We start from the raw sequence: 53,065 nt of genomic DNA, 5'->3' as shown, positions 1-53,065 counted from the left end.
GATCGATATCCCGAGCGACCTGCAGCAGGCCGAGGCGGACGCCCGCTTCCACATGCTCGAGCAGATCGCGGACTTCGACGATGACCTCCTCGAGCAGCTGCTCTCCGATGCGACGCCGAGTCGTGACGCGGTGTTCGCGGACCTCGTGAAGGAGATGAACGAGGGCCTGATCGTGCCGGTGTTCTTCGGCTCGGCCGCCAACGGCTTCGGCGTGCGTCGGCTGCTGAAGGCGCTCCGCCATGAGACCCCCGGGCCCGAACGGGCCGCCGAGCGGCTGGGCGTGGAGAACGGCGCCTACGTGCTGAAGACCGCCCATGCCGGCCAGTCCGGCAAGCTCGCCTATGCGCGCGTGTTCGGCCAGGCCCTGGCCGACGGCGCCGACCTCACCTTGTCCAGCGGCGAGCACAGCCGCGCCGGCGGCCTCTTCGCGGTGCAGGGCGCGAACCTGAAGAAGGTCGCCTCGGCCCCGGTCGGCGACATCTGCGCGATCGGCAAGGTGGAGCAGGCGCACGCGGGCGAGATCCTGTCGCTCACCGGCAAGCCGCAAAGCCTGCGGGCTGCGGCTCAGGTGCGTCGGCCGCTGTTCGCCGTGGCGCTCTCGGCCAAGAACCACAAGGACGATGTGCGCCTCTCCTCATCGCTCGCCAAGCTGGTCGAAGAAGACCCCGGACTGCTGCTCACCCATGACCAGGAGGCCAAGCAGGTGCTGCTGGCCGGCCAGGGCGAGGGCCACCTGCGGCTGGCGCTCGAACGGCTGAAGCGCCGCTATGGCGTCGAAATCGACACCGACCAGCCCCGCACGCCGTACCGCGAGACCATCCAGAAGGCGGTGACGCAGCGGGCGCGCCACAAGAAGCAGTCGGGTGGCCATGGCCAGTTCGCCGACGTCACCATCGAAGTGAAGCCGCTGCCGCGCGGCTCCGGCTTCGTCTTCCAGTCGCGGATCGTGGGCGGCGCGGTGCCCAAGCAATGGGTTCCCGCCGTCGAGGCCGGGGCCCGCGACGGCCTCACCAAGGGCCCGCTCGGATTCCCCGTCACCGACCTGGAGGTCACGCTCACGGACGGCATGACGCACCCGGTCGACTCCTCCGAAATGGCCTTCCGGACCGCCGGGCGACTGGCGATCGAAGAGGCCCTGGCGGCGGCGGGCACCATCCTCCTGGAGCCGATCGAACGGCTGGTGGTCTATTCGCCCTCGCCGGCGGCTTCCAACGTGACCTCGGCGCTCACCGCCCGGCGCGGCCAAATCCTGGGGCTTTCGCCGCGTGAGGACTGGCGCGGCTGGGAACGGATCGAAGCCTACCTGCCGCAGAGCGAGCGGCAGGATCTGATCGCCGAGATTCGCGGCCTCACCCAGGGGCTGGGCGCTTTCGAGGCTGACTTCGACCACATGGCCGAGCTGCACGGCCGCCTGGCCGAGCTCGCCGCCCAAGCCGCGGCGAAAGCCGCGACGCCGGCGCATTGAGCCGAGCACCCCTCCCCGGCGCGTGACGGCGCTGGGGAGGGAAATGCGGGCCTTCCCTTTGCGTCAAGCTGCGATAGGCTCGCGCGCAAGCGCGGGACGACGTCGCGCCGGTTCGGGAGGAGTTCCATGACTGCAGTCGCCGCGGGCGCGAGGCCCGCCGCCACGCCGGGCATCGCCCAGCTCGCCTTCACCTCGCTCGCGGCGTCCAGCATCGAGTGGTACGACTTCTTCATCTACGGGACAGCCGCGGCGCTGGTGTTCCCCAAGCTGTTCTTCGCCGCCACCCTCCCCCCCTACGTGGCGCAGATCGCCGCCTTCTCGACCTTCGCGGTCGGCTTCATCGCCCGGCCGGTGGGCGGCATCGTCTTCGGACACTTCGGCGACGTGCTCGGACGCAAGCGCGCCTTGGCGACCGCGCTCCTGATGATGGGGCTGGCGACGACCGGCGTCGGTCTCATGCCGTCGTACGCCACCATCGGCGTCGCCGCGCCGGTCATCCTGATCGTGCTGCGCTTCCTGCAGGGCCTGGCCGTCGGCGGCCAATGGGGCGGCGCGGCCCTGATCGCCATCGAGAATGCGCCTGCGCACCGCAAAGGCTTCTTCGGGAGCTTTGCGCAGATGGGCGTGCCGGCAGGCGTCGTCTCGGCGAACCTGATCTTCCTGATCATGGGTTCGGTGGTCGCGCCCGAGGCGTTCGCCGCCTGGGCCTGGCGGATCCCCTTCCTGCTGTCGATCGCCCTCGTGGGCCTTGGGCTCTACGTGCAGCTCAAGCTGGAGGACACCGCCGAGTTCAAGGCGCTGCAGGCCGAGGCGGAGAAGAAGAAGGTGAAGCGGACGAGATCGCCCGTCCTGACGGTCATCGCCCGACACCCGAAGGAGGTGCTGCTGGCCGCGGGCTCGTTCGTGGCGGCGAACGGCACCTTCTACGTGATGATCACCTATGCGGTGGCCTACACGACGGGAACCCTGCATCTGCCCAAGACCTCGATCCTCTGGGCGGTGATGCTGGGCAGCATCATCTCCGCGCCCGTGCTTCCGCTGACCGCGGCGCTTTCCGACCGGCTGGGCCGCAAGGGCGTGTTCCTGGCGGGCGCGGCGCTCGAACTCGCCTGGGCCTTCCCGTTCTTCCTGCTGCTGAACACCGGCTCGTTTCCGGCCATGGTTCTGGCGCTGGTGGGCGGGCTCGGCTTCAACAGCGTCATGTACGGGCTGCAGGCGGCGATGATGACGGAGATGTTCTCGACCGAGTTCCGCTACTCGGGCGCCTCGCTGAGCTATCAGATCGGCGCGATCTGCGCCGGCGGCTTCGCTCCGATCATCTCCACGGCGTTGTTCGCCCGCTATCACACCGCCATGGCCATCTCGGCTTACATGGCGGCGCTGTGCGCCATCTCCTTCCTCTCCGTGCTCTTCCTGGCCGAGACCCACAGGCGCGAGGACCGCACACCAGCCAAGGCGAAGACGGCCGCCTAATCCAGATCGCCGCCGGCCTTCCCCGGGATGAGCGGACGAGCCTAGCGCGCCGCGGTCTGCGCAGTCCGCCAGTCGGCGGCGGTGACGGTGTAGAGCTGGACGACGTCGGAGAGCTGCTGACCCTGCGCCTGGACCGTCGCCTGCCGCGCCCGCGTCAGCTGACGCTGGGCGTCGATCACCTGCAGCAGGGTCCCGCCGCCCAGGCGGTAAGCGGTCTGGGAGTCGCGGGCGTTGGCCTCGGCGGCCGTCTGGGCGCGCATGAGGCTCGCCATCTCCTCCTGATCCGTGGCGAGCGCCGCCAGGACATCGGAGACCTGCACGAACGCGCGGATCACCGTCGCCTGATAGCGGGCGAGCGCGGCCCGCGCCTCCGCCTCCGCCTCCTTGCGGTTGGCCTTCAGCGTGCCGCCGTGGAAGACCGGGGCGGCGACGCCGGCCAGGAGCTGCCAGCCCGTGGCGCTGTAGTTGAACAGCTTCTCCGGCGTCAGCGCGCTCTGGGTAATGTTGGCCGAGAGGCGGATGTCTGGATACTGCGCGGCGACCGCGACGCCCACGTCGGCGGTGGCGGCGTGCAGCTCGGCTTCGGCGGCGGTGATGTCGGGCCGGCGCCGGATGAGCTCGGAGGGCAGGCTCACCGGCATCACGCCGGGCTGGGCGAAACGGGCCATGTCGAAGTCGGGGGCCGCCCATTCGGCGGGAGACTTGCCGACCAACAGCGCCAGCTGGTGGCGGGCGGCCGCCAGGTCGCGCTCCAGCGGCGGCAGCAACGCCTCATCCTCGCCGAGCTGAGTTTCGCCGCCGGAGGTGGCCGACGGCGCCTCGGAGCCCGCCCGCTGGGCGGCGTGAATCATGTCGAGCAGCTTGCGATCGTCGGCGACCACCTGCTGGACGGCGGCGATCTGGCTCCTCAGGCTCGCGACGCGCATGGCCTGCAGGGCCACGTTGCCGGAAAGCGTAAGATAGGCCGCGTCCGCCTGGCGGGCGGCCTGCTCGGCCCGCGCGCCCGCGGCTTCGCTCGCGCGCCGCTTGCCGCCGAACAGATCGAGGTCATAGCCCACTGTCCCGCCGACCGAGTAGAGGTTGATCGTCGGGTTGGAGAGCGAGAGGCCCGGAAAGCCCTTGAAGCCGAAGGCCTGCAGGTTGATCCGCTCGCGCTGCGCCAAGGCGTTGAGGTCGACCTGCGGCAGCTCGGCCCCGCGGGCGGCGGCGGCCTGCTGGCGCGCCCGCTCGAGTGTGGCGTTGGCCTCGGCCAACGTCGGGCTGCCGGCGAACGCCTCGTCCATGACCCGGTCGAGCTCCGGCGAGCCGAACGACTTCCACCACGGCCCCGCGATCCGTGCGTCCGGCGCGATCCTGACCGCCTCGGCGATGGGATCCCCGGCCATGGCGTAGCCCGCCGCGGCCGCGCCCTTCGGAGCCTCCGGGGTCTTGAAGTTCGGCCCCACGGTCGTGCAGGCGGCGAGCGCGAGCGCAGAGGCGCAGGCGCCGAGGAGCTTCCTATTCAGCGGCGGCATGGACGGGTTCCCCGCTGGCCTGAGCTTTCGGCGCCCGCATGAGCAGGAGCAGCGGAATGCACGCGAGCGTGATGTAGAGCATGATGTGGAAGACGGAGACATAGCCGACCATTGCGGCCTGGCGGGTGACTTCGTTGTTGAGGTTCATGGCCCCGGCCGTGGTGCCGGGGTTCATCATCGGCGGCAAAGTCGCCTTGAACACCGGGTTCGAGGCATCGAGCTGCGCGGCGAGGTTCTGGTGCGCGCCCGCCGACTGCGAGACGACCTGCGCCTCCATGATCGAGATGCCGATGCTGGAGCCCAGGTTGCGGATCAGGGTGTAGAGCGATGAGCCCTCCGGCCGCAGCACCGGCGGGACGGTGGCGAAGGCGAGAGTCGAGAGCGGCACGAACAGAAAACCGATGCCGAAGCCCTGGATCAGGCCGGAGACGATCACGAAGCGGGCGTTCATCGACAGATCGAAGTGGGTCATCTGCCAGAGCGCGTAGGCGTTCAGGGAGAGGCCGAAGAGCAGGATCAGCCGGGTGTCGATGCGCCCGATCAGCCGGCCCACGAAGAACATCGCGATCCATGAGCCGATGCCGCGCGGCATGGTCACCAGGCCGGAAGTCAGCACCGGGTAGCCCATCAGGCTCTGCAGCATGGGCGGCAGCAGCGCCATGGTGGAGAACAGCAGCACGCCCACCACGAAGCCGAAGGCCGAGGCGGTCACGAAATTTCGGTCACGGGCGAGCTGGCGATCGAAGAACGGATGCGACGAGGTCACGGTGTGGGAGAGGAAGATCCAGCCCGCGACGGCGGCGAGGATTGCGTAGGTGGTGATCTCGGCGGAGTGGAACCAGTCCTGGCTCGGACCGCGGTCGAGCATCAGCTGGATCGAGCCCACGAAGATCGAGAGCATGCCGAAGCCCAGGAAATCGAAGGGCTTGCGGCGGACGCTCCGGTCGCCGGAGATGAAGAACCAGACCCCCAGCAGGGCCAGGATGCCGACCGGCAGGTTGATGTAGAAGCACCAGCGCCAGGAGAAGTTGTCGGTGAGGTAACCACCCAGCGCGGGGCCCAGGATCGGCCCCAGGATCGCGCCGCCTCCCCAGATCGCCATCGCCTGGCCGTGCTGTTTCGGCGGGTAGATGTCGAGCAGCACCGCCTGGGAGAGCGGGATCAGCGAGGCGCCGGCCAGTCCTTGCAGCAGGCGGAAGATCACGATCTCGGGCAGCGAGGTGGCGATGCCGCAGAGCATCGAGGCCACGGTGAAGCCGGCGATTGAGACCAGGAACATCTTCTTGCGCCCGAGCCGGTCGGCGAGCCAGCCGGCGAGCGGCGTCATGATCGCCGCCGAGACGATGTAGGAGGTGAGCACCCAGGTGACCTGGTCCGCGCTCGCCGAGACGCTGCCCTGGATGTGCGGCAGGGCGACGTTGGCGATCGTGGTGTCCAGCGAGTTCATCACCGTCGCCAGCATGATGGAGATGGTGATCGGCCACCGGTTGGCGGTGTCTTGGGCCTCCGACACGGCGCGCGCCTCAGCCGGCGCGGCCGGGCGCGCGGACGTCGACCTTGACCTTGGCGGAGAGTCCGGCGCGCGCGGCCATGCCGGGCGGCGGGCGATCGAAGTCGACGCGCACCGGCAGGCGCTGCACGACCTTCACCCAGTTGCCGGTGGCGTTCTGGGCCGGCAACGGCGAGAAAGCCGAGCCGGTGCCGGGCGCGAAGCTCGCCACACGGCCTTTCAGGTGGGCGTCGGGATAGGCGTCCACGTGGATGTCCACCGGCTGGCCGACCTTCATGTGCGCGAGCTGGTCTTCCTTGAAGTTGGCCTCCACCCAGGGCTGGCCGGAGAGCAGGAAGAAGCCGGTCTGGGAGGCGTTGAGATAGGTGCCGAGCGGCATCTGGTCAACGCGGGTGACGATGCCGTCGGATGGCGCCACGACCGTCGTGTAGGAGACGTTGAGCTGGGCGCGCTGCAACTGGGCGCGGGCCTGCAGGACGGCGGGGTAAGCGTCGTCGCCGACGTTGGGATTTCCGCCGAGGACGGCGAGCGCCTGGGCCGCCTGCTGCTGGGCGGCGGCGAGCTGGTCGCGAGCCGCCTGGGTGGCGTGGACCGCCTGGTCGACCTGCTGCTGCGAGGCGACGCCGGCGCTCGCGAGCTGGTGCTGACGGCCAGCCTCGCGATTGGCGTAGCTCACCGCCTCCTGGGCCAGACGCACGTTCGCCTGTTGCTGCTGATAGGCGGCGCGTTGGGCGCGGAGCTGCAGCTCCGCGGCGGCGAGTTGCGCCTGGGCGGCCTCGGCGTTGGCCTGATAGTCGCGGGAGTCCAGCCTGAACAGCACCTGGCCCTTGCGGACGAGCTGGTTCTCGCGGACGTAGATGTCCGTCACCCGTCCGCCGATCGACGGCGCCACCGGCACCTTGGCGACCTGCACATAGGCGTCGTCGGTCGACTCATAGCGGCCGCCGGTCAGGACGAAATAGCCGACCGCCGCCAGGATCAGCAGCGGTCCTGCGATCATCAGCGGCCAGCGCCAGCGGCGCAGCAGGCCCGGCTTGCCGGCGTTCGGATCGACTTCGGCGTTGCCTTGGGCAGGGATCGCCTCGGCATCGCTCATGTCACGCATCGGGGGCCCCGGACGTCTTGGACGGACAAAGCAGGAGGGGCGCGCGCAAGGCTGCGGCGCCGGCTCCCGTTGCCAGTTCAGATAGTGTGCGTTCCTTGATGATCAAAATGATATGTCGTCACGGAATGAATGAGCCTGGTGCATGAATTCGCCTGACCTCAACCTGCTGCGTGTCTTCGACGTCATGCTCGAGGAGCGCAACGTCACCCGCGCGGGCGCCAGGCTGGGCCTTACTCAGTCGGCCGTGAGCCATGCCTTGAACCGCCTGCGATATTCACTGAACGACGAACTCTTCGTGCGGGGTCCCTCCGGCATGCAGCCCACTCCGCGGGCGCTCGAGATGGGGCCGCAGGTGCACGCCGCCCTTTCCCAGTTGCAGTCGGCAATCGTGCTCTCCGATTTCGATCCGGCCGTCAGCGAGCGGCGCTTCACGCTAAGCGCCGGCGCTTACGCGTGCGCCGTCCTCGCGCCGGCTCTGGTCGGACGCCTGGCGCGTGAGGCGCCGCTCTCGGAACTCGCCGTGGTCGAGCAGGCTCCCGACATCCTCGAGCGGCTGGACGCCCGCCGCGTCGACTTCCTCGTGGGCGGCGTCCTGGAGGCGCCGGAGCGCTTCGCCCGCGACGTCATCCTGACCGAGACTCTGGTCTGGGTGGTGCGCGCGGGCCACCCGCTCGCCACCGGAGGGCCGGTGGATCTCGCCAAGCTGAGCTCCGTTCCGCATGTGGTGGTCGCCCGCACCGCCGGCCCGGAGGCCGGGGCGCAGCGACGGGGCTTGGTCACCCAGGCGAGCTGGGAAGACGCCGGCGCCTTCGAGACCGCCCTCGCCGGGGCGGGCCTGAAGCGGCGCATCGGCGTGACCGTGCCGGACACCTACTCGGCGCTCGCCATCGCGGCCCGGTCCGATATGGCCACGCTGATGCCGCGCCGCCTGGCCCAGGTCTCCGCCCAGAGCGGCCGGATCAGCCTGATCGAGGCGCCCTACCCCTCACCCGCCGTGGAGGTCGCCTTGCTGTATCTGAAGGAGCGGCTTAACGAGCCGGCCGTCGCCTGGATGCGTGGGCTGATCGACGAGCTGGCCGCTGCGCTCTAGGCGCGCGCTGGCTCGACGGTCTGGAGCGGCCGCCGCCGCAGATAGAACTCCATCGCCAGCAGGTTGGGGACCCAGCACAGGAACGAGATCGCCCGGTAGCTCTCGATGTATGGCAGGCCGGTGATGAAGACGATCGGCAGGTAGAGCCGAAGGGTCACGGCCGCGAAAGTGAGCGCGAACGAGCGGAGCATCCATCGACGATGCTCATCGAAGCGGCGGGCGAGCGCCATCCGCCAGGCCTGCGCTGTCGCCGTCATCCAGACGAGCGCCAGCAGGCCGAAGCCTGCGGTCGCGATCGGCCCCGCCGTGGAGCCCAGCGCGAGGAGCAGGGCCGCGGACCCGCCGACCAGGCAGGCAGAGACATAGGCGCGGCCCGTCCATCGATGCAGGCGCGGGCGGCGCGCCCGCAGCCAGGGGACGAGCTGGAACGGTCCGATCAGCATCGCCGTGGCGGCAAGGCTCGCGTGGACGACCAGCCACGGCCTGGCGAACGGGTTCTCCGCGATGCCGGGCGGCGCGACGGCGCTGGGCAGGAGATAGTGAAAGGCGTAGAGCGCCACGCCTGCGCTCAGCAGCGCGACAAGGGCCCACCCGAGACTCCCGAGCCTGACCGGCATGGCCACCTCCGCCGCGAGGCTGCCGCGCGGCGGAGGCGCTGTCCAGTGAAGCCCCGGTAATCTACGCCGGCTCGGGCGCAGGCTGCGGCGACGTCAGCGCATCGTCGATCTCGCGGGCGCGGACCGCGGCGGGCCGGCTCATCAGCCGGTCGATATAGGCCCTGAAGACGGGCCTGGGCTCGATCGCGCCGAACTGGATGAAGAACCCGAGCTCGGAGCCGAAATAGACGTCGGCGGCGCTGAACCGGTCGCCAAGGATGTAGTCGCGGCCCTTCAGGGCCGCCTCGGCCGTGTCGAGCGCCGCCTCGATGGAGCCGTAACCCGCCATCCGGCCCTGCTCGGGCTTGGTCTCGAAGCCCAGCATCTTGTTGGTGACCGCCGCTTCGAGCGGTCCCGCGCCGAAGAACAGCCAGCGGTAGTAGGTCCCGCGCGCCTGGTCCGTGACGGCCGGGGCGAGGCCCGCCTGCGGGAAGGCGTCGGCGAGATAGGCGCAGATCGCGGCGCACTCGGTCACCACCACGTCGCCGTGCTTGATGGCCGGCACCTTGCCCATCGGGTTGATCGCCAGGTACGCGGGCCCTTTGAGGGTCGTGGCGTAATCGAGGATCTCGGTCTGGTAGGGCTGGCCGACCTCCTCCAGCATCCAGCGGACGATCCGGCCGCGCGATTGCGGGTTCGTGTAGAAGACGAGTTCGTCAGACATGGCAGGCCCTTTCATGGCTGTTCGGAGCCTAGCGCGTCCCGCTGACAACCTCGTGTCAGCAGATCGTGAGCTAGAACGGGGGCTCAGGCGCGCCGCGTGGCGGCGATGTAGCGACCGACGGCGGTCTCAAGCACGCCGAGCGGCAGCGAGCCGGAGAGCAGCACTGCATCGTGGAACTTGCGGATGTCGAAGCGGCCGCCCAGCGCGGCGCGGGTCCGGTCGCGCAGCCGCAGGATGCTGATCTTGCCGACCATGTAGCTGCAGGCCTGGCCGGGCCAGACCGCGTAGCGCTCGATCTCCTGCTCCGCGAGCGAGGCGGGGTCGCCGTCGGTGTCGGAAAGGACGGCGGCGGCCTTCTCGCGGCTCCAGCGCAGGGCGTGGATGCCGGTGTCGGTGACTAGGCGGCCCGAGCGCAGCAGGGCGTCGTGGATGTAGCCCAGCTCGCCGGCCGGATCGCTGGCGTAGGCGCCCATCTCCTGCGCCAGTTGCTCGGCGTAGAGCGCCCAGCCTTCGACGTAGGCGCCGAAGTCCGCCACCTTGCGCAGCATCGGCAGGTCAGCCTGGCGCTGCAGCGACTGCTGCAGGTGATGGCCGGGGATGCCTTCGTGATAGGTGGTGGTCGGCATGTCCCACCAGGGCGCCTCGGCGGTGTCGCGCAGGTTCAGCCAGTAGATTCCGGGCCGCGTCCCATCGAGGCTGCCGGCGGTGTAGTGCGTCGAGGCCCCCTGCTCCGTCTCCTTGGGAATGCGGCGGATCTCGAGCCCCGCCTTCGGCAAGGCGCCGAAATAGCCGGGCAGCCGCCGCTGCATGGCCCGGACGAGCTGGTCGAGGTCGGCGATCAGCTTCGCCTTTCCGGCGTCGGTATTCGGGTAGACGTACTTCGGGTCCTTGAAGAGCACGCGGTAGCGCTCGGCGACGCTGCCCTGGCTCATGCCGATCTTCCTGAACAGGACGTCGGCCCGGGCCGAGAGCTGCGCGCCGACGTCGAGGCCCAGCTTATGGACCTCCTGCGGCGTCATGCGGGTAGTGGTCCGGGATGCGAGCGCGGCGGCGTAGTAGGCCTCGCCGTCAGGCAGCCGCCAGACGCCGGGCTCGTGGACGGACTTCGGCAGCAGCTCGGTCAGCAGGGCCATCTGCCGCTCGAGCGCCGGAGTGACCTTGTCGCGATAGATGGCCGAGGCCTGGCCTTGCCAGTCGCCCGCGATCCCCTTGGCCTTGGCGCGATCGGCCAGCGAGGTGACGAGCGTCGACTGCTCGGCAGGCACGCGCATCGTCTTCATCTGGCCGAGCGCGGCCTTCAGGGCGAAGTCGGGAGGGATGACGCCGAGGCCCGCGTCGCGGCGCACCCGCTCTATCTCCTGGTCCATGACCCGCGCGAGCTCGGACAGCCTCGCCAGATAGGCCTCGCAGTCGGCGCGGGTCGCGATGGTGTGCTGGGTCGCCATGAAGTCCGGCGCGTCCTGGTAGGCGCCGGTGATCTGGCTCAGCACATAGGGCGAGCCTGCGCCCTCATCCCCGTAATGGAAGCGGCGGTTCGCCGCGTCGGTGGTCTCGAGGTCGTAGAAGACGGCTTCGTAGTTCACCGCCGGCATGCCCGAGAGGACCTTGCGGTCGAGGCCGGAGAGCCGGGCGAGCTGGTCCGCGGTGCGCCGTTTGCGGCGCTCGAGATCGGCGACGGAGGCCTGGTGCAGCTTCGATTTCAGGTCGGCATGGGGCCCGATGTCCAGGCCAAGCGAGGTGGCGAGCTCTGGCGAGTCCGCCAAGTCCTCGGCGAAGAACTGGTCCAGAAGCAGCGAAAGCCTCTGCTCAGCGCCGGGCGTAGCGGATGCTGGGGCCGCCACGGCGCGAGCGGCGAGCGCCGCGCCGCCGGCGGCCGTAAGGAGAAGGTCTCGACGATCGAGCATGCGGGGTCCCGGCGGTTGCTTACGACGCTGGATGGGCGGCTGAAAAGCTGAGACGCTCGCGACCATGAGCGAGATCCTGGGCCGTAGCCGAATTCCCCCACTTCCGTCCCAGCCAGCGGGCGTTCCTTGGCCCACCGCCGCCTGGCCGGAAGGCCCTCTCCCGGAGCTCTCGCAGACCGGTTTCGGCGAGATGATCGCGGCGGCGTTCCGGGACCGCGCGTCCGAGCGGCTGGGCGAGACGCACGCCCTGCTGATCGCCCAGGGCGGCCGGCTGGCCTTCGAGCGTTATGGCGAGGGGTTCGGGCCGGACCAGACCTATCCCTCCTGGTCGATGGCCAAGAGCATCACCCATGCCCTGGTGGGGATCGCCGTCGGCGACGGCCGGATCGACCCTCGCGCGCCGATCGATGCGCCCGAGTGGCGGAGGCCTGGCGATCCGCGCGCCGCCATCACGCTCGATCAGCTGCTGCGCATGTCGAGCGGCCTGCGCTGGATCGAGGAATATGTGCCGGGCGAGCCGTCGAACGTCATCGAGATGCTCTACGGACCGGGCCAGGCAGACGTCGCGGCCTACGCGGCCTCGGTCCCGCTGGAGCACGCGCCGGGCAGCTTCTTCTATTATTCGAGCGGGACCACCAACATCGTGAGCCGGGCGCTCGCCCGCGCGATCGGCGCCTTCGGCCCCGACTTCGAGGCCTTCATGCGCCAGCGACTGTTCGAGCGCATCGGCATGCGAAGCCCGGCCCCGAAGTTTGATCCGGCGGGGACCTTCATCGGCTCGTCTTTCTGCTTCTGCACGGCGCGGGACTTCGCGCGCTTCGGCCTCCTCTACCTCAGGGGCGGCGTCTGGGACGGCCGGCGCATCCTGCCGGAGGGCTGGGTCGACTCTGCGCGCACGCCCACCTGGCAGCAGGCGGGCGCGGAAGAGGCGGACGGGCGCTACGGCGCCCATTGGTGGCTCGACCGTGGCGGCGAGGGCTCGTTCGCGGCGCTGGGCTACGACGGCCAGTGCACCATCTGTGTCCCCGACCTCGACCTGGTGCTCGTGCGTCACGGCGCGACGCCGCTCGACAAGAAGGAAAACCTCCGTCTCTGGGTGGCCGAGCTGGTGGAGTGCTTCCGCCGGGCTAACTGACGGCCTCAGCTCTGCGCCCCGCTCCGGTCGCCATCGTCTCCGGCCACGGATCGACGGTGACGCGGCGCATGTGCCGGCGCTGGCCCGGGTAATCGTTCAGCGCGAAGTGCCAGACCGAGCGATTGTCCCAAAACGCGACCGAGCCCTTCGCCCACTGGAACCGGCAGGTGAAGGCCTCGTAGCGGCAGTGCTGGAAAAGGAAGTCGAGGAGCGGCTTCGATTCCCGCGCCGTCCAGCCGTCGAAGCGGATTGTGAAGGCCGGATTGACGTAGAGCGCCTTGCGGCCGGTCTCCGGATGCGGGAGCACCACCGGATGCACGTACTCGCCGGCGAGGCCTTCGGCTTCGGCGATCGCCATCGAGGATCGCTTCTGGGCGGAATGGCCGGCCGCGGAATATTCCCGGTTCGCGGAGTGGACCGCCTTGAGGCCCTCGAGCGTGCGCTTCAGGCCCGGCGAGAGCGCCTCGTAGGCGGCCGCCTGGCTGGCGAACAGCGTGTCGCCGCCCCACTCCGGGATCTCCACGGCGTAGAGGATCGAGCCGATCGCCGGCCGTTCCAGGAAGCTCATGTCCGAATGCCAGCCGCCGCCGAAGTTCAGCTTGTCCTGCGGCTCCTTGATGATCTCCATCAACTCGGGATGGTCGGTCATTCCGGCGACATAGGGGTGGATATTCAGCGGGCCGAAGCGTGCGCCGAAGCGGACCTGCTGGTCGGGCGTGAGCTGCTGGTCGCGGAAGAAGATCACCTGGTGCGCGTTGAGCGCTGCGCGGATGGCGGCGATCACGCGATCGGAAAGCTCGCGGGAGATGTCGACTCCCTCGATCTCGGCGCCGAGCGCGCCGGCGGTGCGGCGGATCTTCAGGGTCTCGGACATGGCGCGCCTCCTGGGCTGACGGCCAGGTCATGATACAGTAGCCGCCGGAGGTCGGAACCATGGACGCGATCGCCGCCCGCTTCGACGTCGACGCCCACGCGGCGCGCATGCGCAAGGACGGTTACACCGTGATCGAGGATTTCCTCGACGCGGCGGCGCTGGCTTCCTTCAGGGAGAGCCTCGCGCCCTATCTGGGCAGCCACCATGGCCGCAACGACTTCGAGGGATTCAAGACCGAGCGCATCTACACCCTGGTCGCGCGTGGCAGGATCTTCGAGCAGATCGCCGCCGATCCGCGGCTGATGGCGCTGATCGGGCGTTTCCTGCGGCCCAACTTCCTGCTCTCGGCGAGCCACGCGATCAATCTCGGACCCGGCGAGACGCCGCAGAACATCCATTCCGACGACGGATTCTATCACCAGCGGCGGCCGCGGGCGCCGATCGGGGTGAGCGTGATCGGGGCGATCTCCGGGTTCACCAAGCAGAACGGCGCGACCGAGATCATCCCGGGCAGCCATCTCTGGGGCGAACCCGATGGAGAGGGCTGGCCGAAGGACCGGGGCGAGCTCGCGAACATGCTGGTTCCCATGGAGATTCCGGCCGGAGCGGCGCTGGTCTTCCCCGGAACGCTGCTGCACCGCGGCGGCGCCAACGTGACGGACCGGCCGCGGCTCGGCTTCACCAACCAGTACTGCGAGCCCTGGGCGCGGCCGCAGGAGAACTTCTGGCTCTCCGTGCCGAAGGAAATGGTGCGGGCGATGCAGCCGCAGGTTCAGAAGCTGCTCGGCTACGAGATCGCCCCGCCGTTCCTCGGCATGGTCACCGCCTCGCATCCGGCGAAGTCGCTGGAGCCGGACTGGGTCCCGCCGGTGCTGACGCAAGCTCCCCGCGCTAGCTGAGGGTCCGCTCCCAAAGCGCGAACAGCCGCTCCCAGTGCCGCTCGGCCGCGGGCTTGTCGTAGACCGCGCGCTGCGGGAAGGCGAAGCCGTGGTGGACGCCCGCATAGAGCTCGACCTCGGCGTTGAGATTCCTGGCTTTCACCGACTGGTCCAGCGCCTCGACCGTTTCCAGCGGCGCCCAGGTGTCGTGTTCGGCGCAGGCGAAATAGAGCTCACCTTGCGCCTTGACGGCGGCCAGGTGCGGGCTGTCGGCCTCGTCGGTGACCAGCCGCACGCCGTAGATCGAGGCCGCCGCCGCCACCCGCTCGGGCCAGCGCGCCGCGAAATTGATCGCGTATTGGCCGCTCATGCAGTAGCCGAGCGTCGCGATCGGTCCCGCTCCCGCCGCGGGGTCGCGGTCGGCGAAGTCGAGCAGCGCGTCCCCATCGTCCATCACCAGCGGGATGGTGAGCGAGTTCATCAGATCGAACATGCGCTCGCGGGCCTCCGCCTCCGGCAGGGGCGGCAGGTCCTTCAGCTCCATCACGCCGCGGCGGTAGTAGAGGTTCGGCAGCATCACGTAGTAGCCGACGCTCGCGATCCGCCGGGCCATGTCGCGCAGCTCCTCGCGGATCGCCGGGGCGTCCATGAAGAACAGCACGACCGGATGCGGCCCGTTCCGCTCCGGATGGACAATGAAGGTCGTGCTCGCCCCGGCCTTGGTGGCGATGTCGACGGTCTGCTCGATCATCCGGCCGCTACACCAGCTCGGTCGGCCGGACTTCGATCTCCTTCAGGAACGGCTCGGCGTAGTCGATGCGGCCGGTCATGGTCTTGGGATCGCCGGAGGCCAGCCGGAACACCGCCTCGGCGATGTACTCGATCGGCTGCACGCGCGCGCGCGTCTGGTCGTTGACCAGGCCGTGCAGCAGGGTGCCAGGCGTCTCGACGAGGCCCGGCGAGACCACGTTGACGGCGATGTTGTCGTCATAGACCTCGGAGGCGAGACCGGTGGTGAAGCGCTCCAGCGCCGCCTTGCACATGCCATAGACGGTGCCGCCGCGGCCGCCCCGCTGCTGGTAGGGCTGCTTCGGGTGGATGCCGGCGCCCGAGGAGATGTTGACGATCCAGCCCTGCTTGCGCTCCCGCATCGAGGGCAGGACCATCTGCGACAGATGGAACGGCGCATAGACCTGCACCTCCATCATCAGCTTGAAGCGCTTCTCGGTGAACTCCGTGACCGGCATGAAGTAGGTGATCGCCGCATTGTTCACGAGGATGTCCACGGGACCGTAGGTGTCGACGGTGTCGGCCACCAGCCGCTCGCGGTCGACGGCCTGGGCGAGATCGGCCTTGATGAAGGTCGCCTCGCCCCCCGCCTTGCGGATGCGGTCCACCGTCTCGTGCAGCGTTCCGGGCAGGCGGGTGTTCTCGCCGGCCTCGGCGGTGCGGGCCGAGGCAACCACCTTGGCCCCCTCCATCGCGAGCCGCGTGGCGATCGCCTCGCCGATGCCACGGCTCGCGCCGGTGACGATGGCGACCTTGCCCGTGAGCTTGCCGTTCGCATTGATGCTGGCCATCGGGGCCTCCCTGAAATCCATTTTGTCGCAATGCCCAACCGAAGCGCGCCCAGCGGCCGAGCGCAAGGGCGGCGTTGCGAAACGGGTGGCGTCGGCTTTCAATCGGGCTGTCTCAGGAGCCGTCGCATGCGCATCCCCGACGCCAACCTCGCCGAGGTTTTCGACCGCGGCTTCACCGTGGTGGAAAGCTTCCTGGACAAGGAGACGCTGCGCGCCTGCCAGGAGGCGCTGTGGGAGATTTATCCGCGCCCGGAGGACTACTTCGCCGATCCCGAAGCGCATCCGAGGTTCGCCCGCAGCCAGTTCGCCGGCCTGCGGTTTTTTCCCTATCCGTCATGGGCGATCAATCGGGTCTGCGTCTACCCGGACCTGATCGATGCGGCCGAGCGCTTCCTGCAGACCACGGAGATCGACTGCTACAAGATCGAGCTCTGGGCCAAATACTCGGGCGCCGTCGACTACGACCAGGCGCATCATCGCGACTACGAGAACCACACCATCGTGGTGCCCCGCGCCGACCAGCTGATGCCGCAGATGACCTGCTTCATCCTGCTCTCGGATGTCACCGAGCTCGACGGACCGACCAAGGCCGTGCCGCTGGAGAAGACGCGCCACATCCCGATCGGGATCACCCGGACGGAGATGGGCGAGTTCTTCGATGACGAGGTGGCGGTGACCGGGCCGGCGGGCTCGATCCTGATCTACAAGACCGACGTCTTCCATCGGGGCTCGAACTTCAAGGCTCCCGGGCGCTCGCGGTTCGTCATGCCGATCGACTTCAAGAAGCGCGGCTGGCGCTGGCAGGGCAAGCTCGCCTGGCCCGACCGGGCGCTCAATCCCGGCTGGAAGGAGGCGATGGTCAAGATGACGCCGCGCCAGCGTGACCTGTTCGGCTGGCCGCCGGCGGGCGATCCCTACTGGAACGCGCAGACGCTGGCGGACGTCGCGCTGCGCTATCCGGGCATCGATCTTTCGCCTTACGGCGCCCACGCGGAAGAGCCCACGCCGGCCGAAGCCTAGGACCCGTCCCTCAGGGTCAGCTTGCCGACGATCAGGTCGTCGATCTCCAGCCGGCCGACCTTGAGCCGCCCGATCGCCAGTCGCCCGATCGCCATGCGTCCGACAGCGACCACGCCGACCGCGATCGCGCCGAGCGCGGCGGCCCCGAGGGCCGAGGCCGTCCAGAACGCGGCCGGAGGCGGCGGCTTGCGGAACGGCAGCGGCTCTCGCTGCGAGAAGCGGGGCCTAAGCGCGTTCATCCAGAGCTCCTCGAACTTCGGCTATGACGCTCGCCCAATCGCCGGGCGCGGGCTGGCGGAAGATTCGCATCGAAGGATACCAGGGGCTGTCGGCGCGGTCCTGCATCCAGCGCCAGTCGGCCAGATGCGGCAGCAGCAGGAAGCAGGGCTTGCCCATCGCACCCGCCAGGTGAGCGACGGCCGTGTCGACGGAGATCACCAGGTCCAGGCCCTCGACGATGCGGCGGGTGTCCTCGAAGTCGCGGGCGCCGGTATCCTCTGGCAGCAGGCTGGTCACGCCGGGCCAGGCCGCGACATTCGCAGCGAGCGCGGGCGGCAGCGAACGCCGCGCGTCGTTGGCGTGGGCCGGGCTCCCCTTGGCGACGAAGCCCTGGCCCGAGCCGACAGGGCGGCTGGGCAGATAGGTTGCCCCCGGCACGGTCTCCAGGCTCACGCCCAGGCGGAACGGCAGCGACGCCAGCATCACCCACGCGTCGTGCGCGGGAAGCGGCTGCCCGCGGGCCACCAGGACCTGGCAGCCCAGGTGGCCGAAGAGCCGCTCCATCGAGGGGCCGCACACGAAGATCGGCTTGATCCCCCTCGCCTGCAGCGACTTCAGGAAGCGGGCGTACTGGATCTGGTCGCCCAGTCCCTGCTCCGGCCAGAGGAGAAGCGTGCGCACCGGCCGACCGTCCCATTCCGGCGTAGGCAGGTCAGGTCTGCGCCTGTCCCCGGGAATCCGCATGCGCGCCTCGAGCAGCGGCCAGCCCTCTGCGTAGCGGCCGAAGCGCATCAGGAGAAAGCCGAGCTGGCGCTCGGCGGTGGGATCGCCGGGGTGCTCGCGCAGCACCTCGCGGCAAACCGCCTCGGCCTCCTCGAACCGTCCAAGCTGCTCCAGCACCAGGGCGAGGCTCAGGCCCGCATTCGCGGCGCGGGTCGCAGCCCACACCGGCTTGAACAGCTGCTCGGCGGCTTCCGGACGACCCGCCTGCAAGGCGGCGAAGCCGAGGTCGAAGGCTTGCTGGACGCTGAGGGTGCGGGTCTGGCCGGGGGCGGAATCGGACACGGGCGCTCGCTCGGTCGGTGAGGCCGCGGATGATTGGAGGCGCGGGCCGCATAAGGCAAGCGCGACCAGATCGCTCATGCCGCCTTCTGCAGCTCCTGCTTCACGCGTTCGGCCAGCGTCTTGATGTCGATCGGCTTGGGCAGGAAGGAGACATTGCTCTCGCCTTCCAGGAGGTCGGAGAACTCACTCTCGGCGTAGCCCGAGATGAACATCACAGGCGCGGACCCGAGATACTGCCGCGCCTGTTTCAACAGGTCAGGGCCCTGCATGCCCGGCATCACCACGTCGGAGATCATCAGGTCGATCTCGCCGGCGTGGCTCTCGGCGATTTCCAGCGCTTCCTCGCCGCTGGCCGCCTCGATCACTTCGTAGCCGCGCGCCCTGAGCAACTTCGCGGCGACGCCTCGCACGGCGTCCTCGTCCTCGACGAACAGGATCCGGCCGGCCCCCGAGAGGTCGCGCGCGGCCGGCCGCTTGGACCGGATCGGCTCCGGCGCCGCCTGGATCACCGCGGCCGCGTGATGCACCGGCAGGAAGATCCGGAACGCCGCGCCCTCGGCCGGCCGGGACTCGACCGAAATCCACCCGTCCGATTGCTTGATGATGCCGTAGACGGTGGCGAGGCCGAGCCCCGTGCCCTCGCCCACCGGTTTGGTGGTGAAGAACGGGTCGAAGATCTTGTCCATGACCTCGGGCGGGATGCCGGATCCGTCGTCGGAGACTTCGATCAGCGCCTGGTCGCCCTCCGCGCCGGGGTAGCCGAGCTCGCGCGCCCGCTCCTGGGAGAGCCGCGCGGTGCGGATGGTCACCGCGCCGCCGCCATGGGCCCGGACCGCGTCGCGCGCATTGACGGCGAGATTCATCACCGCCGTCTCCAGCTGGCCCCGGTCGACGCGCACCTGCGGGAGGTTGCGGCCGTATTCCGTCTCCAGCTTGACGTCCTCGTAGAGCACGCGGCGCAGCAGCACCTCGAACTCGCTGATCAGCTCGCCGAGGTCGAGGATCTCGCGCTGGACGGTCTGCTTGCGCGAGAAGGCCAGCAGCTTGCGGACCAGGTCGGCGGCGCGCGTCGAGATCTGGCGGATCTCGTTCAGGCCCTCGTACGATGGGTCGCCCACCGGATGGCGCGCCGCGAGCACGTCGAGCTGCATGAAGATCGCGGTGAGCAGGTTGTTGAAGTCGTGCGCCACGCCGCCCGCGAGCTGGCCGATGGCCTGCATCTTCTGGCTTTGGGCGAGCTGCAGCTCGATCTGCTTCTGCTCGGAGACGTCGACCAGATAGGCGACCCATCGGCCGTCGGTGCGGGTCAGGTAGAGGTGGGCGATGCGCGCCGGATCGTGCGCCAGCCGGACTTCCAGGGGCGCGCCGGATTTGGCCGCCTCGCCGCGGCGCTGGGCCGCGTCGGCGCGCGAGGCGGGCTCGAGGAGATCGCCGAACACCTGGCCGGGCCCGCCGCCGGCGCCGGCCACGGCCTTCAGCGCCGGATTGGCCTCGACGATGAGGGCCGCGAACGGATCCTCCCCCTCCAGCAGGGCAGCGCCGAACGGCGAGGCCGCGGCGAAGGCGTCCAGCACCTGGGGCGGCGGGCGTCCTGCGCCGGCGACGGCGGCGATCACCTCCATGGCGGCGGGCGGCAGAGCCAGCGCGGCGGCCCCCGGGCCGGTGAGCCGCACGAGGAAGCGCCGCGGCGCGAGCATCGCGACCAGCGCCTCGTGCTCCGCGCCCGCCGCCTTGAGGCTGGCCCGAGCCGGTTCCCCGCGGCGCGCGGCCGACAGGGCCGCGAACAGGCTGGCCGCCGAGACGCCGCCCTTCGGCAGCCGCGGGCTCGGCCCGACCACGGCTCTCCAGGCGGCGTTGGCGGCGACGATCCGGCCGTCGGGCGCGGCGACGGCGGCGGCCTCGGTGAGCGCTCCGATAAGCTTCTCGGCGCCCGCCGCCTCGCTCTCGGCCGCGGGCGCCGCCCCGGCCCGCAGGACAAGCAGCCCGAGCAGCGACACGCCGGCCAGGCCGATCAGCAGCAATAGGCCGGCTTGCGTCGCCGGACCGGCGTTGAGCAACGGCGCGCCGGCGAACACCACTGCGATCAGGAAGAACACCACGGCGGCGGCGGCCAGCGGATCGAAGCTCCGCGTCCCGGCTCTGTCTCGCGACCGCGCGGCCATGGCGAGCTCAAGGATCTCCGAATCACTCAAGGGTTGCTCCGGCATGATGTCACAGGGCCCGCGCCGTGGCACGGCGGGCGCCGGAGAGGATGAAGCCGATGATCTTGGCCACCGCCTGGTAGTGGGCCTGGGGGATCATCTCGTCGACCTCGACCGCGGCATAGAGCGCCCGCGCCAGCGGCGGGTCCTCGATCACCGGGACCTTCGCCTCCTCGGCCACGGCGCGGATCTTCAGGGCCAGGGAGTCCAGGCCCTTCGCCACGCAGACCGGTGCGGCGGACTCGCCCTGCTCGTAGCGCAGCGCCACGGCGTAGTGGGTCGGGTTGGCGATCACCACGGTCGCAGTCGGCACCGCCTGCATCATCCGGCGGCGGGCGCGCTCCAGGCGGATCTGCTTCTGCCGGCCCTTCACCTGCGGGTCGCCTTCCGACTGGCGGAAGTCCTCCTTCACCTCGGCCTTGCTCATCCGCATGCGCGTCATGAACCGCTGCCGCTGGAACAGCCAGTCGGCGCCGGCGACCAGCAGCAGGAAGCCTACGGTCGCGAACACCAGCCGCCGCAGGACGTCGGCGGCGAACGGCAGCATGGCGGTGGGATCGAGCGCGGCGAGGCCGGCCAGCTCCGACCAGTGCGGCGCGAGCACCCACCAACCGATCACCCCGGTCGCGGTCACCTTCAGCAGCGACTTCACGAAGTGGGCCAGGCTGTCGAGCCCGAACATCCGCCGCAAACCAGCCAGCGGCGACAGCTTCGAGAGCTGCGGACGCAGGCGGGATGGCGTGAACAGGAAGCCGGTCTGCACGAGGTTGCCGGCAGCGCCGGCCAGCGCCGCGGCGGCCATCACCGCGATCAGCACCGGCGCGCCGGCGATCATCGCCTGGCGCGCCACATCGACCGGCCCGTCGCCCTCCATCCGGATCGTATCGGCGCGCGCCAGGAACGGCACGAGCGCGGCGGCCAGGTTGCGCGCCAGCCAGCCGCCGGCGGTGGCGATGACCGCCGCGGCGGCCGCCAGCGAGGCGAGCGAGGCGAGGTCCGGCGTCTTGACGACGTCGCCCTGTTCACGCGCGCGCTGCAGTTTCCGGGGTGTCGGCTCTTCTGTCCGCGAGGCGGCGTCGTTCGTGTCGCTCATCGCCTCACGCCCCGAACGCGGCGAGCAGGTCGCGGTAGCGGTCAACCCAGACCAGGCCGATCGCGCCGAGGCTGAGGGCGAACACCGACAGCCCGAGGAGCAGCTGCAGCGGCGTGGCCACGAAGAACACCTGGAACTGCGGCATCACCCGCCCGACCAGGCCGGTGGCGATGCTGAACACCAGCGAGAAGACGATCACGGGCGCCGCGAGCTGCAGGCCGAGCGCGAAGGATCGCGCCACCGTCTGGATCGCCAGCTGGCCGGCGTCATTGACGGGCGCAGCCTTGCTGAACGGGAAGATCGCATAGGACCGCACGATCGCGCCCAAAAAGAGGTGGTGCAGGTCGGTGGTCATGATGAGCAACAGGCCCATCAGCCCCAGGAACGTCCCGAGACTGGTCGACGGCTGCGCCTCGGACGGATTGGCGGTCTGCGCGAAGGACAGCGTGGTCTGGATCGAGACGAGCTCACCGGCCGTCGCAAGCGCGGTCATGAACAATCTGAGGATGGCCCCAAGCATCAGGCCGATCAGCACCTCCTTGATGATCGAGCCGCCGAGGCCGCCCACGTCGGCGGGCATCGGCGGCGCGCCTGCCGAAAGGACCGGGAACAGCATCAGCGCCATGACAAAGGCGAAGGACAGCCGGATGCGCGGCGGCACGTAGCCTTCGCCGAGCCCCGGGATCAGCATCACGATCGCGCCCAGGCGGGCGAAGATCAGGGCGGCGGCGTAGACCTGCTGGGCGGCGGCGTAGTGCTCCATGGCCGGCGCGCGGCTACATGGCTGCGATGCGTTCGGCGATGTGGCGCATGAAGCTGCTCATCAGCGCGCCCATCAGCGGCAGGAAGATCAACAGGCTGATGAAGATCGCCACGATCTTCGGCGCATAGACCAGCGTCGCTTCCTGGATCTGGGTGAGCGCCTGGAACAGCCCGACGCCGACGCCCACGACCAGGCCTACGATCAGCACCGGCGCGCAGAGCTGGATGGTCAGCCAGATGGCGTCGCGCCCGACGTCCAGAACCTCGGCGCCGTTCATCGAGAACCCTTTCGAACGCAACTGGAACCGGCGGCCCGGCGCGGCTCCTCCAGCTTCGGACGGGTATGGTTAACGAACGGCTACCCGGGCGCTCGCCCGCGGCGAGGACGGCGCGGCGCAATACACTTTTCCGCGACCGCGAGGGACCTAGGCGCTGCACGCCGCGTTCAGCCCGCCGGAGAGCAACTTGGAAGGCTGACAGGCATGTGGAAAAGCCTCGTCTCCGCCGCGGCGCTCATCGTCGTCGCCAAGCCGGCCCTGGCCGAGACTTGGCACGTCATGGGCGCGACCCCTGCGGAGCTGTTGTTGATGGAGACCGACACCCGCTTCGTGCACTCGAACGGCGACGTGAGCGTCTGGACCTCCTCGGTGAAGGTCGGCGAGAAGGAGGAGCCGGTGGTCAAGGCGCGGTGGGAAGTCTCCTGCATCGGCGATCCCCGCATCCGGCCGCAGATGGTGATCTGGTTCGACGGCGAGCTGAAGAGCAAGGACACCTGGCTCGCCAAGTCCAAGGAACCCTTCCAGCCGATCGTGCCGGGCTCGCGCGGTGAGCTCACCTGGGAATACGCCTGCGGGAAGAAGTCGTGGCCGATTTCCGTCTCCGGCTCGTTCGGCGAGGTGACCGGCGCCTACGCGAACGCCCTGGCCAAGCTCGTCAACGCCTCGGACGAGGAACAGGTCGAGGCGAAGTAGCCGCGGCGCGAATCGCAGCGTCCAGCGCGCGGGCGGCCTCTGCGGGCGTGGCCTTGGCCCGGTCGCGGTCGACGCTGTAGTTCGCCGAACGCATGGCTTCGACGCTGATCTTGCCGATCAACGGCTGCAGGGCGGCGCGCAACCGCGCATCGCCGGCGCGCTTCGGCGAGATCAACACCACCGCATCATAGGGCGGGATCGCGCCCTTCGGGTCCGCGAGCACGACCAGGTGCTGCGCCGCGATCCGGCCATCGGAGGAGAAGGCGGAGATCACGTCGACCTCGCCGTCGGTCAGCGCACGGTACATGAAAGTCGGCTGGTAGGACCGCTCCGCGCTGAATGCGAGGCCATAGGCCGTCTTCACAGCCTTCCACTCGGGCCGCGAAAGGAACTCCAGGTCCGAGCCCAGGGTCAGGCGCGGCGCCTCGCGGGCGAGGTCGGAGATCGAGGCGATATGCAGCGCGCCGGCGCGATCGGGCCGCATCGCGAAGGCGTAGGCGTTCTCGAAGCCGAGCGAGCCCAGGACGACGACGCCGTCACGCCGCCTCAGCTCCGCCGTCAGTTCGCGCAACACCGCCGCCCGCCCCGGATTGTCGGTCCGCTGCAGCACATTGGTCCAAAGGGTGCCGGAATAGTCGACGTAGGCGTCGATTTCGCCGGCGGCGAGCGCGCGGTAGGCGACCGCCGAACCCAGGTCCTCCTTGCGCGTCACGCGGGCGCCTCGCGCCTCCAGGCGGTCGGCCATCAGCTCGGCCAGGATGTATTGCTCCGAGAAATTCTTGGCGCCGATGACATAGCTGGCGGGACGTCCGAAGCTGAGCAATGGGGTGATCGCCAGCGCGGCTCCGGCCAGCAGCGCGATCACCGCCCCGAGCGCCAGCGGGCGCGACCGGCGGCGGGCGGAGACCTCGAGAAGACCGAGCAGCTGGTCGGCGATCAGCGCCAGGGCGGCCGAGGCCACGCAGCCGAACAGCACGAACACCCAGTTCTCGGTCTGCAGGCCGGCGAAAATGTAGTTGCCGAGGCTGGTCTGGCCGACCGGCGTGGACAGCGTCGCCGCCCCGATGGTCCAGACCGCGGCGGTGCGGACGCCCGCCATGATCACCGGCGCGGCGAGCGGCAGCTCCACCTGCAGCAGCTTCTGGCGGGGCGTCATGCCGACGCCGTCGGCGGCCTCGCGGATCGCCGGATCGACGCCAAGCACGCCCGCCACGCCGTTCCGCAGAATCGGCAGCATGGAATAGAGCGTCAGCGCCAGCAGCGAGGGCAGAAACCCGAGCGCCGGAAAGCTCACGCCCACCGTCGCGCGGGTCAGCGCCGAGAGCGCCAGGAGCAGCGGATAGAACAGCGCCAGCAGGGCGAGGCTGGGGATGGTCTGGATCAGGCTCGCGAACGCCAGCACCGGCCAGCGGAGCCGTATGCTGCGGCTGGCGGCGACCGCCAGCGGCAGGCTGATCGCCACTCCGAGGGCAAGCGCGCTCAGGCTCAGCACCACGTGCCAGGCGAGATAGCCGGGCAGCAGCGCCCACGCCGCGGCGACGCGCGCGCTCATCCGGTCGCTCCGGAGAGCCTCGCCTGCAAACGATCGGCCTGCCGCTTGGGCGCCTCCAGCAGGGCGCGGACGTCCGGGTCGGTGGCGCGGGCCAGGAGTTCGGCGGGCTTTCCATCCGCCACGATACGCCCGGCCGAGAGCACCACGACCCGGTCGGCCAGCAGGACGGCCTCGGTCATGTCGTGAGTGACCATCAGCGTGGTGAGTCCGAGCCGCTCGTGCAGGTCGCGATAGTCGGCGCCGAGCTGATCGCGGGTCAGCGGATCGAGCGCGCCGAACGGCTCGTCCATCAGCATGATCGCGGGCTCGGCCGCGAGCGCGCGGGCGACCCCGACCCGTTGCCGCTGGCCGCCCGAAAGCTCCGCCGGGGCCCGGCCGGCGACCTCCCGGGGGAGAGCGACGAGATCCAGGAGCGTCGCTGTCCGCGCTGCGATCCGGCCCCGGTCCCAGCCCAGAAGCCTCGGCGTGACGCCGATGTTTTCCGCCACGCTCAGATGAGGAAACAGGCCGATCTCTTGGAAAACATATCCGATCCGGCGGCGAAGCTCGTGGGGCGCGATCGCCTCAGCCGCCTCGCCTTCAACGCGGATTCGGCCCGCGTCCGGAGCGACCAGGCGGTTGATGGTCTTCAACAGCGTGGTCTTGCCGGACCCCGAGCCGCCGACCAGGGCGACGAACTCGCCTTGCGTGACGCGCAAGGTGACGTCCGCGAGCGCGACCAGGGCGCCGTAGCGCTTGGCCACTCCCTCGAGCTCGATCGCCGCCGCCCCCGCCATGGCGAAGGCCTAGCAGATCGCGCTCAGATCGGCATGCGCATGATTTCCTGATAGGCGCCGATCACCTGGTCGCGGATCGCCATCACCGTCTCCAGGTTGGTCTCGGCGTTCGCCACCGCCGTCACCACGTCGACGAGCTGGGCCTTGCCCTGGACCTGGTTGGTCATCTGGGTCTCGGCGGCCTTGGACGCGCTCACCGCATCGCCCATCACCGACTTCAGGATGTCGCCGAACCCATGCGCCTTTGGCGCCTCGCCGGCCGCGCCGGCGATATCGGTGGCGAGGTTGCTCTGCGCAGCGGCGTAGGCCTTGGCGGCGGCGAGCGCGGTCATCATGGCCCGGCGTCCCCGCTACTTCTTCAGGAGGTCGAGGGTGCGCGCGTCCATCGTCCGCGCCGTATCGATGACGTTCAGGTTGGCGTCGTAGGCCCGCTGCGCCTCGCGCATGTCCAGGGCCTCGATCAGCGGATCGACGTTGGGCAGCTTGACCTCGCCCTTGGCGTCGGCGGCCGGGTTGCCGGGGTCGTAGGCGGTCCTGAACGGCCGCGGATCCGGCCGGACCCGGGCCATCCGCACGCCCGTGCCGCCCGCGACCGGCGTCGGCTCGAAGATCGGCTCCTGGCGCCGGTAGGGCGTCCCGCCCTTGGTCCTGGCGGTGGAGTCCGCATTGGCCAGGTTCTCGGCGATGATCCGCATCCGCCCCTGTTGGGCGCGCAGGGCGGAGGCGGCGATCGCCTGGGCGGTGGCGGCGGGCGTGCTGATATCTGCCATGGCGAACTCCTAGGGCCTAGCTGTGTCCGGGCGCGCGGGCGGCGAGCCGGATCAGGCTGAGCGCCTTCTGGTAGAAAGTGATGGCGGCGTCGTAGTCCATCCGGGCCTCACCCATCTTCATCATCTCCTCCTCCAGGACGACGGAGTTGCCGTCGAGCCGGGTCTCGGAATCGCGGGTGATGATCGGCTTGGCGGCCTCGGTCCCGGCGTGGGGCGGCGCCATGTGCCCGGGCTCGGTTGCGGCCATCGCCTGCGGCCCGGCGGCCTGGGCGGTCTGCATCTGGGCCTGGAACTGGAACGGCGTCAGCTCGCGCGGCGCGAAGCCGGGCGTGTCCGCGTTCGCCACGTTTTCGGCGATCACCTGCTGGCGCTGGGTGAGGTAGTTCAGCCGCCCGCGCAGCATCGCGAGCAGCGGGATTTCGGCGGTGTCCATGCCCCAAAAGGTGAAGAAACAGGGTTAATCGGCGATTAAGGGATTCAGCCCTGACTGCGGCCCAAGTCTCCCCCTTGGCCGAAGCGTCCATGGACTTCGCCTATTTTCTCAGGGCCGTGTTCGGGCTCGCCGTGACCCTGGGTCTGCTGGGCCTCGCGGCCGTGGCGTTGCGCCGGTATGGGCCGGGCGCGCTCGCGCGCTTCGGCGCGCCGATGTCCCGCGAACGCAGGCTGGCGGTGGTCGAGACCCTGGTGCTCGATCCTTCGCGCCGGCTGGTGCTGGTGGCCTGCGACGGCCACGAGCAGCTGATCCTGCTGGGCGAAGGCCGGGTGATCGGGCCCGTGGCGGCGCGCAAGGGCCGCGGCTGATGCGCGAGCTCTTCAAGGCGATCCGCGAGCTTCCCGCCGCCGAGTGGCGGCGGGCCGCGGGCCTGGCGGCGCTCACCACCCTGCTGTGCCTCGTCTTTCCCGCGGCGGCGGCGGCGCAGGCGGTGAACATCAACCTGGGCAGCGGCGCGGGACTCACCGACCGCGTCGTCCAGCTGATCGGGTTGCTCACGGTGCTTTCGCTCGCGCCGTCGATCGTGATCATGACCACCTCCTTCGTGCGGATTGTGGTGGTGCTCAGCCTGCTGCGCACGGCGATGGGCCTGCAGCAAAGCCCGCCGAACGCGGTGATCATCTCGCTGTCGCTGTTCCTGACCGCGATCGTCATGGGCCCGACCTTCGAGAAGTCCTACCAGGACGGCATCAAGCCTCTCCTGGACCACCAGATCGAGCTGCCCCAGGCGTTCGACGCCGCCGGCGCGCCGGTGAAGGCCTTCATGCTGAGCCAGGTGGACCGCGGCGATCTCGCCCTGTTCGTGCGGCTCTCCAAGATCCCCCGACCGGCAACCCTCGCCGACACGCCGATCCGGGTGGTGACGCCCGCGTTCATGATCAGCGAGCTCAAGCGCGCCTTCGAGATCGGCTTCCTGCTGTTCGTGCCGTTCCTGGTCATCGACCTCGTCGTGGCCAGCGTCCTCATGAGCATGGGCATGATGATGCTGCCGCCGGTGGTGGTCTCGCTTCCCTTCAAGCTGATCTTCTTCGTGCTGGTCGACGGCTGGCGGCTGGTGGCGGGCAGCTTGGTGCAGAGCTTCCAGCACCCGGTCGGAGGCTAGGCCGGCGGCAGGTCGGGGAAGGGAATCGGCTCGGCCGGCGCGTCCATCGGCTGAAGCTCGAGCCCCCAGTAGCCCACGTCGCGCCAGGCGCCGAGCTTGAGGCCCACCTCCCGATAGACGCCGACAGGGCGGAAGCCCATGGCCTCGTGCAGGCCGACGCTGGCCTCGTTCGGCAGCGTGATGCCGGCGAACGCCATGTGGAATCCCTGTCGGCGGAGGATCTCGAAGAGCGCGCGGTAGAGCGCCCGCCCGAGGCCGCGCCGGCGGGTGCGCTCGGCGTTGTAGACGCTGACATTGACGCTCCATCGGTAGGCGTCGCGCGAGGCGTGCGGGCTGGCGTAGGCGTAGCCGGCCACGCCGGCCTCGTCCTCGAAGACCAGCCACGGGTGCATCTCCAACGTCGTCTCGATGCGCCGCGCCATCTCCTCCGACGTCGGCGCCGCCGTCTCGAATGAGATGATCCTGGCCTCGACGATCGGGGCGTAGATGGCGGCGATCGCCGCCGCGTCGGCCGCCGTCGCCGGGCGGATCATCCCTTGGCCGCGGGGGACGCAGCCTCCGCGCGCTTGGCCGCCGGCGGCGGCTTGGCAGGCGCGAGCGGCGGCCGCGGCTCCCGGAACCGGACCTTCATCTTCGCCACCCAGCCCTCGAACATCTCGTCGTCGGCGCTGATGCGGCCGAAGTCGGCGACGTTGATCCGTCCGCCCGCGACGCCCGCCAGCGCGATCTTGAGCGCCTCGGGATTGTGAGCCCCGTCAACGAACCCCTGATACTGCTGGCGCAGGCGGGCCAGCGCCGCGTCGTCGCCGGCCAGGCTGAAAGCCACGCCGGCGCGCAACAGACGCCCTTCCTCCTCGGCGCTCAGCGGCGCTGCGGTCTTGTAGCGGTCCCCCAGGCTCTTTTCGTAGAGCGACCCGGCGGCGGCCCAGTTCTTCTCTTTCCAGGTGATCTCGGCGCGGAGGTCGCGGGCGTCCGGGGAATTGTCCTTCTCGAGGATCTCCAGGGCGGTGTCGAACTTGCCGACGCCGGTCCAGGCACGCGCCTCGATGAGCCGGCGCTGGGCGTTGAGCGCGGCCGGAAGGATGGTCGTACGCGAGCCGTTGATCGCGTCGATCGCCTGCTCCGGCTTCTTGTCCATCAGGTAGATCAGGGCCAGATCGGTGGCGACCTGCGCCTTGGGCACGCCGTCGAGGCGATTGTCGGCCTGGTACTTCAGCAATTCCGCCGCCTGGTCCAGGAGGTCGACGTCGACCAGCCGGCGGACCAGCTTGCGCACCATGGCGTCGCCGTCGGCCCCGATCGGGGTCAGCTCCTTGAAGTCGTAGAACAGGGCCAGCGCCTGCACGGGTTCGAGCCCGTCGGCGAGTCCGTCGAGGAACAGCGCCCGGAAGGCGGCGTTCAGGTCGGCCTGCAACTGCAGCGCCTCCGGCGAATCCGGGGTCATGCGCGGCGCCGAACGCAACGCCTCGAGCGCCTCGCGGTAGCGGCCCTGGCTCAGGTACAGCTGGCCGAGCGCGCGGATGGCGTCGAGCTCGGTGGCGTCGCCGCGCCACCGGTAACGGATCTCGTCGAACACGCCCGCCGCCTGCACCGGCGTCACCTTGCCGGTCGCGAGCTGGATCTGGGTGGCGTGCAGCAGGGCCGGAGCGGAGAGGTATTCGGCCGGCGCCCGGGCGATCGCCTGGTACATGCGCAGCGCCCGCTCCTGGTGGCCCTGAGCCTCGATGATGCGCGCCTGCAGGAGCCGGCTCGCCAGCTCCTCGTAGACATCGGTCTTCTCCATCAGCGCCAGCCGGATCCGGGCGTCCGCGGCGTTGAGGTCGCCTTGCGCGAGGGAAGCCTTGGCGTCGGCGCGGGCGAAGCGGGCCCGCCAGACTGCCGGGAACATCTCGTACGCTTGGGCGCCCTTGGCGAACTGGGCGTGGGCCTCGCTCCACTGGGCCAACTGAGAGGCGACATAGGCGCGCCAGAGCGCCGCGGACGGATCCTCCGCCAGCGCCGGCGAGGCGAGATCGGCGTCGGCCTCCTTGTAGCGGCGCGCCATCACCCGGGCGATGCCGCGCAGGCCGCGGAATTCGGGCGAATCCAGCAGCTTCGGCTGGATGTGGGCGGCCTGGTTCAGGACCCCGATGGCCTCGAAGGAGAGCTCCGAGCCGACCAGGAAGCGGGCGAGCGCCATGTGCGCGGCGGTGGGCGCGGCCGCGCCGGTCTTGGCCTCCTCGGCGGCGGCCTCCGAGAGCAGGGCGTTGTAGCGGGCGAGGAAACCGCGGGAGCCGGTCCTGGGCCAGTTGTCCACGTCGATCAGCGCCGGCAGGGCGGCCGCGCGCGGCGCGCCGAGCAGAGCCTGCTCCTGGTTCCGCGTCGCCCAGGCGGGCGACAGCGCCAGGCCGGCTGGCCGGCCGATGTGGACGATGTCGCCGTCGTGGCTGACCGCCAGGTCGTCGACGTAGCTCTCGACGGCGAGCCCCTGCGCCGATGGCAGCAGCGCCATCTGGACGTATTCCCGCCGCGAGGGCAGGCCCTTCGAAGGGCCCAGCGCCGTGACGACGGTGACGGTGTCGCCGACGATCGGATCGGCGACCTGCAGCACGCTCGTCGCCCCGGCGACCGGCGCCTTCAGGGTAGCAGGACCGAGCGCCTCGTCGCGGGTCACGTGGACCAGCGCCGGCTGGCCCTGGCCCCCCGGACCGAGCGCGATGGTCCAGCTGGGCCCGAGCGCGGTGGCGAACACCGGGATCTGGTGAGCCGCCTTGATGCGGACCGCCACGTAGTCCTTGCCGCGGAGCACCTCCAGGCTTTCGAATTGCTTGAGGCCCTTGGGCGCCTTGGCCACGTCGATCGCCGCGGAGGCGTCGAACACCACCCAGACCGCATCGCCGCGCTTGAACACCGCCGCGCCGGCCGGATGGGCCCACGGGAAGGTGAGCAGCACCTGGCCGTTGGCGAGCCTGGACTGCATGCGGACCACCCCGCCGGGCGGGACCGGGTCGGGCCGGGACGGCTCGGGGGGTTTGGCGGCCGGCGGCGCGGGCGGCTTGGCGAAGATGTTGACGAAGACGTCGCCGTCGGCCGCGCCGACCGTGTAGTCGGCGTCGTCCGCGAGGGTGACGACCAGCTCGAGCCGGCCGCCTGCGTGGCGTTTCTCGGCCGTCTTGATCCAGCGCGGCGGGTCGGTGTGCAGCCGCGCGATGTCCGGATCGGCGTCGCGGGCGAAGTCGAGGATCAGGTTCGCGCCCTCGCGGCGGGCGCGCATCGCGCCCGCGCCGTGAATCTCGAGCCGCGAGAAGTCGGCGGCCTGCGCGACGTGGACCTCCACGCCGCCGCGCGGCGCACGGCGCGGGACGACCGCGCCCGCCGGAGCCGCGACAGTGGCGACGCAGACCGCCGCGACGCTCGCGCGCAGGGTCTGGCGAAGGTCCATCGATCAGCCGGCCTTCGGCGGGCTCGCGGCCGGCGGCGCAGCGACGGGCGCGGCCACGGGCGTGGCAGGCGCCTGGGCGGCGGGCGCGGCCCCCTTCGCAGGCTCCGCCGAGGCGGTGGCGGACGCCGGGGCGTGCTTGCGCGGAGCCGCCTTGTGCGCATGGCGGACCGGCTTGGCGGCGGGCTTCGGCGGCCGCGCCGCCGGCGCGGCGGTCTGCGGCGAACCGGCCTGGGCCGCAGCCGCCTCAGCCTTGGCGTCGGCGGTGGCCGCGAGCGTCTGGGCGGCGGCGAAGCGCCTGGCGAGGGCCTCGGTGAGCTTCTTGGCGTCGGCCGGCGGCATCTGGGCGACAATGGCCGAGAGCGACCGCTCCTTCATCTTGGCGGCGATCGGGATGCGGACCGAATCGTCCAGCAGCACCATCCGCGGCGCGGCGTCCCGGGCCTTCATGCTCTCGAAGACCTTGACCAGGCGATCGATCTCGGAGGCCTCGCGGCCGTCGGCCTGGCTGAGCAGCGCCTGGACGTCCGACTTCAGGCCATCTAGCGCCTTGGCCTTGGCGTCGAGCTTGGCCTCGGCGGCCGCGAGCAGGGCGAGCTGGGTGTCGAGATCGCTCTCGCGCTTGTCGAGCTCGCCGCGCCGCGCGCCGAGATTCTGCAGCACCTGCAGCTCGGCCGGCGAAAGGCCGGCTTCCTTGGCGAGCTCGGCGGCGGTCGGCGCGCAGACGGGCTGCGGCTTGATGCTGGGCGGCGGCAGCGGACCCGGGGCGGGAGCCGCGCCCTTGGATTCGGCCGCGCCGGGCTTGCCGGCCTCGGCCTTGGCGGTCTTCCCGGCCTTGCCCTTGGCCGCGTCCTCGGCGAACGCCTTGGCGCCGGAGAGCAGGCCCGGCAGGTCGCGCGCACCCGCCAGGGCATTGACGGCGAGCACGCCGCCGATGGCGACGCCGACCAGGGGCAGGATGCGTGGAACGGACTTCATCCGCGGCCCCCTTGCCCCAGCCGAAGCGGCGGTTCGTCGAAAAGCTCGTCCTCGACGCTGCGCGGCGGACGCAGGACGAGCGGCTCGGAGACGGCGCCGGGCCGCATGGGCGTCCCCCGGCCCTCGCGGGCGGCGGCCAGCAGCGCCCCGAGCTTGCGCTCCTGGGCCGGGTCGATTTGCGGTTGCGGTACCTCCCGCGCTTGCGCCGGCGCCTGGGTGATCAGCCGCTCCAGCTTGGCGGCGAGCGTGCGGCCCTTCTCGATGCGATCGGCGAGTGTATCGACCGCCTCGTCGGTGGCGGCCCGGAGGTCGGCCAGTCCCTGCTCGGCGCGCTGGGCGGCGGCATTCAGCTCGCGCACCGCGACCGCGAAGCTGTCGTGGCTGTCGCGCAGGCCCTTCAGGCGCCGATTGAGCCGCCAGCCGAGCGCCAGCGCTGCGGCGAGCAGGCCCGCAAGCAGCAGGTTCATGGTGAGAGCGACCAGGCTCATGAGGACCTCTGGACGGCTTGCCGGGCGAGCGGCGGCAAGGGCGCCTCCACGCGGACGGCGATGTGGGAGTTGCGGCGGCCCATGCGGCCGCGGGTGAGCGGGATCGAGCCGGCGCGCAGCTCGACCAGGCTGTCGGGCGTGGCGTTTAGCATGATGGTGTCGCCGACCTTGAGTTCGAGCACCTGTTTCAGCGGCACCTGCTGCTCGTCGAGCACGGCGCGGACGTCCATGGAGGTCGTCCAGAGCTCGCTCGCCAGGTGGCTCTCCCAGATGTTGTCGCGGCCGAACTTCTCGCCCATGAACTGCTGCAGCAGCATCTTGCGGATCGGCTCGAGCGTCGCGTAGGGCAAGAGGAGCTCGATGCGTCCGCCGCGGTCCTCCATGTCGACGCGCAGCTTCACCAGGATCGCGGCGTTGGCCGGCCGGGCGATCGCGGCGAAGCGGGGATTGGTCTCCAGGCGATCGAGGGTGAAGGTGACCGGCGTTAGCGGCTCGAAGGCCGAACGCGCATCGGTCAGCACGACCTGCACCATCTGCTGCACCAGCACGCGTTCGATGGTGGTGTAAGGACGCCCCTCGATGCGCATCGCCGCGGTGCCGCGGCGGCCGCCGAGCAGCACGTCGACGATCGAATAGATCAGGTTGGAGTCGACGGTGAGCAGGCCGTAGTTGTCGAGCTCCTCGGCGCGGAACACAGCCAGGATCGCCGGCAGCGGGATGGAGTTCAGATAGTCGCCGAAGCGGATCGAGGAGATGTTGTCGAGCGAGACCTCGACATTGTCCGAGGTGAAGTTCCGCAGGGACGTCGTCATGTACCGGACGAGCCGGTCGAAGACGATCTCCAGCATCGGGAGGCGCTCGTAGGAGACGAGCGCGGAATTGATGATCGCCCGGATGCCGGTCCGCTCGGCGATCTCCTCGTCGGAGAGGTCGAAGCCAAGCAGGCTGTCGATCTCCTCCTGATTGAGGATCCGCTCCGAGCCGATCAGGCTCTCGCCCGGATGCGCGGCGGGAGCGCCGCCGTCCGCCGGCGCGGCCTCGGTCTCGGCGGCGCCCTGCGTGTCGGCTTCGGTCTCGGTTTCGGTCTCTTCGGCCATGCTTGGTTCGCGACGCGACTGGCGGCCCGGCGGGCGCTAGTTGATCAGCATCTCCTCGATCAGGACGGCGTTCGCCTTGGACGGCGCGATCACCAGGTTGACCCGGCGCAGCAGCTCCATGCGGAGCTGATAGGACCCTTGGCTGCCCTGCAGGTCCTCGGGACGAAGCTCCCGCAGGAAGGTCTGGAACATGTCCTGCAGCCTGGGCATGTTCGGATCGAGCGCGTCCACCGCGTCCTGGTCAGGCATCTCGAGGGTGAGCTTCAGCTTCAGGAACGTCGGGCGCCCATCCGCCGTCTGCATGTTCACCACGATGTCCGGCAGGGTGTAGAAGAGCACCCCGTCGGGCCCCTCGCGGACCTGGCCGCCGCCCTTGGCGTCCTTGCCGCCCTTGTCGTCCTTCTTCTTGGCCTCGTGCTTCTTGCCGGCGTGGGCCGCGTCGGGCTTCGGTTTCAGCAGCAAGAACGCCGCCCCGCCGCCTCCGCCCAGCACCAGCACCGCCGCCGCGCCGGCGATGATCATGAGCTTGAGCGGGAGCTTCTTCTTCGGGGCCTCGCCCTCGACCTCCTCGCCTTCGGCGACTTCTTCGTCGGGCGCTTCCTGGACGGCAGCTTCGGACACGCGCGCGTTCCTTAGAATCCTTGTCGCTCTGGGATGGCCCCGCTTTGGTTAAGAAGCGGTTTTTAACCGACCTTAACGGCGGCCAAGCCTGCCCGGCGGTTTTTGCCGGTGGGTCCGCGTTAACCTTCTTATCTGCTGAAATACTTTGGGTTTTCGATTGGCCCGATGCTTGCAGCGGGAGCTGCGGATAACCATCGCCCGCAAGGCCCGCCAATTAATGGACAACAGCCTCTACGTCGGACTGTCCCGCGAGATCGTCCTGCAGCAGCAGATGGACCTGATCGCGAACAACATCGCCAACGCCGACACCTCGGGCTTCAAGGTGGAGGCGCTGCAGACGGCCGAGGATCCGGAACGGCCGGCGTTCACGCTGGGGGGTCCGGCGCCGGTCAAGTTCGTCGCGTCGAACGGCGTGCTGCGCGACTTCGGGCAGGGCGCGCTCCGGCGCACCGATTCGCCGCTGGATCTGGCGCTCGACGGGGCGGGATTCTTCCGCGTGCAGACCGCCGGCGGCGAGCGCTACACCCGTGACGGCCGTTTCCGGCTGGACGACAGCGGCCGGCTCACGACCCAGGCCGGCCAGCCGGTGCTCGACGACGGCGGCGGCGAGATCGTGCTCGATCCGCAGAAGGGACCGGTCGCCATCGGCCCGGACGGCACCGTCAGCCAGGGGACCGGCAAGGACATCCTGCGGGTCGGCAAGATCGGCGTGGCGAGTTTCTCGAGCCTGTCCGGCCTGGAGAAGGCCGGCGACAACCTCTTCCGCAACACCTCCAACGTGCAGCCGACGCCCGTCGAGGCGCCGCGTGTCCGCCAGGGAATGCTGGAGAGCTCGAACGTCAATCCGATCCTGGAGATGACCCGCATGATCGAGGTCTCCAGGGCCTACGAGCAAATGGCCAAGATGATGGACACCCAGGCGGACCTCTCCGCGCGGGCGGTCGATAGCCTTGGCAAGGTTCAATAGGAGCTAAGCGATGCAGGCTCTCCGCACGGCCGCGACGGGCATGGCCGCCCAGCAGCTGAACGTCGAGGTCATCTCGAACAACATCGCCAACATGAACACGGTGGCGTTCAAGAAGCAGCGCGCCGAGTTCCAGGACCTGCTCTACCAGACGCTCGAGCAGCCGGGCGCCCAGTCCTCGGACCAGGGCACCATCGTGCCGACGGGCGTGCAGATCGGCGCCGGCGTGAAGGCGGGCTCGGTCTACCGGATCTCGACCCAGGGCTCGCTGACCGCCACCGGCAACAAGTTCGACCTGGCGATCGACGGCCGCGGCTATTTCCAGGTGCTGCTGCCCACCGGCGACACCGCCTACACCCGCGCCGGCAACTTCTCGATCAACGACCAGGGCCAGCTGGTGACGCAGGACGGCTATCTGATCCAGCCGGCGATCACCATCCCGCAGACCGCCACCGACGTGACGATCTCCAAGACCGGCCAGGTGCAGGTGACGCAGCCCGGCAATCCCGCGCCGACCGTCGTCGGCCAGCTGACGCTCGCCACCTTCATGAACGAAGGCGGGCTCTCGGCTCAGGGCTCGAACCTGTTCCTGGAGACCGCGGCCTCGGGCGCGCCGACGCTCGACACCCCCGGCAACAACGGCCTGGGCGTGCTGGACCAGGGCTACACCGAAGCCTCCAACGTCGATCCGGTCTCCGAGATCACCGCCCTGATCGTCGCCCAGCGGGCCTACGAGATGAACTCCAAGGTGATCTCCACGGCGGACAACATGCTGGCCATCGCCAACCAGGTGAAGTCGTAGATGAAGGCGTTGCTCATCGCCGCCGCGCTCGCCCTTGCGGGTCCGGCGCTCGCCGGCCAGGTCGTCACGCTCAGGGCCGACACCGCCGACGCGGACGGCATCGTCACTCTGGGCGACCTCTTCGAGGACGCCGGCCCCGCCGCGCGCGTGCCCGTCGCGCGCCGCACCGCCGAGAGCGTGGCGCTGAGCGCCGCGGCCGTGCAGGCGCTCGCCCGCCGGGCCGGGCTGGACTGGGCCAACGCCGAGGGCCTGAAGACCATCGTGGTGCACGCCGGAGCCGGCGCGTCCGGCGCCGCCGCCGGCCCGGCCCGCGGCAACATCGAGGTGCTCACCTACGCGCGCGACATCCCAGCCGGCGATGTGGTCGGCCCGACCGACATCGTCTGGGCCAAGGCGGCGGCCGCGCCGCGCGACGCGCCGCACGATCCCGACGCGGTGATCGGCTTGGCCGCGCGCCGGCCGCTGCGCGCGGGCGCGGTGGTGGCCGCCCACGACGTCGCCGCTCCCATCGTCATCAAGGCGGGCGAGATGATCAGCGTCACCTACGACGCCGAAGGAATCTCGCTGTCGCTGCAAGGCAAGGCGCTCTCCGCGGCCGGCGTCGGCGAGACCCTGAACGTGGAGAATCCCGCCTCGAAGAAGATCATCCAGGCGGTGGTCTCCGGCCCGGGGGAGGCCGCGGTCGGCCCCGCAGCCGAACAGCTCAAGACCGGCGCCACGCGCCTCGCGCTCCGCTAGAGGAAAGTCACCAGTCATGCGTCTTCGTCCGCTCGCCTTCGCCGTCCTGATGGGTCCGCTCGCCGCCTGCTCCAGCGTTGCGGAGGCCGTGAAGGGGCCGCAGCTGGCCCCGGTCGGCTATCCGGCCGCGCTGGTGCCGCGCGAGCAGACGATCCTGCCCGTCAGCCGCGGGCCCGATCCGGGACCCGCCAGCGCCAACTCGCTGTGGCGCACCGGCGCCAGGGAGTTCTTCGCCGACCAGCGGGCGAGCAAGGTGGGCGACATCCTGACCGTGCTGATCAGCATCGACGACAGCGCCAAGACCACCAACCAGACCACCACCTCGCGCCAGAGCGACATGAGCGCGGGCATTCCCCACCTGCTGGGCTTCGAATCCAGCCTCGGCAAGATCCTGCCCAAGGCCTTCGACCCGGCGAACGCGCTGGGCACCAGCACCAAGACCGACCAGGCCGGCGCCGGAGCGGTGACGCGCGCGGAGAAGATCAACCTGACGATCGCCGCGGTCGTCTCGGCCGTGCTGCCGAACGGCAACCTGGTGATCCAGGGCACCCAGGAGGTGCGCACCAACAACGACCTGCGCCAGCTGACCGTCGCCGGCGTCGTGCGGCCGGAGGACATCTCCTCGGCCAACACGATCAACCACACCCAGATCGCCGAGGCGCGGATCTATTACGGCGGCCGCGGCGACATCGCCCGCGTGCAGAAGACGCCGGCCGGCCAGTCGATCGCCGAGAAGTTCTGGCCCTTCTGATCCGCGGGGGCCCGGGCCGCTCGCGAACCCGCGACCGCCTGTGCTCTAGGCGCCCTCCCCAACCAGGCGTAGCTTAGTCTCCGAGGGCGTGCTGGGGATCCGGTCGTGTTCAAGCGTATCGTGTTTAGCGCGGCGACCGCCGCGCTGTTCGCCGGCGGGGCCGCCGCAGCGCCCGCACAACCGCAATCGCAGATCTGGGTGATAACCCCGGGGCAAGACAGCTGCCGGACGGATATCGACCTCGTCGGTCGATCCGGCCAGAGCGCCCAGGTCACCTTGGTCTCGGATGGCCAATTCGTGGAGCTGCGGTTCAGCAAGGACGACATCCCGCAGCGCGCGTTCCTGCCGCTGCGAATCGACCAGAAGCCGTTCTCGAACCTTATGCAGCGGATGGAGAACCCCAAGCGAGGCGCCATCGTGCTGAGCGAGGAGACCGTTGCGGCCCTGCGCAAGGGCAAGACCCTGCAGATCGCCTGGCTCGCCGATGAACCGGTGAGCGCCACGCTGGGTGGCTCCGAGCAGGGGATCGGCGACCTCACGACCTGCGGCGTGCAGGTCGGCGCGCAGTACAAGGCCGAGGTCGCCGCCCGCCAGGAGGCCAAGGCGCGGAAGGAAGCTGAAGCTCGCGCCAGGGCGGTGGCCGACGAGCAGCTCGCCGCCGCCAAGGCCGCGCGCGAGGCGGCCGAAGCCACCCGGCAGCGGGAGACCGCGGAGGCGGACCATATCCGCCAGCAGCAGAGCGAGGAGGACGCCGACCGCCAGCGTGCCGCCGCCGAGGCCGAGCGCGTCCGCGAAGACGCCTACGGTTATCGCGACCCATACCGTCCGGCCGTGCCGCGATGGGCGCAGCCGCAGCGGGGCTATGGTTACTATCCCGGACCGGACGACGACTAGCCTCGGCCGTCCCCGGCGCGCCGCGGCAGCATGCGGCGCATCACGTCATCCTTGACCACCAGGTGGTGGTAGAGCGCGGCTGCGGCGTGCGCGGCGGCCAGAATGACGATCGCCCAGCCCACGTTCTCGTGCACCTCGCCGATCTCGTGATTCGTGGCGCGCGACACCGTCTCCATCGGGGACGGGAGCTGCAGGCCGAAGAAGCTCATCGCCTCGCCGCCTGACCAGCGGAGCACGAAGCCGAGGACAGCCTGTGCGATCAGCAGCAGGTAGAGCAGCCAGTGGACCGCTCTGGAGGCGAGCTCGGCGAAGCCGGAGACGGCGGGCTTCATCTGGTGTCCCGGGATCAGTCGCCAGACGATGCGCGCGATCACGGCCGCCCCCAGCAGGATGCCGAAGGACATGTGGGTCGCGACCATCAGGTGGCGCGTGGGCCGGGCGAACGCCTCCCAGGTCTCAGCGAGCGCGAAGTTGGCGAGCACGAGCAATACGGTGGCCCAATGCAGGCTCATCGCCACGGGGTCGTAGCGCGAGCGGTCGCCCCCGGCGATGCGCGCGGCAGTCTCGACGGTGTTGCGGGCGTCCATGCCTCTCCTTTCCGGCCTGAGACAAGGGCGGCTCTGCGCATAGGTTGAAGCCGCGCTTCTCCCGCTCGCCTCAGACCACCTTCGACCGACCTCGGCCGCGACCGCATTGCGTTTCATCAAATCCGGGACGTCGATCGGCGGCGCGCGCCATGGAGGCGCAGCGCGAGCCGCCGCCAGTCCACAGGAAGCCGCGCTCAGAGACTCTCGACCACGATACGCCCGATGTCGGCGACGGCGGCGTTGCGCTCGGCTTCGGGCCGGCTGGATCCCACGGTGTAGACCGCGATCAGGATCGGAGCGCGGTTCGGAGGCCAGATCACGCCCACGTCGTTGGTCGCGCCGCGCCCGCCGGAGCCGGTCTTGTCGGCGATCCGCCAGCCGCTCGGGAGCGTCCCCTTGATGCGGCTGGTCTGGCATTTCAGCATCCAGCCGGTCAGCCGGTTGCGCAACGGCGGTGAGAGCCTCTGACCGAGGAGCAACGTGTTCAGGTCGCCCAGCATGGCCGCCGGCGTTGTGGTGTCGCGCGGATCGCCGGGCAGGGCTTCGTTAAGCGCCGGCTCCCGCCGGTCGAGGCGAAACATTGGATCGCCGATCGCGCGGGCGTACGAGGTCACCCCCTGCGGGCCTCCCAGGGCGTCGAGGATCAGATTGGCGGCGCCGTTGTCGCTGAATTCGATCGCCGCCTCGCACAAGGCGCCGAGCGACATCTTCTGGCCGAGGTGCTTTTCGGTGACCGGCGCCCAGCCCACCACGTCGGCCCGGTCCACCAGCACCTCGCGATCAAGTTGCTCCGCACCGGTGTCGACGCGATGCAGCACCGCCGAAACGGCGATCATCTTGAAGGTGCTGCACATCGGGAAGCGCTCGTCGGCGCGATGGGCGACACGACGGCCGGAACCGGTGTCGAGGGCCGCGAGGCCGATCCGCCCGCCGTGGCGCTGCTCGACCTGCGTGACCCGGGCCTCGACGGACGGGGCGGCGAGCGCGGGGCTTGCGAGGGCGGCCGCGGTGACAGCGAGGGCCGCGCGACGGGTCGGGCGCGGCGTCACGCCCGCCGGCCGGCCGTGGCCGCATTGGAGACGCCCAGCGCCTCCAGGGCGGCGCGCAGGATGCCCTCAGCGTCCAGGCCGGCCTGGGCGTACATCGCCTCCGGCTTGTCCTGGTCCTGGAACAGGTCAGGCAGGGTGAGCGTGCGCACTTTCAGGCCGCGGTCGAGCGCGCCGTGGGCGGCCAGCGTCTGCAGCACGAAGGCCCCGAAGCCGCCGATCGCGCCCTCCTCCACGGTGATGAGCGCCTCGTGCTCGCGGGCAAGCCGCAGGATCAGCTCGATATCGAGCGGCTTGGCGAAGCGTGCATCGGCGACCGTCGCCGAGAGTCCGCGCGCCGCCAGCATGTCGGCCGCCTTCAGCGACTCCGAAAGCCGCGTGCCGAGCGAGACGATCGCCACGGCCGTCCCCTCTCGCACGATCCGGCCGCTGCCGATCTCCAGCGGCTCCGCCGCTTCGGGGATCGCGACGCCCACGCCCTCGCCGCGGGGATAGCGGAAGGCCGACGGGCGGTCGTCGATCGCGACGGCGGTCGCCACCATGCGCGCAAGCTCGGCCTCGTCGGCCGCGGCCATCACGACCATGCCCGGCAGCGCGCCCATGTAGCCGACGTCGAAGGCCCCCGCATGCGTGGCCCCGTCGGCGCCCACCAGCCCCGCGCGATCGATGGCGAAGCGGACCGGCAGCCGCTGGATGGCTACGTCGTGGACCACCTGGTCATAGCCGCGCTGCAGGAAGGTCGAATAGATCGCCGCGAATGGCTTCATACCGTCCGCCGCCAAGCCGGCGGCGAAGGTCACCGCGTGCTGCTCGGCGATGCCGACGTCGAACATCCGTTCGGGAAAGCGCTCGCCGAACGCATCGAGGCCGGTGCCGGAGGGCATGGCCGCGGTGATCGCGACGATCTTAGGGTCCCGCTCGGCGTGCTTGATCAGCTCGGCCGCGAACACCTTCGTGTATTGCGGCGCATGGGTCTGGGCGGGCTTGGCCTGCTGGCCGGTCACCACGTCGAACTTGACCACCCCGTGATACTTGTCGGCGGCGTTCTCGGCCGGGGCGTAGCCCTTGCCCTTTTGCGTCACCACGTGGACCAGCACCGGCCGGTCGGTGATCCCGCGCACGTTCTGCAGGACGTGGACCAGCGCGTCCATGTCGTGGCCGTCGATCGGGCCCACGTAGTAGAAGCCCAGCTCCTCGAAGAAGGTGCCGCCGGTCACCAAGCCGCGCGCGAACTCCTCGGCCTTGCGCGCCGCCTCCTGCATCGGCCGCGGGAAGACCTTGGTCATCGCCTTGCCGAGGTTGCGGAACGACCGGTAGCCGCCGCCGGAGACGATGCGCGCCAGATAGGCGCTCATGCCGCCGACCGGCGGGGCGATCGACATGTCGTTGTCGTTGAGGATGACGGTCAGCTGCTTGGTGGTCTCGCAGGCCTTGTTCATCGCCTCGTAGGCCATGCCGGCGCTCATCGCGCCGTCGCCGATCACCGCCACCACCTTGTTGTCGCGCCCGTCGCGATCGCGCGCCGCGCAGAAGCCGAGCGCCGCCGAGATCGAGGTGGCCGCATGCGCCGCCCCGAACGGGTCGTATTCGCTCTCCGCCCGCTTGGTGAAGCCCGAGAGTCCGCCGCCCTGCCGCAGCGTGCGGATGCGATCGCGCCGGCCGGTCAGGATCTTGTGCGGATAGGCCTGATGGCCGACGTCCCAGATCAGGACATCACGCGGCGTGTCATAGACGTGGTGCAGGGCGACGGTCAGCTCGACCACGCCCAGGCCAGCGCCGAGATGGCCGCCGGTCTGGGAGACCGCGTCGATGGTCTCCGCGCGCAGTTCGTCGGCCAGCTGCCGTAACTGACTTGGCGGGAGCTTCCGGACGTCGGCGGGCGAGGCGATGGTGTCGAGAAGCGGTGTGACCGGCGGCATGAAGGACCTGACGCGTACTCGGGCGGCTAGCTCGGGCGCTCTAGCACGAAATCCACGCTCGCCCGTAAGAATTCGGCCCCCTTCCCGAACGGCTCGAGGTGGGATTTGGTTTGTTTGGCGAGCACGTCCAGGCGCTCGCGCGCGGCTTCGACACCCAGCAGGGTGACGAAGTTGGCCTTCCCCTTTCCGGCGTCCTTGCGCGCCGCCTTGCCCATCCGCGCGGCGTCGCCTTGTGCGTCCAGCAGGTCGTCGACGATCTGATAGGCGAGGCCGAGATCGTGGGCGAAGGCCAGCAGCGCGTGGCGTTCGGCCTCCTTGGCGCGGGCCATGACGATCGGCAGCTCGAAAGCGCAGGCGATGAGCGAGCCGGTCTTCAGCCGCTGCATGCGCGCGACACCGCCCAGGTCCTCGCGGACGCCCAGGATGTCGATCATCTGGCCGCCGGCCATGCCCTTGGCCCCGATCGCCTGGGCGAGCTTGCTCACCAGTTCGGCGCGGATGCTCCCGTCGCCGTGGGTGTCCGGGTGCGCCAGGATCTCGAAGGCGGCGGTCTGCAGGGCGTCACCCGCCAGTACGGCGGTGGCTTCGTCGTAGGCCCTGTGCACGGTGGGCCGCCCGCGCCGCAGATCGTCGTCGTCCATGCAGGGCAGGTCGTCGTGCACCAAGCTGTAGGCCTGCACGCACTCGAGCGCGCAGGCGGCCCGCAGCACCGAGCGGTCCGCGAGCTCGAACATCCGCCCGGTCTCGAGCGCGAAGAAGGTGCGCAACCGCTTGCCCGGCCCCAGCGCGGCGTAACGCATCGCCTCGGTGAGGCGCGACTCCGGCCCTTCGGCGCGCGGCAGCAACTCGTCGAGCGCCACCGTGACCAGGTCCGCGGCCTCGGCCACGCGCTGGGCCAACGGCTGCATCAGTTGAACTCGGCGGGCTCGACCCCGGGCGCGCCGCCGGCGCCCACGACGATCTTCTCGACGCGCAGGCGCGCGGCCTCGAGCCGCCGCTCGCAATGGGCCTTCAGGGCCGCCCCGCGCTCGTAGAGTTGGATGGAATCCTCCAGCGGCGCCTGGCCGGATTCCAGGCGCGCCACAATCTGCTCCAACTCGGCGAGGGCCTGCTCGAAGCTCAGGGTCGAGATGTCGGGCGCGTCCGACATGGCTGCTCTCCGGTCCCGCGAGACTTTTTCTCTAGAGCCGCTCGAAGCGGCGCGTCGACCAGTATTTGTAGCCCTCGCTCGCCGCCAGCCGCCAGCCGCGACGACGCAGCGCGCGACCGATCATGAAGTTGAAGAATCCATGGGCGAGCACCAGCACGTCCTCGCCCTTCTCCGCATACTCGATCAGCAGGGCGGCGGCCTCGTCGGCGCGAGCCTCGGCGGCGGCCCGCGTCTCCTGACCCTCGTGGTGGTCGAAGAACCACCACCAGACGCGGGCGAGGAAGCCCCAGGTCATCGGCGACAGCTTGATCCAGGCCGGCCAGGCCGGCGGCGGCAAAGGCGCCTCGACCAGCAGATCGTGCTGCGCGACCTTGCGGCCGGCGGCCAGGATGCTGGCGCTCTCGACCGAGCGCAGGCGGGTGGAGGCGAGCAGCGCGCCGGCCTTCTCGACGATGCGCTTCAGGGTCGCGGGCGGGGTCTGGCCCGGCGCGATGCCCAGCACCTCGTAGCTCGCCCAGAAGTCGCGGTATTGCTGCGCCGAGAGCCTCACCCTGCGCGACAGGGCCGGCTCGCCATGGCGGGCCAGGACGATCGCGCCGGGACGGCGGGCGGCGGAGCGGTCGGGCGCTTCGGCGGTCAATGGATTCGCCATTCCATCCGGGCGGCCTCGCCGTCGCCGCGCACCAGCCGACCCGTCCCCTAGCCCTCTGAAAGGGCCCGCACGTGCGCAACCGCCGAGGAGCCCAGAGCTTCAAGGTCGTAGCCGCCCTCAAGCGAGGACACAACCCGGCCCTTGGCGTGAGCCCTGGCGATGGCGGCGACGGCGCGCGTCGCCCAGGCGAAATCCGCGGCCTCCAGACTCTGGCCCGCCTCCCCGATCGGATCACGCACATGGGCGTCGAATCCCGCCGAGACGATCAGCAGATCCGGCGCGAAGGCATCGACCTTCGGCATCAGCCCCTCGAACGCCCGGCGCCAGGCCTCGCGCGGCGCCCCCGGCGGGACCACGGCGTTGGCGATATTGGCGCCGGCCGGCTGGTCCGGATGGCCGCTGCCGGGCCACATGGGCCACTGCTGGATCGAGGCGAAGAACAGCCCCTCTTCGCCGTCGAATGCCGCCTGGGTGCCGTTGCCGTGGTGGATGTCGAAATCGACCACGGCGACCTTCTTCAGCCCCGCGGCCTGCGCCGCCTTGGCGGCCAGCGCCACGTTGGAGAAGACGCAGAAGCCCATCGGCCTCTCCGGCTCGGCGTGATGGCCCGGCGGCCGCACGGCGCAGAACGCCCGATCGACCTTGCCGGCGGCGACGTCGCGCACGGCCGCGACCGCGGCGCCGGCGGCCCGCCGCGCGGCGTTGAGGCTGCCCGGCGACAGGAAGGTGTCCGGATCGAGCTTCCGAATCCCCTGCTGCGGCGCGGCCCTGGTGATCGCCTGGACGTAGCGGTCGGGATGCACGAGGGCGAGGTCGGCTTCCTCGACCAGAGGCGCCTCGCGCACGGAGAGGTCGAGGTCGGAGGCGTCCTGCAGCGCGCCCGTCACCGCCTGCAGACGCTCCGGCCGCTCCGGATGGCCCGCGCCCGGGCGGTGGTCGAGCATCTCGAGATGGGTGTAGAGGGCGACGGTCATTTGATCATCCTAACCCAAGAACGCCTGCGTCCGATGTCCCAGCCCGTCATCCGCCGCGCGAGTCCAAGCGACGCCCCGACCTTGGCGACCATCGCGGCCGACACGTTCGTGGAGACATTCGGCCATCTTTACCCGCCGCAGGACCTGCGGGCCTTCCTCGCGGACGCTTACGACGCCGAGCGCCTGCGCGCCGAGCTGGCCGACCCCACGGGGGCCGTCTGGCTCGCCGAAGCCGACGGCGAGACGATCGGCTACGCCCAGGTCGGCCCCTGCGGCCTGCCGCATCCGGAAGTCACGGCGCTCTGCGGCGAGTTGAAGCGCTTATACTTTCGAAAGGCCTGGCAGAACCGGGGACTTGGCCAGAGGCTGTTCGCAGAGGCCATGGCCTGGCTGCAGCGCGCGGGACCCCGCGACGTCTGGATCGGCGTGTGGAGCGAGAACTTCGGGGCGCAGCGGTTCTACGGCCGGCAAGGCTTCGAGAAGGCCGGCGAATATGGCTTCCGCGTGGGCCGCACGGTCGACCATGAATTCATCCTGCGCCGGCGCGCCGAGAGCTTCTTGCAGGCGACGCAAGCGGCGCGCAGCGAGGTTCAGCGGGCCTGACCGGCCACTAGACAATGGGACCTCGCGGCCCCATCCTCATTCAAACAACCGTTCGCCGCCGCCCCGCAGGAGGGGTGATCACAGATGTTCATGCGCTTCTTCACGGAGCTTCGCGAAGCCAAGGTGCCGGTGACGCTGAAAGAGTACCTCATGCTGATGGAGGGACTCGACAGGCAGGTCATCGATCGTTCGGTGGACGATTTCTACTACCTGTCGCGCACGGCGCTGGTGAAGGACGAGAAGAACCTCGACCGGTTCGACCAGGTGTTCGCCCATGTCTTCAAGGGCATGGAGAAGCTGCATGACGGCGTCACGGCCGACATTCCCTCGGAGTGGCTGAAGAAGATCTCCGACCAGTTCCTCACCGACGAGGAGAAGGCGCAGATCGAGGCCATGGGCGGCTTCGACAAGCTGATGGAGGCGCTCGCCGAGCGCATGCGCGAGCAAAAGGAGCGTCACGAAAAGGGCGACAAGGCGATCGGCCAGGGCGGGACCTCGCCGTTCGGCGCCGACGGCTACCATCCCGAAGGCATCCGCATCGGCCAGGACAAGGGCCGGCACGGGCGGGCGATCAAGGTCTGGGACAAGCGCGAGTTCAAGAACCTCGACGACCACGTCGAGCTCGGCACCCGCAACATCAAGGTCGCGCTCAGACGCCTGCGCAAGTGGGTGCGCGAGGGCACGCCCGACGAGATCGACATGCCGGCCACGATCAAGGGCACGGCCGAGAAGGGCTATCTCGACATCAACCTGCGGCCCGAGCGGCGCAACAAGATCTCCGTCCTGCTGTTCCTCGATATCGGCGGCTCGATGGATAGCCACATCAAGGTCTGCGAGGAGCTGTTCTCCGCCGCCCGCTCCGAGTTCAAGACCATGGAGTTCTACTACTTCCATAACTGCCTTTACGAGGCGGTCTGGAAGGACAATCGGCGTCGCCACGCCGAGAAGATCCCGACCTGGGACGTCCTCCACAAGTTCCCGCACGACTACAAGATCATCTTCGTCGGCGACGCCACCATGAGCCCCTACGAGATCACCTATCCGGGCGGTTCGGTGGAGCACTGGAACGAGGAGGCCGGCGCCATCTGGATGGATCGCGTCGCCCAGATCTACGAGCACGTGGTGTGGCTGAATCCCACCGCGGAGCGACACTGGGACTACACGCCCTCGATCGGCGTGATCAAGCAGTTGGTCGGCGACCGGATGTTCCCGCTCACCCTCGATGGCCTTGACAAAGCCATGCGCGAACTCTCCCGCTAGCGGGGGGTTTTCGCGGGGACGCGCCGATTGCGGGCAGAATTCAACCGCCTATGCTCGGCCGGGTTCTCGAAGGGACTCGCATGGACGATCCCCTGACGCACGAGGCCGCCGAGTCGGAAGAAGCGCAGGCCGCAACCAAGGCCGCGGTGTTCGCGGCCGCCGAGCGGCTGTTTGCGCTCAACGGCTTCCAGAACGTCTCGGTGCGCGACATCACCGCCGATGCGGGCGTCAACCTGGCGAGCGTCAACTACCACTTCGGCTCCAAGGACGCCCTGCTGTTCGCGATCTTCCGCCGGCGCACCGCGGAGTTGAACCGCGAGCGGGCGCGGATGCTGCACGAGGCCAACGAGCGGCACGACGGCCAGCCGCCGGTGCGCGAGATCCTCGGGGCCTATTTCGCCCCGCCCCTGCGCTGGAGCGATCCGGCCAACGAGCGGCGGATCTCCATCCAGTTCATCATCCGCGCCCGATCGGAAGGCACTGCCGAGATGCGCGAGGCCATCCAGAACGACGTGAGCCATCTGGAACGGTTCGCCAACGCGCTGATCGCCGCCCGCCCTGACCTGCCGCGCGAGACGGTCTACTGGCGGCTGCACTTCTGCCTGGGGATGGTCCACAACAACCGCTTCGCGGAGTTCGACCGGCTGCACCACCTCTCGGGCGGACTGACCCGCGAGGGCGACGTCAACGCGCTGCTCAGCCGGATGCTCGACTTCGCCGAAGCCGGCTTCAACGCGCCTTAGAAGGTGATCACGGTCCGTCCGGTCGGCGAGATTCCCGGCGATCTCCGGCGATCTTACCTCGATGCGCTCCGGGAGCCGCAGGAACTCTATGTGGAGGAGTTGCTGGTCAAGCCCGGCCAGCGCTGGCTCGTCGAGGAGGGCGGCGAAAGGGTGGCCTACGCGGTGGTCTCGGACTCCGTGCTGGTCGAAATCCACTGCCCTGCCCCCGCGGCCCGCCGGCTGGCCGAGATCTCGCAAGCCGTGATCGAGACGGCCGCGGTACGCCGCGTCGTCAGCAAGAGCTTCGATTCCCAGCTGATGTTCGTGGCGCTCGCGTCCGGCAACCCGCCGCAGACGCTAGGCCTGCTCTATCGCGATGTGGTCGATCTGGGCTTCGTCGAGCGGCCGGGGATCTCGGTGCGGCTCGCCGGTCCCGCCGAGCTGGCGGCCGCGAAGGCGGTGGATCCCAGCTTCTTCGACGACGACCAGGTCACCGCGGCCCTGATCGCCGAGAACGGGCTGTTCTTCTACCAGCAGGAGGGCGAAGGCCTGCTTGGCTGCGGCCTGCTCAAGCGGCTGGTGGACGGCCGCGACGACTTCGACCTCGGCATGGCCGTCGCACCGCAGCGTCGCGGCCAGCGGCTCGGCGCCTACATCATCGCGCATCTGAAGACCCTGTGCCTGAACCGGGGCGTGCGCCCGATCTGCGGTCATCACGTCAGCAACGTGGCCTCGCAGCGCTCGCTCGAGCGGGCCGGGTTCGCCGCGCTGCACCGGCTCGTCCAGTTCGAGCTTTAGAAGCCTTCCTGCGCCACGACGGCGGTCACCGCGCCTCTGCGCAGCGTCACGCCGCGATACTGCGTCTCGTCGCGGTCGCCGGGTCCGCCGGTCAGCAGCATGAACTCCGCCCAACGGTCCTCCGGGACCAGCAGCACAAGGTCGTGCAGGTCGCGGCCGTAGGTTTCGATCTCGCGATCGACCTCCTCGCGCACGTTCCGGACGCCGGCCTTGGCGGGATCGCTCTGGTCGAGGTGGCTGGGCCCTGGCGTCCGCATGCAAGCCGAACCCGTCAGGCCAGCGCCGGTTCCGCTAGGCTCCATCCTGACCGGGCGCGGCGCAACCGAGCTCCTGGAACCTGGCCCAGACGTAGCGATAGTACGGCTGGGCGTAGTGGAAGGGGCTCAGGCCCCAGCGATGGCCGACGTCGCCGACCGCCAGCTCCGCTGGGGCGCGGACCAGGAACGCCTGGGGCAGCACCCGCCGGACTTCCTGGGCGTAGATCGCGAGCAACCGGTTCTGGTCATGGATATTCACCGGGAGCCCCGGCCACAGCACTCGATCGGGGTCGAACGGCGCGCGCCCACCGCCTTCGTCGAGATGTTCGAGCGCCCAGCGCGCGTCGTGGAAGATGAGCCTGGTTTCCGGCAATCGCGCGCCGAGGAACCGAGCGAAGTCCGCCAGGCCCGCCCGCCAGAGGTCGAACGCTCTGTCGTCGGTTCGGCGCAGCGGGCTCAGCCGGGCCAGAGCCGAGGCGGTGTCCAGCCCTGCCCGGTGCAATTCCCAGGAAAGCGTGGCCACGATCTTGCCGCGCCGCAGCAGGTCGAAGCGCTCGTCGATGAAGTCGATGATCAGGTGGGTCGGCTGATAGTCGGCGAGGTTTTCGAGGCCGCGCTTGAGGAGGTCGTCGCAGACCATCCGATATTCCCAGCGCGTGAGATCGCCGGGCGGCTCCTCCGGGAGGTCAAGGCCCGTCACCGGTTGGGCGACCAGGCTCGCGATGCCGGTTCGCGAGACATAGAGCAGGTCGGCGCGCGCGTCGTCCTCGAACCCGGCGAGGTTCCAGACGTCCCGCGTCACGCAACTGCCGATGATCGCGACTCTCGAGGCCACCCCAACTCCGCCGACGCAGCGCGCTCGATCCGAAGGCGCGATCACTAGCGGCTCACGTGGCGAGCTTCCAGGCGAACCTCAGGTCGTCCACGAACATCGCGTAGGCCCTCCGCTTCGCCTCTGCGTCGGGCACGCGCAGCAGGTAGGAAGGATGGTAGGTCACCACGCCCTGGGCTTGATCCGGCAACTGAAGCGCCTGCTGTCGGAAACGGCCGATCGGGGTGGCCTTGCCGAACACAGACAGCGCCGCGGTCGCGCCCAGCGCCACGATCACCCGCGGGCGGATGATCCGCCGTTCGGCGTCCAGCCACCAGCGGCAGGCGACCACCTCGCCGGCGTCGGGCGTCTTGTGCAGCCGCCGCTTGCCGCGCGGCAGGTGCTTGAAGTGCTTCACGGCGTTGGTGACGAAGGTTTCCGAGCGCGGGACGCCCGCCTCCTGCAGGGCTTTGTCGAGGATCTTGCCCGATGGGCCGATGAAAGGGCGCTTCGCCTGTTCTTCCTGGTCGCCCGGCTGCTCGCCAACGAACATGAGCCGGGCGTGCGCCGGCCCTTCGCCCGCGACGCCATTTCCGCACCGCCAGAGATCGCAGCGACGGCAGACCTCGATGCCCGCCCACACCGCCTCGACCGAACCCGGCCGCGCGTCCTGGCGGCGAGCATCAGGCGCTTCCATGGGGCCTGGGTCTTGCGGTCGGACCATGGCGGTCAAACCTTAGCCTGTGAGCCCCGGTTCCGGCGCTCGCCCAGCCCGATCAGGAGCCTGACCATGAGCGAGGCCACGAACCCCAACGCCCGCCAGATCGCCTACTGGAACGAACAGGGCGGGAGGACCTGGGCGGAACTGAACGACCTGCTCGACCGCCAAATCCATGAGGTGAGGGTGCGCGCGATCGATACCCTCGCTCCCACCGCGGGCGAGCGGCTCCTCGACATCGGTTGCGGCGGAGGCCAGACCACGGTGGCGCTCGCCGCCCGCGTGGGCGCTGCGGGCGCCGTCACAGGCGTCGATATCTCGCGGCCGATGCTGGAGCTTGCTCGCCGGCGCGCGGAGGGCCTGGCGAATGTGCGCTTCCTCGAGGCCGACGCCCAGGTCCACGACTTCGGCGAGGGCGTGTTCGATGCGATCTTCTCGCGGTTCGGGGTGATGTTCTTCGCCGATCCGACGGCGGCGTTCGCGAACCTGCGTCGCGCCTTGAGGGTGGGCGGGCGACTCGCCTTCGCCTGCTGGCGCACGCCGGCGGAGAATCCGTTCATGACCGGGCCCGCCATGGCCGCCAGCGCGCTGCTGCCCCCGGCTGGTCCGCCTCCCGACCCGACCGCGCCCGGCCCGTTCGCATTCGCCGACGCCGAGCGCGTGCGGGGCATCCTGCAAAGCGCCGGTTTCGAGGGCGTCGCCTTCGAGAAGGTGGACCTCCCTCTCGGCGGCATGGCCCTGGAGGACGCGCTCACCCTCGCGCTCAGGGTGGGTCCGCTGGGCGCGCGTCTGCGCGAGAACCCCGAGCTCGCGCCGCGTGTGCGGGACAGCGTACGCGACGTGCTCGCGGCGAACCTCAAGGACGGTCGGGTCTGGATGCCCGGCGCGATCTGGATCGTCACCGCGCGCCGGCCCTGAGCCGCCTGCGAGGGTCGACAGGTAAACAAGTGTTTGATCGGCCTTCCTTCGGCCGTCCGGACTCTGCTACGAGGGCGCCATCATCCGCATTTCAGTTCAGGGCGCCCCGCCCGGCTGCCCCCAGCCTCGCGCGGCGAAGAGATTTTGGACGCTAAGCTCGACACGCCTGACCTAGCCGGGGCCGGCGACGACCTCGCCGAACGCGAAGCGGCCTATGAGAAGTTCGTCTGGGACAACCTGAAGCGGAATTATCTCGGAAACTACCTGCACGGCATGCTTGGGATGACGGGCTTCCGCCTGGTCAACACCCCGACCTTCCTGCCGGCCTATCTGCACCAGGTCTCCGGCTCCAACGCCATCGTGGGCCTGGGCCTCGCCCTGCAGCAGGTGGGCGGGGTGATCTCGCCGATCTTCGGGGCCACCAAGGTCGAGCACCGGACGCGGGTGATGCCGGCGGCGGTCTGGATGGGGTCGCTGGCGCGCCTTGCGGTCCTCGGCATGGCGATCGCGGGCTGGCTGCTCAAGGGCTCGGCGCTGGTCGTCGCCCTGCTCGTCATGATGGCGTTGTTCGGGATCTTCATGGGCGCGCAGCGGGTGGTCTTCTCCCTCTTGATCGCCAAGGTGATCCCAATCAGCCGACGCGGGCGGCTGCAGGCCTGGCGCAACACCACCGGCAGCGCCATCGCCGCCGTGCTCGCCTACTTCGCCGGCAAGTACTTCATCGGCCACAACCTGTTCGGCAACGGCTACTCCACCAGCTTCACCGTCGCCTTCGTGCTGACCAGCATGGGGCTGTGGTGCATCCAGTTCCTCGTCAAGGAGCCCGAACCGCCCACCACCCGGGCCCGCGGCGGCTTCCGCGAGCGCTTCCGCGACCTGCCCAGGCTGATCGGCCAGGACCGCTCCTACGCCTTCTTCCTGCTGGTGCAGATGACGGCGGTCTCCGCGCGCATCGCGACGCCGTTCTACATCCTCTACGTCGCTCAGAAGCTGCATCTGCACGGCGCAGTTCAGATGGGGGCGACGCTCGGCCTGCTGTCGACGGCCTTCATGATGGGCGACATGCTCTCCAACCTGATCTGGGGCCACATAGGCGACCGGACGGGCTTCCGCTTCGTGCTTCTGCTCGCCCTGGTCGCCTGGGTCGCCGCCACGGTGCTGCTGATGAACGTCTCGGGAAGCTGGCTGATCGCGGCGGCCTTCTTCGGCCTCGGCGGGGCCCAGGCCGGTTACAACATGGCGGCCCAGACCATGATCCTCGAGTTCGGCTCGCGCGACGACCTGCCCATGCGTATCGCGGTCTCCGCCACGGCCGAGAGCATCACCGCCACGATCGGGCCGCTGGTCGGCGGCGCGCTGGCCGACCTCCTGGGCTACGACGTGGTTTTCGGCATCTCGCTCGGCTTCCTCGCGGTCGCCCTGATGATCCTGATCGCCATCGTCAAGGAGCCGCGCACGGCCCGCCTCGCCGCCGTCTGAAGCTCGCCAGCGGCGATGCCCTATGGTAGAGGCGCGCCATGGCCCGTTTCGCGAATCAGCCGTGCGGCCCCAACGCCACCCCTGCGGGGCGTGAGGCCGGCTGCGCGCGTAGCGTCTAGCCATCTCTCACCAGCCCCGCCGGTCCGGCCGGGGCTCATCCTTCACCTGAAGCGACACGAAGCGCCTGGCCTCCGGCCCCTCTCGGAGACCCTGTCATGGCGTTCGAACTTCCTCTGCCGCCCACTCCCGTGCTCGAAACCGAGCGGCTGATCCTGCGGCCGCTCGAACTTCGCGACGCACCGGCCATTCAGCGCTGCTTTCCCGATTGGGAGCTGCTCAAGTACCTGCACGCAGGCATCCCGTGGCCCTATCCGCCTGACGGAGCCGAGACGAACTCCCGCGAGTCGCTGGAGAAGCGCGCCCGTGGTGAGCGCTTCTATTGGGTGATCACCCTGAAGGACGGCGATGATGAGGCGATCGGCCGGATCGACCTCTGGCCGTTCGACGGGCAGCTGCGCGACATGCGCGGCTTCTATCTCGGACGTGCT

At 69.9% G+C, this 53,065-nt stretch carries 57 protein-coding genes (1 of these 57 cut by a window edge); 21 read left to right on the top strand and 36 right to left on the bottom strand.

What is annotated here, in order from left to right:
- A protein-coding gene (locus tag Q0W60_RS05580; protein ID WP_297693398.1) for an elongation factor G crosses the window boundary here: on the top strand, positions 1-1,465 show its 3' portion. It extends 626 nt beyond the left edge of the window; 1,465 of the gene's 2,091 nt are visible here — the last part of the coding sequence; its start codon lies off the left edge, out of view; its stop codon occupies positions 1,463-1,465.
- Between the two features lie 126 nt (positions 1,466-1,591).
- On the top strand, positions 1,592-2,938 hold the full coding sequence (locus Q0W60_RS05575) for an MFS transporter (protein ID WP_297693396.1): 1,347 nt from the start codon (positions 1,592-1,594) through the stop codon (positions 2,936-2,938).
- Between the two features lie 41 nt (positions 2,939-2,979).
- Here the strand turns inward: Q0W60_RS05575 and Q0W60_RS05570 are convergent, their stop codons facing one another.
- Genes Q0W60_RS05570 through Q0W60_RS05560 form a run of 3 tightly spaced genes read right to left on the bottom strand, consistent with a single transcriptional unit; the run spans position 2,980 to position 7,067 of the window.
- Positions 2,980-4,452, bottom strand: a complete 1,473-nt coding sequence (locus Q0W60_RS05570) for an efflux transporter outer membrane subunit (protein ID WP_297693394.1) — start codon at positions 4,450-4,452, stop codon at positions 2,980-2,982.
- Complete coding sequence (locus Q0W60_RS05565) at positions 4,436-5,965, bottom strand: DHA2 family efflux MFS transporter permease subunit (RefSeq protein ID WP_297693392.1); 1,530 nt, start codon at positions 5,963-5,965, stop codon at positions 4,436-4,438. Before Q0W60_RS05565 ends, Q0W60_RS05570 begins: the two co-directional genes overlap by 17 nt.
- Positions 5,966-5,975: 10 nt before the next feature.
- Entirely contained in the window at positions 5,976-7,067 is a 1,092-nt protein-coding gene (locus Q0W60_RS05560; RefSeq protein ID WP_297693390.1) for an HlyD family secretion protein, read from the bottom strand.
- Between the two features lie 142 nt (positions 7,068-7,209).
- Between Q0W60_RS05560 and Q0W60_RS05555 the strand changes: the two genes are divergently transcribed.
- The gene (locus Q0W60_RS05555) at positions 7,210-8,157 is read left to right on the top strand and encodes a LysR family transcriptional regulator (RefSeq protein ID WP_297693388.1); all 948 of its coding nucleotides are present in this window, start codon (positions 7,210-7,212) and stop codon (positions 8,155-8,157) included.
- Here Q0W60_RS05555 and Q0W60_RS05550 read toward each other — a convergent pair.
- The 3 genes from Q0W60_RS05550 to Q0W60_RS05540 form a co-directional block, all read right to left on the bottom strand.
- Positions 8,154-8,774: a DUF2306 domain-containing protein gene (locus Q0W60_RS05550; protein ID WP_297693387.1), complete on the bottom strand. Its 621-nt coding sequence runs from the start codon at positions 8,772-8,774 to the stop codon at positions 8,154-8,156. The two genes, Q0W60_RS05555 and Q0W60_RS05550, sit on opposite strands and share 4 nt — an antisense overlap.
- Positions 8,775-8,835: 61 nt before the next feature.
- Positions 8,836-9,477, bottom strand: a complete 642-nt coding sequence (locus tag Q0W60_RS05545; RefSeq protein WP_297693385.1) for a glutathione S-transferase family protein — start codon at positions 9,475-9,477, stop codon at positions 8,836-8,838.
- Between the two features lie 83 nt (positions 9,478-9,560).
- Positions 9,561-11,381: a DUF885 family protein gene (locus Q0W60_RS05540; protein ID WP_297693383.1), complete on the bottom strand. Its 1,821-nt coding sequence runs from the start codon at positions 11,379-11,381 to the stop codon at positions 9,561-9,563.
- A gap of 190 nt (positions 11,382-11,571) precedes the next feature.
- Here Q0W60_RS05540 and Q0W60_RS05535 point away from each other — a divergent pair, with 190 nt between their 5' ends.
- On the top strand, positions 11,572-12,516 hold the full coding sequence (locus tag Q0W60_RS05535; protein ID WP_297693381.1) for a serine hydrolase: 945 nt from the start codon (positions 11,572-11,574) through the stop codon (positions 12,514-12,516).
- Here the strand turns inward: Q0W60_RS05535 and Q0W60_RS05530 are convergent.
- On the bottom strand, positions 12,509-13,390 hold the full coding sequence (locus Q0W60_RS05530) for a TauD/TfdA family dioxygenase (protein ID WP_297693379.1): 882 nt from the start codon (positions 13,388-13,390) through the stop codon (positions 12,509-12,511). The two genes, Q0W60_RS05535 and Q0W60_RS05530, sit on opposite strands and share 8 nt — an antisense overlap.
- A 59-nt stretch (positions 13,391-13,449) precedes the next feature.
- On the opposite strand from Q0W60_RS05530, the gene Q0W60_RS05525 reads away from it, so the two are divergent.
- Positions 13,450-14,289 carry a phytanoyl-CoA dioxygenase family protein gene (locus Q0W60_RS05525; protein WP_297693377.1) on the top strand — a complete coding sequence of 280 codons (840 nt, stop codon included), beginning with the start codon at positions 13,450-13,452 and terminating at the stop codon, positions 14,287-14,289.
- Here the strand turns inward: Q0W60_RS05525 and Q0W60_RS05520 are convergent.
- Together Q0W60_RS05520 and Q0W60_RS05515 are read right to left on the bottom strand one after the other, a co-directional pair.
- Positions 14,282-15,019: a dienelactone hydrolase family protein gene (locus tag Q0W60_RS05520; protein ID WP_297693375.1), complete on the bottom strand. Its 738-nt coding sequence runs from the start codon at positions 15,017-15,019 to the stop codon at positions 14,282-14,284. The genes Q0W60_RS05525 and Q0W60_RS05520 overlap by 8 nt on opposite strands.
- Positions 15,020-15,026: 7 nt before the next feature.
- Entirely contained in the window at positions 15,027-15,848 is an 822-nt protein-coding gene (locus Q0W60_RS05515) for an SDR family NAD(P)-dependent oxidoreductase (RefSeq protein WP_297693374.1), read from the bottom strand.
- A 126-nt stretch (positions 15,849-15,974) separates the two neighbouring features.
- Between Q0W60_RS05515 and Q0W60_RS05510 the strand changes: the two genes are divergently transcribed.
- On the top strand, positions 15,975-16,868 hold the full coding sequence (locus Q0W60_RS05510) for a phytanoyl-CoA dioxygenase family protein (RefSeq protein ID WP_297693372.1): 894 nt from the start codon (positions 15,975-15,977) through the stop codon (positions 16,866-16,868).
- On the opposite strand, the gene Q0W60_RS05505 is transcribed toward Q0W60_RS05510, so the two are convergent.
- From Q0W60_RS05505 to fliQ, 6 genes are all read right to left on the bottom strand, one after another.
- Entirely contained in the window at positions 16,865-17,107 is a 243-nt protein-coding gene (locus tag Q0W60_RS05505; protein WP_297693370.1) for a hypothetical protein, read from the bottom strand. The genes Q0W60_RS05510 and Q0W60_RS05505 overlap by 4 nt on opposite strands.
- On the bottom strand, positions 17,094-18,152 hold the full coding sequence (locus tag Q0W60_RS05500) for a tetratricopeptide repeat protein (RefSeq protein WP_297693368.1): 1,059 nt from the start codon (positions 18,150-18,152) through the stop codon (positions 17,094-17,096). Before Q0W60_RS05500 ends, Q0W60_RS05505 begins: the two co-directional genes overlap by 14 nt.
- A gap of 74 nt (positions 18,153-18,226) precedes the next feature.
- On the bottom strand, positions 18,227-20,314 hold the full coding sequence (gene cckA / locus Q0W60_RS05495) for a cell cycle histidine kinase CckA (protein ID WP_297693412.1): 2,088 nt from the start codon (positions 20,312-20,314) through the stop codon (positions 18,227-18,229).
- Positions 20,315-20,363: 49 nt separating this feature from the next.
- Positions 20,364-21,446 (bottom strand): flagellar biosynthesis protein FlhB, encoded by a 1,083-nt coding sequence (gene flhB / locus Q0W60_RS05490; RefSeq protein ID WP_297693366.1) that lies wholly within the window; start codon positions 21,444-21,446, stop codon positions 20,364-20,366.
- 4 nt (positions 21,447-21,450) lie between these two features.
- Positions 21,451-22,209 carry a flagellar biosynthetic protein FliR gene (gene fliR, locus Q0W60_RS05485; RefSeq protein WP_297693364.1) on the bottom strand — a complete coding sequence of 253 codons (759 nt, stop codon included), beginning with the start codon at positions 22,207-22,209 and terminating at the stop codon, positions 21,451-21,453.
- 13 nt (positions 22,210-22,222) lie between these two features.
- Entirely contained in the window at positions 22,223-22,486 is a 264-nt protein-coding gene (fliQ, locus tag Q0W60_RS05480; protein WP_297693362.1) for a flagellar biosynthesis protein FliQ, read from the bottom strand.
- A gap of 204 nt (positions 22,487-22,690) precedes the next feature.
- Between fliQ and Q0W60_RS05475 the strand changes: the two genes are divergently transcribed.
- A complete protein-coding gene (locus Q0W60_RS05475; RefSeq protein WP_297693360.1) occupies positions 22,691-23,179 on the top strand; it encodes a hypothetical protein in 489 nt (162 codons plus the stop codon).
- On the opposite strand, the gene Q0W60_RS05470 is transcribed toward Q0W60_RS05475, so the two are convergent.
- Genes Q0W60_RS05470 through flgB form a run of 5 tightly spaced genes read right to left on the bottom strand, consistent with a single transcriptional unit; the run spans position 23,142 to position 26,710 of the window.
- Positions 23,142-24,731, bottom strand: coding sequence for a glycine betaine ABC transporter substrate-binding protein (locus Q0W60_RS05470; RefSeq protein WP_297693358.1), 1,590 nt, complete (start codon positions 24,729-24,731; stop codon positions 23,142-23,144). The two genes, Q0W60_RS05475 and Q0W60_RS05470, sit on opposite strands and share 38 nt — an antisense overlap.
- Entirely contained in the window at positions 24,728-25,507 is a 780-nt protein-coding gene (locus tag Q0W60_RS05465) for an ABC transporter ATP-binding protein (protein ID WP_297693356.1), read from the bottom strand. Before Q0W60_RS05465 ends, Q0W60_RS05470 begins: the two co-directional genes overlap by 4 nt.
- A gap of 23 nt (positions 25,508-25,530) precedes the next feature.
- Positions 25,531-25,842, bottom strand: a complete 312-nt coding sequence (locus tag Q0W60_RS05460) for a flagellar hook-basal body complex protein FliE (RefSeq protein ID WP_297693354.1) — start codon at positions 25,840-25,842, stop codon at positions 25,531-25,533.
- 15 nt (positions 25,843-25,857) lie between these two features.
- Entirely contained in the window at positions 25,858-26,277 is a 420-nt protein-coding gene (gene flgC / locus Q0W60_RS05455) for a flagellar basal body rod protein FlgC (RefSeq protein WP_297693352.1), read from the bottom strand.
- A gap of 16 nt (positions 26,278-26,293) precedes the next feature.
- A complete protein-coding gene (flgB, locus tag Q0W60_RS05450; RefSeq protein ID WP_297693350.1) occupies positions 26,294-26,710 on the bottom strand; it encodes a flagellar basal body rod protein FlgB in 417 nt (138 codons plus the stop codon).
- An 89-nt stretch (positions 26,711-26,799) separates the two neighbouring features.
- Between flgB and Q0W60_RS05445 the strand changes: the two genes are divergently transcribed.
- Positions 26,800-27,078 (top strand): flagellar biosynthetic protein FliO, encoded by a 279-nt coding sequence (locus tag Q0W60_RS05445; RefSeq protein ID WP_297693348.1) that lies wholly within the window; start codon positions 26,800-26,802, stop codon positions 27,076-27,078.
- Entirely contained in the window at positions 27,075-27,872 is a 798-nt protein-coding gene (gene fliP / locus Q0W60_RS05440) for a flagellar type III secretion system pore protein FliP (protein WP_297693410.1), read from the top strand. The genes Q0W60_RS05445 and fliP overlap by 4 nt, the downstream gene beginning before the upstream one ends.
- Here fliP and Q0W60_RS05435 read toward each other — a convergent pair.
- From Q0W60_RS05435 to Q0W60_RS05410, 6 genes are read right to left on the bottom strand one after another with little or no spacing between them, the layout of a single operon-like run.
- On the bottom strand, positions 27,869-28,405 hold the full coding sequence (locus Q0W60_RS05435) for an arsinothricin resistance N-acetyltransferase ArsN1 family B (RefSeq protein WP_297693346.1): 537 nt from the start codon (positions 28,403-28,405) through the stop codon (positions 27,869-27,871). The two genes, fliP and Q0W60_RS05435, sit on opposite strands and share 4 nt — an antisense overlap.
- Entirely contained in the window at positions 28,402-31,293 is a 2,892-nt protein-coding gene (locus tag Q0W60_RS05430) for a tetratricopeptide repeat protein (RefSeq protein WP_297693344.1), read from the bottom strand. Before Q0W60_RS05430 ends, Q0W60_RS05435 begins: the two co-directional genes overlap by 4 nt.
- Positions 31,294-31,296: 3 nt before the next feature.
- Complete coding sequence (locus Q0W60_RS05425; protein ID WP_297693342.1) at positions 31,297-32,268, bottom strand: hypothetical protein; 972 nt, start codon at positions 32,266-32,268, stop codon at positions 31,297-31,299.
- Positions 32,265-32,756 carry a DUF6468 domain-containing protein gene (locus Q0W60_RS05420; RefSeq protein ID WP_297693340.1) on the bottom strand — a complete coding sequence of 164 codons (492 nt, stop codon included), beginning with the start codon at positions 32,754-32,756 and terminating at the stop codon, positions 32,265-32,267. The genes Q0W60_RS05425 and Q0W60_RS05420 overlap by 4 nt, the downstream gene beginning before the upstream one ends.
- Complete coding sequence (fliM, locus tag Q0W60_RS05415) at positions 32,753-33,853, bottom strand: flagellar motor switch protein FliM (protein ID WP_297693338.1); 1,101 nt, start codon at positions 33,851-33,853, stop codon at positions 32,753-32,755. Before fliM ends, Q0W60_RS05420 begins: the two co-directional genes overlap by 4 nt.
- 36 nt (positions 33,854-33,889) lie before the next feature.
- Complete coding sequence (locus Q0W60_RS05410) at positions 33,890-34,474, bottom strand: flagellar basal body-associated FliL family protein (protein ID WP_297693336.1); 585 nt, start codon at positions 34,472-34,474, stop codon at positions 33,890-33,892.
- A 217-nt stretch (positions 34,475-34,691) separates the two neighbouring features.
- On the opposite strand from Q0W60_RS05410, the gene flgF reads away from it, so the two are divergent.
- The 5 genes from flgF (at position 34,692) to Q0W60_RS05385 (ending at position 38,623) form a co-directional block, all read left to right on the top strand.
- Entirely contained in the window at positions 34,692-35,441 is a 750-nt protein-coding gene (flgF, locus tag Q0W60_RS05405; RefSeq protein ID WP_297693334.1) for a flagellar basal-body rod protein FlgF, read from the top strand.
- A gap of 10 nt (positions 35,442-35,451) precedes the next feature.
- A complete protein-coding gene (gene flgG, locus Q0W60_RS05400; RefSeq protein WP_297693332.1) occupies positions 35,452-36,240 on the top strand; it encodes a flagellar basal-body rod protein FlgG in 789 nt (262 codons plus the stop codon).
- Entirely contained in the window at positions 36,241-36,978 is a 738-nt protein-coding gene (gene flgA / locus Q0W60_RS05395) for a flagellar basal body P-ring formation chaperone FlgA (protein ID WP_297693330.1), read from the top strand.
- A 16-nt stretch (positions 36,979-36,994) separates the two neighbouring features.
- The gene (gene flgH, locus Q0W60_RS05390; RefSeq protein ID WP_297693328.1) at positions 36,995-37,729 is read left to right on the top strand and encodes a flagellar basal body L-ring protein FlgH; all 735 of its coding nucleotides are present in this window, start codon (positions 36,995-36,997) and stop codon (positions 37,727-37,729) included.
- 105 nt (positions 37,730-37,834) lie between these two features.
- Positions 37,835-38,623 (top strand): hypothetical protein, encoded by a 789-nt coding sequence (locus Q0W60_RS05385; protein ID WP_297693326.1) that lies wholly within the window; start codon positions 37,835-37,837, stop codon positions 38,621-38,623.
- On the opposite strand, the gene Q0W60_RS05380 is transcribed toward Q0W60_RS05385, so the two are convergent.
- The 7 genes from Q0W60_RS05380 to Q0W60_RS05350 form a co-directional block, all read right to left on the bottom strand.
- On the bottom strand, positions 38,620-39,210 hold the full coding sequence (locus tag Q0W60_RS05380) for a cytochrome b/b6 domain-containing protein (protein ID WP_297693324.1): 591 nt from the start codon (positions 39,208-39,210) through the stop codon (positions 38,620-38,622). The two genes, Q0W60_RS05385 and Q0W60_RS05380, sit on opposite strands and share 4 nt — an antisense overlap.
- 194 nt (positions 39,211-39,404) lie before the next feature.
- Complete coding sequence (gene bla, locus Q0W60_RS05375; protein WP_297693322.1) at positions 39,405-40,259, bottom strand: class A beta-lactamase; 855 nt, start codon at positions 40,257-40,259, stop codon at positions 39,405-39,407.
- Complete coding sequence (gene dxs, locus Q0W60_RS05370; protein WP_297693320.1) at positions 40,256-42,175, bottom strand: 1-deoxy-D-xylulose-5-phosphate synthase; 1,920 nt, start codon at positions 42,173-42,175, stop codon at positions 40,256-40,258. Before dxs ends, bla begins: the two co-directional genes overlap by 4 nt.
- Before the next feature lie 26 nt (positions 42,176-42,201).
- Positions 42,202-43,083, bottom strand: coding sequence for a polyprenyl synthetase family protein (locus Q0W60_RS05365; protein WP_297693318.1), 882 nt, complete (start codon positions 43,081-43,083; stop codon positions 42,202-42,204).
- On the bottom strand, positions 43,083-43,325 hold the full coding sequence (locus tag Q0W60_RS05360; RefSeq protein WP_297693316.1) for an exodeoxyribonuclease VII small subunit: 243 nt from the start codon (positions 43,323-43,325) through the stop codon (positions 43,083-43,085). The genes Q0W60_RS05365 and Q0W60_RS05360 overlap by 1 nt, the downstream gene beginning before the upstream one ends.
- Before the next feature lie 31 nt (positions 43,326-43,356).
- The gene (locus Q0W60_RS05355) at positions 43,357-43,977 is read right to left on the bottom strand and encodes a histidine phosphatase family protein (protein WP_297693314.1); all 621 of its coding nucleotides are present in this window, start codon (positions 43,975-43,977) and stop codon (positions 43,357-43,359) included.
- A gap of 47 nt (positions 43,978-44,024) precedes the next feature.
- Entirely contained in the window at positions 44,025-44,951 is a 927-nt protein-coding gene (locus Q0W60_RS05350; RefSeq protein ID WP_297693312.1) for a histone deacetylase family protein, read from the bottom strand.
- A 33-nt stretch (positions 44,952-44,984) separates the two neighbouring features.
- Between Q0W60_RS05350 and Q0W60_RS05345 the strand changes: the two genes are divergently transcribed.
- The 4 genes from Q0W60_RS05345 to Q0W60_RS05330 all read left to right on the top strand — a co-directional run bounded on the left by Q0W60_RS05345 (position 44,985) and on the right by Q0W60_RS05330 (position 48,334).
- A complete protein-coding gene (locus Q0W60_RS05345; RefSeq protein WP_297693310.1) occupies positions 44,985-45,554 on the top strand; it encodes a GNAT family N-acetyltransferase in 570 nt (189 codons plus the stop codon).
- A gap of 84 nt (positions 45,555-45,638) precedes the next feature.
- Positions 45,639-46,814 (top strand): VWA domain-containing protein, encoded by a 1,176-nt coding sequence (locus Q0W60_RS05340; RefSeq protein WP_297693308.1) that lies wholly within the window; start codon positions 45,639-45,641, stop codon positions 46,812-46,814.
- A gap of 80 nt (positions 46,815-46,894) precedes the next feature.
- A complete protein-coding gene (locus tag Q0W60_RS05335; protein WP_297693306.1) occupies positions 46,895-47,557 on the top strand; it encodes a TetR/AcrR family transcriptional regulator in 663 nt (220 codons plus the stop codon).
- 3 nt (positions 47,558-47,560) lie between these two features.
- Entirely contained in the window at positions 47,561-48,334 is a 774-nt protein-coding gene (locus Q0W60_RS05330; RefSeq protein ID WP_297693304.1) for a GNAT family N-acetyltransferase, read from the top strand.
- On the opposite strand, the gene Q0W60_RS05325 is transcribed toward Q0W60_RS05330, so the two are convergent.
- From Q0W60_RS05325 to Q0W60_RS05315, 3 genes are read right to left on the bottom strand one after another with little or no spacing between them, the layout of a single operon-like run.
- The gene (locus Q0W60_RS05325; RefSeq protein WP_297693301.1) at positions 48,331-48,591 is read right to left on the bottom strand and encodes a hypothetical protein; all 261 of its coding nucleotides are present in this window, start codon (positions 48,589-48,591) and stop codon (positions 48,331-48,333) included. The two genes, Q0W60_RS05330 and Q0W60_RS05325, sit on opposite strands and share 4 nt — an antisense overlap.
- Positions 48,592-48,625: 34 nt before the next feature.
- Positions 48,626-49,426, bottom strand: coding sequence for a DUF6270 domain-containing protein (locus Q0W60_RS05320; protein ID WP_297693299.1), 801 nt, complete (start codon positions 49,424-49,426; stop codon positions 48,626-48,628).
- A gap of 52 nt (positions 49,427-49,478) precedes the next feature.
- Positions 49,479-50,099, bottom strand: a complete 621-nt coding sequence (locus tag Q0W60_RS05315) for a UdgX family uracil-DNA binding protein (protein WP_297693297.1) — start codon at positions 50,097-50,099, stop codon at positions 49,479-49,481.
- 93 nt (positions 50,100-50,192) lie between these two features.
- Here Q0W60_RS05315 and Q0W60_RS05310 point away from each other — a divergent pair, with 93 nt between their 5' ends.
- From Q0W60_RS05310 to Q0W60_RS05300, 3 genes are all read left to right on the top strand, one after another.
- On the top strand, positions 50,193-51,038 hold the full coding sequence (locus Q0W60_RS05310) for a class I SAM-dependent methyltransferase (protein WP_297693295.1): 846 nt from the start codon (positions 50,193-50,195) through the stop codon (positions 51,036-51,038).
- A gap of 144 nt (positions 51,039-51,182) precedes the next feature.
- On the top strand, positions 51,183-52,517 hold the full coding sequence (locus Q0W60_RS05305) for an MFS transporter (RefSeq protein ID WP_297693293.1): 1,335 nt from the start codon (positions 51,183-51,185) through the stop codon (positions 52,515-52,517).
- 215 nt (positions 52,518-52,732) lie between these two features.
- The coding region (locus Q0W60_RS05300) for a GNAT family N-acetyltransferase (RefSeq protein ID WP_297693290.1) at positions 52,733-53,065 on the top strand (333 nt) is incomplete at its 3' end.

The sequence above is a fragment of the Phenylobacterium sp. genome (assembly GCF_025934275.1).
In the GTDB taxonomy this organism is placed as follows: Bacteria; Pseudomonadota; Alphaproteobacteria; order Caulobacterales; family Caulobacteraceae; genus Phenylobacterium.
Note: the sequence above shows the minus strand (reverse complement) of the source record. Positions and strands in the feature narration are given on the sequence as shown.

Bases quoted from the DNA above. Each gene is read 5' to 3' on its own strand.
- Q0W60_RS05575 (WP_297693396.1), top strand. From the start codon at position 1,592: ATGACTGCAGTCGCCGCGGGCGCGAGGCCCGCCGCCACGCCGGGCATC.
- Q0W60_RS05570 (WP_297693394.1), bottom strand. From the start codon at position 4,452: ATGCCGCCGCTGAATAGGAAGCTCCTCGGCGCCTGCGCCTCTGCGCTC.
- Q0W60_RS05560 (WP_297693390.1), bottom strand. From the start codon at position 7,067: ATGCGTGACATGAGCGATGCCGAGGCGATCCCTGCCCAAGGCAACGCC.
- Q0W60_RS05555 (WP_297693388.1), top strand. From the start codon at position 7,210: ATGAATTCGCCTGACCTCAACCTGCTGCGTGTCTTCGACGTCATGCTC.
- Q0W60_RS05550 (WP_297693387.1), bottom strand. From the start codon at position 8,774: ATGCCGGTCAGGCTCGGGAGTCTCGGGTGGGCCCTTGTCGCGCTGCTG.
- Q0W60_RS05545 (WP_297693385.1), bottom strand. From the start codon at position 9,477: ATGTCTGACGAACTCGTCTTCTACACGAACCCGCAATCGCGCGGCCGG.
- Q0W60_RS05540 (WP_297693383.1), bottom strand. From the start codon at position 11,381: ATGCTCGATCGTCGAGACCTTCTCCTTACGGCCGCCGGCGGCGCGGCG.
- Q0W60_RS05535 (WP_297693381.1), top strand. From the start codon at position 11,572: ATGATCGCGGCGGCGTTCCGGGACCGCGCGTCCGAGCGGCTGGGCGAG.
- Q0W60_RS05530 (WP_297693379.1), bottom strand. From the start codon at position 13,390: ATGTCCGAGACCCTGAAGATCCGCCGCACCGCCGGCGCGCTCGGCGCC.
- Q0W60_RS05525 (WP_297693377.1), top strand. From the start codon at position 13,450: ATGGACGCGATCGCCGCCCGCTTCGACGTCGACGCCCACGCGGCGCGC.
- Q0W60_RS05520 (WP_297693375.1), bottom strand. From the start codon at position 15,019: ATGATCGAGCAGACCGTCGACATCGCCACCAAGGCCGGGGCGAGCACG.
- Q0W60_RS05515 (WP_297693374.1), bottom strand. From the start codon at position 15,848: ATGGCCAGCATCAATGCGAACGGCAAGCTCACGGGCAAGGTCGCCATC.
- Q0W60_RS05510 (WP_297693372.1), top strand. From the start codon at position 15,975: ATGCGCATCCCCGACGCCAACCTCGCCGAGGTTTTCGACCGCGGCTTC.
- Q0W60_RS05505 (WP_297693370.1), bottom strand. From the start codon at position 17,107: ATGAACGCGCTTAGGCCCCGCTTCTCGCAGCGAGAGCCGCTGCCGTTC.
- cckA (WP_297693412.1), bottom strand. From the start codon at position 20,314: ATGGCCGCGCGGTCGCGAGACAGAGCCGGGACGCGGAGCTTCGATCCG.
- flhB (WP_297693366.1), bottom strand. From the start codon at position 21,446: ATGAGCGACACGAACGACGCCGCCTCGCGGACAGAAGAGCCGACACCC.
- fliR (WP_297693364.1), bottom strand. From the start codon at position 22,209: ATGGAGCACTACGCCGCCGCCCAGCAGGTCTACGCCGCCGCCCTGATC.
- fliQ (WP_297693362.1), bottom strand. From the start codon at position 22,486: ATGAACGGCGCCGAGGTTCTGGACGTCGGGCGCGACGCCATCTGGCTG.
- Q0W60_RS05475 (WP_297693360.1), top strand. From the start codon at position 22,691: ATGTGGAAAAGCCTCGTCTCCGCCGCGGCGCTCATCGTCGTCGCCAAG.
- Q0W60_RS05470 (WP_297693358.1), bottom strand. From the start codon at position 24,731: ATGAGCGCGCGCGTCGCCGCGGCGTGGGCGCTGCTGCCCGGCTATCTC.
- Q0W60_RS05465 (WP_297693356.1), bottom strand. From the start codon at position 25,507: ATGGCGGGGGCGGCGGCGATCGAGCTCGAGGGAGTGGCCAAGCGCTAC.
- Q0W60_RS05460 (WP_297693354.1), bottom strand. From the start codon at position 25,842: ATGATGACCGCGCTCGCCGCCGCCAAGGCCTACGCCGCTGCGCAGAGC.
- flgC (WP_297693352.1), bottom strand. From the start codon at position 26,277: ATGGCAGATATCAGCACGCCCGCCGCCACCGCCCAGGCGATCGCCGCC.
- flgB (WP_297693350.1), bottom strand. From the start codon at position 26,710: ATGGACACCGCCGAAATCCCGCTGCTCGCGATGCTGCGCGGGCGGCTG.
- Q0W60_RS05445 (WP_297693348.1), top strand. From the start codon at position 26,800: ATGGACTTCGCCTATTTTCTCAGGGCCGTGTTCGGGCTCGCCGTGACC.
- Q0W60_RS05435 (WP_297693346.1), bottom strand. From the start codon at position 28,405: ATGATCCGCCCGGCGACGGCGGCCGACGCGGCGGCGATCGCCGCCATC.
- Q0W60_RS05430 (WP_297693344.1), bottom strand. From the start codon at position 31,293: ATGGACCTTCGCCAGACCCTGCGCGCGAGCGTCGCGGCGGTCTGCGTC.
- Q0W60_RS05425 (WP_297693342.1), bottom strand. From the start codon at position 32,268: ATGAAGTCCGTTCCACGCATCCTGCCCCTGGTCGGCGTCGCCATCGGC.
- Q0W60_RS05420 (WP_297693340.1), bottom strand. From the start codon at position 32,756: ATGAGCCTGGTCGCTCTCACCATGAACCTGCTGCTTGCGGGCCTGCTC.
- fliM (WP_297693338.1), bottom strand. From the start codon at position 33,853: ATGGCCGAAGAGACCGAAACCGAGACCGAAGCCGACACGCAGGGCGCC.
- flgF (WP_297693334.1), top strand. From the start codon at position 34,692: ATGGACAACAGCCTCTACGTCGGACTGTCCCGCGAGATCGTCCTGCAG.
- flgG (WP_297693332.1), top strand. From the start codon at position 35,452: ATGCAGGCTCTCCGCACGGCCGCGACGGGCATGGCCGCCCAGCAGCTG.
- flgA (WP_297693330.1), top strand. From the start codon at position 36,241: ATGAAGGCGTTGCTCATCGCCGCCGCGCTCGCCCTTGCGGGTCCGGCG.
- flgH (WP_297693328.1), top strand. From the start codon at position 36,995: ATGCGTCTTCGTCCGCTCGCCTTCGCCGTCCTGATGGGTCCGCTCGCC.
- Q0W60_RS05380 (WP_297693324.1), bottom strand. From the start codon at position 39,210: ATGGACGCCCGCAACACCGTCGAGACTGCCGCGCGCATCGCCGGGGGC.
- dxs (WP_297693320.1), bottom strand. From the start codon at position 42,175: ATGCCGCCGGTCACACCGCTTCTCGACACCATCGCCTCGCCCGCCGAC.
- Q0W60_RS05365 (WP_297693318.1), bottom strand. From the start codon at position 43,083: ATGCAGCCGTTGGCCCAGCGCGTGGCCGAGGCCGCGGACCTGGTCACG.
- Q0W60_RS05360 (WP_297693316.1), bottom strand. From the start codon at position 43,325: ATGTCGGACGCGCCCGACATCTCGACCCTGAGCTTCGAGCAGGCCCTC.
- Q0W60_RS05355 (WP_297693314.1), bottom strand. From the start codon at position 43,977: ATGGCGAATCCATTGACCGCCGAAGCGCCCGACCGCTCCGCCGCCCGC.
- Q0W60_RS05350 (WP_297693312.1), bottom strand. From the start codon at position 44,951: ATGACCGTCGCCCTCTACACCCATCTCGAGATGCTCGACCACCGCCCG.
- Q0W60_RS05345 (WP_297693310.1), top strand. From the start codon at position 44,985: ATGTCCCAGCCCGTCATCCGCCGCGCGAGTCCAAGCGACGCCCCGACC.
- Q0W60_RS05340 (WP_297693308.1), top strand. From the start codon at position 45,639: ATGTTCATGCGCTTCTTCACGGAGCTTCGCGAAGCCAAGGTGCCGGTG.
- Q0W60_RS05335 (WP_297693306.1), top strand. From the start codon at position 46,895: ATGGACGATCCCCTGACGCACGAGGCCGCCGAGTCGGAAGAAGCGCAG.
- Q0W60_RS05325 (WP_297693301.1), bottom strand. From the start codon at position 48,591: ATGCGGACGCCAGGGCCCAGCCACCTCGACCAGAGCGATCCCGCCAAG.
- Q0W60_RS05315 (WP_297693297.1), bottom strand. From the start codon at position 50,099: ATGGAAGCGCCTGATGCTCGCCGCCAGGACGCGCGGCCGGGTTCGGTC.
- Q0W60_RS05310 (WP_297693295.1), top strand. From the start codon at position 50,193: ATGAGCGAGGCCACGAACCCCAACGCCCGCCAGATCGCCTACTGGAAC.